The sequence below is a fragment of the Extensimonas vulgaris genome, assembly GCF_003337425.1.
Lineage (GTDB): Bacteria > Pseudomonadota > Gammaproteobacteria > Burkholderiales > Burkholderiaceae_C > Extensimonas > Extensimonas vulgaris.
Genome location: NZ_QPJU01000002.1, coordinates 1 through 54,919, shown reverse-complemented (window position 1 = coordinate 54,919; position 54,919 = coordinate 1). Strand labels below are relative to the sequence as shown.

The 54,919-nt window shown below is 65.5% G+C and carries 57 protein-coding genes and 1 rRNA gene (1 of these 58 cut by a window edge); 48 read left to right on the top strand and 10 right to left on the bottom strand.

The genetic code is table 11. The features are described from left to right. The 5 genes from DFR45_RS03210 to DFR45_RS03190 form a co-directional block, all read left to right on the top strand. Window positions 1-942, top strand: the 3' portion of a protein-coding gene (locus DFR45_RS03210) for a TonB-dependent receptor (RefSeq protein ID WP_114482261.1). The gene continues 1,347 nt to the left of window position 1, outside the view; the window shows 942 of its 2,289 coding nt (coding positions 1,348-2,289); the start codon falls outside the window, past its left edge; it ends in the stop codon at window positions 940-942. Between the two features lie 218 nt (window positions 943-1,160). Further along, entirely contained in the window at window positions 1,161-2,852 is a 1,692-nt protein-coding gene (locus tag DFR45_RS03205) for an FMN-binding glutamate synthase family protein (protein ID WP_114482260.1), read from the top strand. Between the two features lie 72 nt (window positions 2,853-2,924). Continuing rightward, complete coding sequence (locus DFR45_RS03200) at window positions 2,925-3,782, top strand: BUD32 family EKC/KEOPS complex subunit (protein WP_114482259.1); 858 nt, start codon at window positions 2,925-2,927, stop codon at window positions 3,780-3,782. A gap of 153 nt (window positions 3,783-3,935) precedes the next feature. After that, window positions 3,936-4,841, top strand: a complete 906-nt coding sequence (locus tag DFR45_RS03195; RefSeq protein ID WP_114482669.1) for an aspartyl/asparaginyl beta-hydroxylase domain-containing protein — start codon at window positions 3,936-3,938, stop codon at window positions 4,839-4,841. Between the two features lie 53 nt (window positions 4,842-4,894). Next, window positions 4,895-6,925, top strand: coding sequence for a gamma-glutamyltransferase family protein (locus DFR45_RS03190; RefSeq protein ID WP_114482258.1), 2,031 nt, complete (start codon window positions 4,895-4,897; stop codon window positions 6,923-6,925). A gap of 442 nt (window positions 6,926-7,367) precedes the next feature. Here the strand turns inward: DFR45_RS03190 and DFR45_RS03185 are convergent, their stop codons facing one another. Next, window positions 7,368-8,075 (bottom strand): GntR family transcriptional regulator, encoded by a 708-nt coding sequence (locus DFR45_RS03185; RefSeq protein ID WP_114482257.1) that lies wholly within the window; start codon window positions 8,073-8,075, stop codon window positions 7,368-7,370. 373 nt (window positions 8,076-8,448) lie between these two features. Here DFR45_RS03185 and DFR45_RS03180 point away from each other — a divergent pair, with 373 nt between their 5' ends. From DFR45_RS03180 to DFR45_RS03130, 11 genes are all read left to right on the top strand, one after another. Then, entirely contained in the window at window positions 8,449-9,291 is an 843-nt protein-coding gene (locus DFR45_RS03180) for an alpha/beta fold hydrolase (RefSeq protein ID WP_114482256.1), read from the top strand. Between the two features lie 26 nt (window positions 9,292-9,317). Beyond that, on the top strand, window positions 9,318-9,764 hold the full coding sequence (locus tag DFR45_RS03175) for a 2Fe-2S iron-sulfur cluster-binding protein (RefSeq protein WP_114482255.1): 447 nt from the start codon (window positions 9,318-9,320) through the stop codon (window positions 9,762-9,764). 1 nt (window position 9,765) lies between these two features. Beyond that, window positions 9,766-10,710, top strand: coding sequence for a catechol 2,3-dioxygenase (locus DFR45_RS03170; RefSeq protein WP_114482254.1), 945 nt, complete (start codon window positions 9,766-9,768; stop codon window positions 10,708-10,710). 14 nt (window positions 10,711-10,724) lie between these two features. Continuing rightward, window positions 10,725-11,156, top strand: a complete 432-nt coding sequence (locus DFR45_RS03165) for a GlcG/HbpS family heme-binding protein (protein ID WP_114482668.1) — start codon at window positions 10,725-10,727, stop codon at window positions 11,154-11,156. Between the two features lie 32 nt (window positions 11,157-11,188). Beyond that, window positions 11,189-12,643 (top strand): 2-hydroxymuconic semialdehyde dehydrogenase, encoded by a 1,455-nt coding sequence (locus DFR45_RS03160; protein ID WP_114482253.1) that lies wholly within the window; start codon window positions 11,189-11,191, stop codon window positions 12,641-12,643. Window positions 12,644-12,657: 14 nt separating this feature from the next. After that, window positions 12,658-13,440 (top strand): 2-oxopent-4-enoate hydratase, encoded by a 783-nt coding sequence (gene dmpE / locus DFR45_RS03155; RefSeq protein WP_114482252.1) that lies wholly within the window; start codon window positions 12,658-12,660, stop codon window positions 13,438-13,440. 32 nt (window positions 13,441-13,472) lie between these two features. Further along, window positions 13,473-14,384 (top strand): acetaldehyde dehydrogenase (acetylating), encoded by a 912-nt coding sequence (locus tag DFR45_RS03150; RefSeq protein ID WP_114482251.1) that lies wholly within the window; start codon window positions 13,473-13,475, stop codon window positions 14,382-14,384. Window positions 14,385-14,395: 11 nt separating this feature from the next. Continuing rightward, on the top strand, window positions 14,396-15,439 hold the full coding sequence (gene dmpG, locus DFR45_RS03145; protein ID WP_114482250.1) for a 4-hydroxy-2-oxovalerate aldolase: 1,044 nt from the start codon (window positions 14,396-14,398) through the stop codon (window positions 15,437-15,439). 10 nt (window positions 15,440-15,449) lie between these two features. Next, window positions 15,450-16,241: a 2-oxo-3-hexenedioate decarboxylase gene (dmpH, locus tag DFR45_RS03140; protein ID WP_114482249.1), complete on the top strand. Its 792-nt coding sequence runs from the start codon at window positions 15,450-15,452 to the stop codon at window positions 16,239-16,241. Between the two features lie 29 nt (window positions 16,242-16,270). Beyond that, on the top strand, window positions 16,271-16,462 hold the full coding sequence (locus tag DFR45_RS03135) for a 2-hydroxymuconate tautomerase (RefSeq protein ID WP_114482248.1): 192 nt from the start codon (window positions 16,271-16,273) through the stop codon (window positions 16,460-16,462). Between the two features lie 189 nt (window positions 16,463-16,651). After that, the gene (locus tag DFR45_RS03130) at window positions 16,652-17,923 is read left to right on the top strand and encodes an aromatic ring-hydroxylating oxygenase subunit alpha (protein WP_114482247.1); all 1,272 of its coding nucleotides are present in this window, start codon (window positions 16,652-16,654) and stop codon (window positions 17,921-17,923) included. Here the strand turns inward: DFR45_RS03130 and DFR45_RS14745 are convergent. Further along, complete coding sequence (locus DFR45_RS14745) at window positions 17,893-18,015, bottom strand: hypothetical protein (protein ID WP_277874938.1); 123 nt, start codon at window positions 18,013-18,015, stop codon at window positions 17,893-17,895. The genes DFR45_RS03130 and DFR45_RS14745 overlap by 31 nt on opposite strands. A gap of 169 nt (window positions 18,016-18,184) precedes the next feature. Here DFR45_RS14745 and DFR45_RS03125 point away from each other — a divergent pair, with 169 nt between their 5' ends. The 11 genes from DFR45_RS03125 (at window position 18,185) to DFR45_RS03075 (ending at window position 28,306) form a co-directional block, all read left to right on the top strand. Next, the gene (locus DFR45_RS03125) at window positions 18,185-18,718 is read left to right on the top strand and encodes an aromatic-ring-hydroxylating dioxygenase subunit beta (RefSeq protein ID WP_241659303.1); all 534 of its coding nucleotides are present in this window, start codon (window positions 18,185-18,187) and stop codon (window positions 18,716-18,718) included. An 8-nt stretch (window positions 18,719-18,726) separates the two neighbouring features. Next, a complete protein-coding gene (locus tag DFR45_RS03120) occupies window positions 18,727-19,923 on the top strand; it encodes a thiolase family protein (protein WP_114482667.1) in 1,197 nt (398 codons plus the stop codon). A 24-nt stretch (window positions 19,924-19,947) separates the two neighbouring features. Further along, window positions 19,948-20,394 carry a Zn-ribbon domain-containing OB-fold protein gene (locus DFR45_RS03115; RefSeq protein ID WP_114482245.1) on the top strand — a complete coding sequence of 149 codons (447 nt, stop codon included), beginning with the start codon at window positions 19,948-19,950 and terminating at the stop codon, window positions 20,392-20,394. A gap of 116 nt (window positions 20,395-20,510) precedes the next feature. Beyond that, window positions 20,511-22,091 carry a class I adenylate-forming enzyme family protein gene (locus tag DFR45_RS03110; protein ID WP_114482244.1) on the top strand — a complete coding sequence of 527 codons (1,581 nt, stop codon included), beginning with the start codon at window positions 20,511-20,513 and terminating at the stop codon, window positions 22,089-22,091. Window positions 22,092-22,216: 125 nt separating this feature from the next. After that, the gene (locus DFR45_RS03105; RefSeq protein WP_158636966.1) at window positions 22,217-23,377 is read left to right on the top strand and encodes an ABC transporter substrate-binding protein; all 1,161 of its coding nucleotides are present in this window, start codon (window positions 22,217-22,219) and stop codon (window positions 23,375-23,377) included. A 6-nt stretch (window positions 23,378-23,383) separates the two neighbouring features. Further along, window positions 23,384-24,256 (top strand): branched-chain amino acid ABC transporter permease, encoded by an 873-nt coding sequence (locus DFR45_RS03100; RefSeq protein WP_241659302.1) that lies wholly within the window; start codon window positions 23,384-23,386, stop codon window positions 24,254-24,256. Between the two features lie 8 nt (window positions 24,257-24,264). Then, window positions 24,265-25,296: a branched-chain amino acid ABC transporter permease gene (locus tag DFR45_RS03095; protein WP_170132838.1), complete on the top strand. Its 1,032-nt coding sequence runs from the start codon at window positions 24,265-24,267 to the stop codon at window positions 25,294-25,296. Then, window positions 25,293-26,084: an ABC transporter ATP-binding protein gene (locus DFR45_RS03090; RefSeq protein ID WP_114482240.1), complete on the top strand. Its 792-nt coding sequence runs from the start codon at window positions 25,293-25,295 to the stop codon at window positions 26,082-26,084. The genes DFR45_RS03095 and DFR45_RS03090 overlap by 4 nt, the downstream gene beginning before the upstream one ends. Before the next feature lie 84 nt (window positions 26,085-26,168). After that, on the top strand, window positions 26,169-26,921 hold the full coding sequence (locus tag DFR45_RS03085; RefSeq protein ID WP_114482239.1) for an ABC transporter ATP-binding protein: 753 nt from the start codon (window positions 26,169-26,171) through the stop codon (window positions 26,919-26,921). Between the two features lie 106 nt (window positions 26,922-27,027). Next, on the top strand, window positions 27,028-27,420 hold the full coding sequence (locus DFR45_RS03080) for a non-heme iron oxygenase ferredoxin subunit (protein ID WP_114482666.1): 393 nt from the start codon (window positions 27,028-27,030) through the stop codon (window positions 27,418-27,420). 55 nt (window positions 27,421-27,475) lie between these two features. Further along, window positions 27,476-28,306, top strand: coding sequence for an SDR family oxidoreductase (locus DFR45_RS03075; protein WP_114482238.1), 831 nt, complete (start codon window positions 27,476-27,478; stop codon window positions 28,304-28,306). A gap of 27 nt (window positions 28,307-28,333) precedes the next feature. On the opposite strand, the gene DFR45_RS03070 is transcribed toward DFR45_RS03075, so the two are convergent. Both DFR45_RS03070 and fliE read right to left on the bottom strand, forming a co-directional pair. Beyond that, on the bottom strand, window positions 28,334-29,236 hold the full coding sequence (locus tag DFR45_RS03070; protein ID WP_114482237.1) for a DMT family transporter: 903 nt from the start codon (window positions 29,234-29,236) through the stop codon (window positions 28,334-28,336). Window positions 29,237-29,279: 43 nt separating this feature from the next. Then, a complete protein-coding gene (gene fliE / locus DFR45_RS03065) occupies window positions 29,280-29,600 on the bottom strand; it encodes a flagellar hook-basal body complex protein FliE (protein WP_114482236.1) in 321 nt (106 codons plus the stop codon). 217 nt (window positions 29,601-29,817) lie between these two features. On the opposite strand from fliE, the gene fliF reads away from it, so the two are divergent. The 13 genes from fliF (at window position 29,818) to fliR (ending at window position 41,243) form a co-directional block, all read left to right on the top strand. Then, entirely contained in the window at window positions 29,818-31,497 is a 1,680-nt protein-coding gene (fliF, locus tag DFR45_RS03060; protein ID WP_114482235.1) for a flagellar basal-body MS-ring/collar protein FliF, read from the top strand. A 34-nt stretch (window positions 31,498-31,531) separates the two neighbouring features. Beyond that, entirely contained in the window at window positions 31,532-32,527 is a 996-nt protein-coding gene (gene fliG, locus DFR45_RS03055; RefSeq protein ID WP_114482234.1) for a flagellar motor switch protein FliG, read from the top strand. Beyond that, window positions 32,514-33,323 (top strand): FliH/SctL family protein, encoded by an 810-nt coding sequence (locus tag DFR45_RS03050; RefSeq protein ID WP_114482233.1) that lies wholly within the window; start codon window positions 32,514-32,516, stop codon window positions 33,321-33,323. The genes fliG and DFR45_RS03050 overlap by 14 nt, the downstream gene beginning before the upstream one ends. Further along, on the top strand, window positions 33,313-34,710 hold the full coding sequence (gene fliI / locus DFR45_RS03045; protein WP_114482232.1) for a flagellar protein export ATPase FliI: 1,398 nt from the start codon (window positions 33,313-33,315) through the stop codon (window positions 34,708-34,710). Before DFR45_RS03050 ends, fliI begins: the two co-directional genes overlap by 11 nt. After that, window positions 34,707-35,174 (top strand): flagellar export protein FliJ, encoded by a 468-nt coding sequence (gene fliJ / locus DFR45_RS03040; protein WP_114482231.1) that lies wholly within the window; start codon window positions 34,707-34,709, stop codon window positions 35,172-35,174. The genes fliI and fliJ overlap by 4 nt, the downstream gene beginning before the upstream one ends. Before the next feature lie 26 nt (window positions 35,175-35,200). Beyond that, window positions 35,201-36,628 carry a flagellar hook-length control protein FliK gene (locus tag DFR45_RS14635; RefSeq protein ID WP_241659301.1) on the top strand — a complete coding sequence of 476 codons (1,428 nt, stop codon included), beginning with the start codon at window positions 35,201-35,203 and terminating at the stop codon, window positions 36,626-36,628. A 353-nt stretch (window positions 36,629-36,981) separates the two neighbouring features. Continuing rightward, the gene (locus DFR45_RS03030) at window positions 36,982-37,539 is read left to right on the top strand and encodes a flagellar basal body-associated FliL family protein (RefSeq protein ID WP_114482230.1); all 558 of its coding nucleotides are present in this window, start codon (window positions 36,982-36,984) and stop codon (window positions 37,537-37,539) included. A 17-nt stretch (window positions 37,540-37,556) separates the two neighbouring features. Beyond that, window positions 37,557-38,561, top strand: a complete 1,005-nt coding sequence (gene fliM, locus DFR45_RS03025) for a flagellar motor switch protein FliM (RefSeq protein ID WP_114482229.1) — start codon at window positions 37,557-37,559, stop codon at window positions 38,559-38,561. Next, window positions 38,551-38,991 carry a flagellar motor switch protein FliN gene (gene fliN, locus DFR45_RS03020; protein ID WP_114482228.1) on the top strand — a complete coding sequence of 147 codons (441 nt, stop codon included), beginning with the start codon at window positions 38,551-38,553 and terminating at the stop codon, window positions 38,989-38,991. Before fliM ends, fliN begins: the two co-directional genes overlap by 11 nt. A gap of 31 nt (window positions 38,992-39,022) precedes the next feature. After that, window positions 39,023-39,421, top strand: coding sequence for a FliO/MopB family protein (locus DFR45_RS03015; protein ID WP_114482664.1), 399 nt, complete (start codon window positions 39,023-39,025; stop codon window positions 39,419-39,421). Between the two features lie 28 nt (window positions 39,422-39,449). Continuing rightward, a complete protein-coding gene (gene fliP, locus DFR45_RS03010; RefSeq protein ID WP_114482227.1) occupies window positions 39,450-40,190 on the top strand; it encodes a flagellar type III secretion system pore protein FliP in 741 nt (246 codons plus the stop codon). A gap of 2 nt (window positions 40,191-40,192) precedes the next feature. Continuing rightward, entirely contained in the window at window positions 40,193-40,462 is a 270-nt protein-coding gene (fliQ, locus tag DFR45_RS03005) for a flagellar biosynthesis protein FliQ (RefSeq protein ID WP_114482226.1), read from the top strand. A 19-nt stretch (window positions 40,463-40,481) separates the two neighbouring features. Beyond that, window positions 40,482-41,243 carry a flagellar biosynthetic protein FliR gene (gene fliR, locus DFR45_RS03000; protein ID WP_114482225.1) on the top strand — a complete coding sequence of 254 codons (762 nt, stop codon included), beginning with the start codon at window positions 40,482-40,484 and terminating at the stop codon, window positions 41,241-41,243. A gap of 27 nt (window positions 41,244-41,270) precedes the next feature. Here fliR and DFR45_RS02995 read toward each other — a convergent pair whose 3' ends face one another. The 4 genes from DFR45_RS02995 to DFR45_RS02980 all read right to left on the bottom strand — a co-directional run bounded on the left by DFR45_RS02995 (window position 41,271) and on the right by DFR45_RS02980 (window position 46,018). Beyond that, window positions 41,271-42,440, bottom strand: a complete 1,170-nt coding sequence (locus tag DFR45_RS02995) for a D-alanyl-D-alanine carboxypeptidase family protein (protein ID WP_114482224.1) — start codon at window positions 42,438-42,440, stop codon at window positions 41,271-41,273. Window positions 42,441-42,514: 74 nt separating this feature from the next. Then, window positions 42,515-43,189 carry an alpha/beta hydrolase gene (locus tag DFR45_RS02990; protein ID WP_114482223.1) on the bottom strand — a complete coding sequence of 225 codons (675 nt, stop codon included), beginning with the start codon at window positions 43,187-43,189 and terminating at the stop codon, window positions 42,515-42,517. Between the two features lie 75 nt (window positions 43,190-43,264). Further along, on the bottom strand, window positions 43,265-43,636 hold the full coding sequence (locus DFR45_RS02985; RefSeq protein ID WP_114482663.1) for a (2Fe-2S) ferredoxin domain-containing protein: 372 nt from the start codon (window positions 43,634-43,636) through the stop codon (window positions 43,265-43,267). 150 nt (window positions 43,637-43,786) lie between these two features. After that, a complete protein-coding gene (locus tag DFR45_RS02980; protein WP_114482662.1) occupies window positions 43,787-46,018 on the bottom strand; it encodes a malate synthase G in 2,232 nt (743 codons plus the stop codon). 145 nt (window positions 46,019-46,163) lie between these two features. Here DFR45_RS02980 and DFR45_RS02975 point away from each other — a divergent pair, with 145 nt between their 5' ends. Together DFR45_RS02975 and DFR45_RS02970 are read left to right on the top strand one after the other, a co-directional pair. Then, a complete protein-coding gene (locus DFR45_RS02975; protein ID WP_114482222.1) occupies window positions 46,164-47,105 on the top strand; it encodes a LysR family transcriptional regulator in 942 nt (313 codons plus the stop codon). A gap of 43 nt (window positions 47,106-47,148) precedes the next feature. Then, on the top strand, window positions 47,149-47,595 hold the full coding sequence (locus DFR45_RS02970) for a DUF2214 family protein (RefSeq protein ID WP_114482221.1): 447 nt from the start codon (window positions 47,149-47,151) through the stop codon (window positions 47,593-47,595). Window positions 47,596-47,660: 65 nt separating this feature from the next. Here the strand turns inward: DFR45_RS02970 and DFR45_RS02965 are convergent, their stop codons facing one another. Next, window positions 47,661-48,020 (bottom strand): PsiF family protein, encoded by a 360-nt coding sequence (locus DFR45_RS02965; RefSeq protein ID WP_114482220.1) that lies wholly within the window; start codon window positions 48,018-48,020, stop codon window positions 47,661-47,663. Between the two features lie 234 nt (window positions 48,021-48,254). On the opposite strand from DFR45_RS02965, the gene argS reads away from it, so the two are divergent. The 6 genes from argS to DFR45_RS02935 all read left to right on the top strand — a co-directional run bounded on the left by argS (window position 48,255) and on the right by DFR45_RS02935 (window position 54,496). After that, window positions 48,255-49,952 (top strand): arginine--tRNA ligase, encoded by a 1,698-nt coding sequence (gene argS, locus DFR45_RS02960; RefSeq protein WP_114482219.1) that lies wholly within the window; start codon window positions 48,255-48,257, stop codon window positions 49,950-49,952. Between the two features lie 11 nt (window positions 49,953-49,963). Continuing rightward, a complete protein-coding gene (locus tag DFR45_RS02955) occupies window positions 49,964-50,635 on the top strand; it encodes an SPOR domain-containing protein (RefSeq protein WP_114482218.1) in 672 nt (223 codons plus the stop codon). A 78-nt stretch (window positions 50,636-50,713) separates the two neighbouring features. Then, window positions 50,714-51,364, top strand: a complete 651-nt coding sequence (locus tag DFR45_RS02950; protein WP_114482217.1) for a thiol:disulfide interchange protein DsbA/DsbL — start codon at window positions 50,714-50,716, stop codon at window positions 51,362-51,364. A gap of 57 nt (window positions 51,365-51,421) precedes the next feature. Then, window positions 51,422-52,069, top strand: coding sequence for a lipopolysaccharide transport periplasmic protein LptA (gene lptA, locus DFR45_RS02945; protein WP_114482661.1), 648 nt, complete (start codon window positions 51,422-51,424; stop codon window positions 52,067-52,069). Window positions 52,070-52,101: 32 nt separating this feature from the next. Next, entirely contained in the window at window positions 52,102-52,869 is a 768-nt protein-coding gene (gene lptB / locus DFR45_RS02940; protein WP_241659317.1) for an LPS export ABC transporter ATP-binding protein, read from the top strand. A gap of 49 nt (window positions 52,870-52,918) precedes the next feature. Further along, window positions 52,919-54,496 carry an RNA polymerase factor sigma-54 gene (locus tag DFR45_RS02935; protein ID WP_114482215.1) on the top strand — a complete coding sequence of 526 codons (1,578 nt, stop codon included), beginning with the start codon at window positions 52,919-52,921 and terminating at the stop codon, window positions 54,494-54,496. 79 nt (window positions 54,497-54,575) lie between these two features. Here the strand turns inward: DFR45_RS02935 and rrf are convergent. Then, a 5S ribosomal RNA gene (gene rrf / locus DFR45_RS02930) occupies window positions 54,576-54,688 on the bottom strand. Window positions 54,689-54,919: the final 231 nt, after the last annotated feature.

Sequence of the window (54,919 nt, the reverse complement as noted above, 5' to 3'; positions counted from 1 at the left end):
GTGCAGGGCTACAACATGATGTACAGCACCACCGCCTTCAACACGAGCGACCGCAGCCGCAGCGACGACAACTGGAACCTCGCCGCCATCGCGCGCTACACGCCCGACACCACGCGCAGCGTGGAATTCGGCTACGCCTTCAAGACGCGCTCGCCCAACCTCTACGAACGCTATTCCTGGTCCAGCATGGGCATGGCCGCAGGGATGAATAACTTTGTGGGCGACGGCAACGGCTACTTCGGCAACCCCAACCTGCAGCACGAGATGGCGCACACCTTCTCGGCCACGTTCGACCTGCACGCCGCCGACCGCGAGTGGGAGTTCAAGGCCACGCCCTACTACTCGCGTGTGAACAACTTCATCGACGCGGTGCAGTGGAGCGCCATGGGCAACGCCCCCGCGACGATGCCCCTGCGCAACCAGTTCGTCGTCCTGCGCTACGCCAACCAGAGCGCGCGCCTGTATGGGCTGGATCTTTCGGGCAAGATGCCGCTGGCCAAGACCGACTTCGGGCGCTTCGGGCTGCTTGGCTTGCTCAACTACACCAACGGCAAGAACCGCGACACGGGCGACCACCTCTACAACATCATGCCGCTCAACGCCAAGCTGACGCTCACGCACCAGTACGACAGCTGGAGCAGTGGGCTCGAACTGCAGATGGTCAAGCGCAAGTCGCAGGTGTCTGACGTGCGCAACGAGCTGCAAACGCCCGGCTACGCGCTCTTCAATCTGCGTTCGAGCTACCGCTGGAAAAACGTGCGCGTGGACTTCGGCATCGAAAATCTGTTCGACAAGCTCTACTACCAGCCGCTCGGCGGTGCCTACCTGGGCCAGGGCACGACCATGTCGATGAACAAGGAAAAAGCCGGCACCACACTCTGGGGCACCGGCGTGCCCGGCATGGGGCGCTCGATCTACGCGGGCCTGACCGTGGACTTCTGACGCGCGGGCAGCGCCGTCACCTCGCAAGGCCGCCGCGTGCGGCCTTTTTTGATCGAATCGGGCTAAAACCCGCGGTAAAAAAGCATGAAAAGCTATCTTTATGAAAGCATCCGCGGTCTTTCACTGCACGGTATCCAAGGGCATCTACGCTGGCGGGAGCATCGGACCTCAGGGGCTTTTATGATGGCCAAGAGCCCACCACTCTTTCTGCCAGCCCCATGCAAAAACCCCTGCCCACGCTGTTCCCGATCCGCTACACCGCACTGCTGCTGTGCGCGCTCGCCCTGCTGTGGGCGGGCGTGGTGGCCGTGCAGCGCGTGCAGGGCGGGCTTGCGCTGGGCTGGCCCACGGGCGCAGCGCTCGCGCTGTGTGCGCTGCTGGTGCTGCTGGGCCTCTATGACCTGATCCAGCCGCACCACGCCATCTTGCGCAACTATCCCATCATCGGGCACCTGCGCTATCTGCTCGAAACCATCCGCCCCGAAATCCGCCAGTATTTCATCGAGGGTGACCGCGAGGCCGAGCCTTTTTCGCGCGCGCAGCGCTCGCTGGTCTATCAGCGCGCCAAGGGTGAGCCCGACAACCGCCCCTTCGGCACCCTGCTCGACGTGAGCGACAGCGGCTACGAATGGATCAACCACTCGCTCGCGCCCACGCGCATAGATTCGCACGACTTTCGCGTCTGGGTCGGCGGCACGCCGCAGCAGCCCTCGCCCTCGGTCAGCCCCTGCACGCAGCCGTACGCGATGAGCGTGTTCAACATCTCGGCGATGAGCTTTGGCGCACTCTCGGCCAACGCGATTCTTGCGCTCAACCAGGGCGCGAAGATCGGCGGCTTTGCGCACGACACGGGCGAGGGCTCGATCTCGCGCTACCACCGCGTGCACGGCGGCGACCTGGTGTGGGAGATCGCCTCGGGCTACTTCGGCTGCCGCAACGCCGACGGCAGCTTCAACCCCGATCGCTTTGCCGAGCAGGCGCGCGCGCCGCAGGTCAAGATGATCGAAATCAAGCTCAGCCAGGGCGCCAAACCCGGCCAGGGCGGCATGCTGCTGGGCCCCAAGGTCACGCCCGAGATCGCCGAGGCGCGCGGCGTGCCCGCGTGGCAAGACTGCATCTCGCCGCCCAGCCACAGCGCGTTTGCCACGCCCATCGAACTGCTGCAGTTCGTCGCGCGGCTGCGCATGCTCTCGGGCGGCAAGCCCACGGGCTTCAAACTGTGCATAGGCCACCCGTGGGAGTGGTTCGCCATCGCCAAGGCCATGCGCGAGACCGGCATCACGCCCGACTTCATCACCGTCGATGGCGCCGAGGGCGGCACGGGCGCGGCGCCGGTCGAGTTCAGCGACCACGTGGGCACGCCGCTGCAAGAGGGCCTGCAACTGGTGCACAACACGCTTGTGGGCCTGAACCTGCGCGAGCGCGTGCGCATAGGCTGCGCGGGCAAGGTGGTGTCGGCCTTCGACCTTGCGCGCATGCTGGCGCTGGGCGCGGACTGGTGCAATTCGGCGCGCGGCTTCATGATGGCGCTGGGCTGCGTGCAGGCGCAAAGCTGCCACACCGGCCGCTGCCCCACGGGCGTGGCCACGCAGGACGCGCGGCGCCAGCGCGCGCTGGTCGTGCCCGACAAGGCCCAGCGCGTGGCGCAGCTGCACCGCAGCACGTTGCACGCTCTCAAGGCGCTGCTGCAGGCCGCGGGCCTGTCGCACCCGAGCGAGATCACGGCCGAGCACATCGTGCGCCGCATCAGCGCCACCGAGGTGCGCCCGCTGGCGCGCCTGCTCACGCCGCTGCAGCCGGGCGCACTGCTCGACACCGCACCCGGTGCGCTCGACGCACTGCCCAACCTCTACCGCCGGTATTGGCCCATGGCCGACGCGCACAGCTTTGGGCCGACGCAGCAGCGGTAGCTTTTTGGCACCGCTGCAGCGCGCGGGCGAGTGCATGCGCTACGCTCGGCTCTTTTGCATGCTTTTTGCCGCATGACGCCCTTGTTTGCTACCACTGCCGCTACGGTTTTTGCTGCCCCCGCCCACCCGCCCGAGACCTACGCCGCCTTCTTGCGCACGCAGCTGCCGCGGCAGACGGGCAACGTCGTGCCGTATGAGCTCGACGGCGAGCGCGTGTGGCTGAAAAAAGCCGGCACGCCGCACAGCATATGGCGCTACCGCTTGCTCGGTCTGGCGGCGCGCACGCTGCGCCTGGCGGCGCTGCAACCCGTGCCGAATCCGGGCGGCCAGCAGGCCATCGCCACCGAAGTGCGCCGCCTGCGCACACTGCACGCGCTGGGCCTGCGCGTGCCGCAGGTGCTGGCCGCCGAGCCCGAGGGCTTTCTGATGCAAAACCTCGCCACGCGCGGCACGCTGATCGATGAGATGGACGCTGCGCGCGACCCGCAGGCCATCCTCACGATCTGGCAGCAGGGCCTGCAGGCGCTCGCCCAGGTGCACGCCGCGGGCGCCTGCCTGAGCCAGGCCTTTGCACGCAACATGGTGCGCTGCAGCGACGGCGTGGTCGGTTTCCTCGACTTCGAGGAAGACCCGGCCGCCGTGCTGCCGCTGCCGCTGTGCCAGGCGCGCGATGCGCTGCACTATGCGCACTCCTGCGCCATTTACCTGGTCGAAAGCGGTGCCCTCGGCGCCGGCCATGCGCTGTGGGCGGACTGGCTCGCGCACAGCAGCCCCGCGATGCAGGCCGCACTACAAACCGACCTGCCGCGCCTGCACTGGCTGCGCCTGCTGCCGCCAAGCCGCAGCCTGGGGCGCGACCTGCAGCGGGTGCGCGCGGCCTACGACTTGCTGACCTACGGCGCGGCAAAGAGCACGTCTGCGGGAAGCTGAGGCTTGCCCTGCGTCAAAAACCATGCCTGCGCGCATGAACAGGGCATGCGCTTGCCGGCACAATGCGCGTTTGCCGCGTGCAACCGCCACAGGGCAGGCGCGGCAGTGACGTCAATGGATGGAGAGTGGGATATGGACCTGAATGGGGCAAGCATCGTCAAATGGGCCATCGTGGGGCTTTTTCTGGCCTGCGTGCTGTACGTGCATTTTCGCGGGCGCACGCGGTTGCCGTTCATGCGCCAGCTGTTCGACCACTCCTCGTTCGTCGCGCCGATCAACGTCTTTCTCTACGCCTTTTCGGCCGTGCCCACGCGCGACGCCTACCTGCCCACCAGCTACTTTCCCGGCCTGCAGACCATCGCCGACCACTGGGAGATGATCCGCGACGAGGCGCTGGCGCTGCGCGAGCAGGGGCGCATCCGCGGCACCGACAAGAACGACGACGCGGGCTTCAACTCGTTTTTCAAAAACGGCTGGAAGCGCTTTTACCTCAGGTGGTACGAAGTCAGCCCGCCCTCGGCCGCGGCCCTGTGCCCCAAGACCGTGGCGCTGCTGCGCGACATCCCCGGCGTCAAGGCCGCGATGTTTGCCGAGCTGCCGCCGGGCGGCAAGCTCAACATTCACCGCGACCCGTTCGGCGGCTCGCTGCGCTACCACCTGGGCCTGGCCACGCCCAACGACGAGCGCTGCTTCATCGAGGTCAACGGCGAGCGCCACGCCTGGCACGACGGCGAGGGCTTCGTGTTCGACGAAACCTTTTTGCACTGGGCCATCAACGGCACCGAGCGCAACCGCCTGATCCTGTTTTGCGACCTCGAACGCCCCATGAAATACCGCTGGGCCCAGGCCGTGAACCGCTGGCTGGGCCGCACGCTGCTGAGCGCCGCGGCCTCGCCCAACGACACCGGCGACAAGACCGGCGTCATCAACAAGATCTTCCGCATCTTCTGGTACGCGGGGCAATACCGGCGCCGGCTCAAGAGCTTCAGCAAGCCGCTGTATTACGTCATCAAGTACGGCCTGATCATCGCCCTGGTGGCGTTCATCATCTACCTCTGAGCGCGCCCGCCGTACACCGCGCGCCGCACGCACCATCCACCAAGCGCCGCGCCATGTCTGTCACCACACTCGTCCTCCTGCGCAAGCCTGCCTTCTGGCTCGCCCTGGCGTGCCTTGCGACAGGTACAGCGCAGGCGCGCGACCTCACCAAACCAGGCACCCTCGCACCCTGCAGCGCGTACAGCGCTACCGATGAGGCTGCGGACACCGGCACACGCATTGACCAGCCCCGCGCCTCGCCCAACGTAGCGCCCGGCGTGCCCGAGCCCGCCTCGGGCTACCGCGCCAAGCCGCTCGTGCGCGCGCGCCGCTTCATGGTCGTGGCGGCGCATCCGATCGCGGCGCAGGCCGGCTGCGCCATCCTGCAGCGCGGCGGCTCGGCCGTCGATGCGGCCGTGGCCGCGCAAATGGTGCTGGGCCTGGTCGAGCCGCAGTCCTCGGGCCTGGGCGGCGGGGCTTTTTTGCTGCACTACGATGCGCGGCGCAAAACCGTTACCTCCTACGACGGGCGCGAAACCGCCCCAGCCGCAGCCACCGAGGACTACCTGCGCTATATAAACGAGAGCAATCAAAGCCCGCCCGCGCCCGTCAACGGCGCGCCCGAGGCGCCATCCTCATTCAACGCGCTGCGCCAGAGCGGGCGCTCGGTGGGCACGCCCGGCGTGCTGCGCATGCTCGAGCTCGCCTACCAAGACCACGGGCGCCTGCCCTGGCCGCAGCTGCTGCAGCCCGCGATCGATATCGCCGCGCATGGCTTTGCCATCGGCGGCCGTCTGGCCGACGCGATTGCCAGCGCCCAGGCGCTGCTGCACACCGACCCCGAGGCGGCCACGTATTTTCTGCAGCCCGACGGCAGCCCCAAAGCGCGCGGCAGCCTGCTGCGCAACCCGGCCTACGCGGCCACGCTGCAGACGCTCGCGCACGATGGCGTGGACGCTTTCTACAGCGGCTCCATCGCAGCGGGCATCGTGCAAAAAATCCACCTCACGCGCGGCGGCCAGCCGGCCGTGCCGATCACGCCGGGCCTGACCACTGTCGACGACCTCGCCCGCTACCGCGCGCTGCACCGCACGCCCGTCTGCACCACTTACCGCGCCTACTGGGTCTGCGGCATGGGCGCACCCTCGTCGGGCGGCATCACCGTGGCCGCGACGCTGGGCATTTTGGAAAACTTCGACCTGCCCGCCCTGCCCCCCACCGCGCTCGACGCGCTCGGCGGCCAACCGCAGGCGCAGGCCGTGCACTGGATCACCGAGGCCGAACGCCTGGCCTACGCCGACCGCAACCGCTACATCGCCGACCCCGACTTCGTGCCGCTGCCCGAAGGACTTCTGGACAAAAACTATCTGCGCGAACGCGCCGGCCTGATCGCCCCCAACCGCAGCATGGGCACGGCGCAGCCCGGCGAGTTTGCCCAGGTGCCAAAAATGGGTTCAAGCAGCGCCGAGGGCAAAGGCACGACGCAGATCACCGTGGTCGATGCGCGCGGCAACGTGGTCAGCATGACGAGCAGCATCGAAAGCAGCATGGGCTCGTTTCGCATGACGCACGGTTTTTTGCTGAACAACGAACTCACCGACTTTTCCGTGCTGCCGCGCGACGCGCACGGCCCGATCGCGAACCGCGTGCAAGGCGGCAAGCGCCCGCGCAGCTCGATGGCGCCCACGCTCGTGTTCCGCAAAAAGCCCGACGGCTCCATGGGCGACTTCATGCTCGCCACGGGCTCGCCCGGCGGCGCGGCGATCATCCAGTACGTGAGCAAAACGCTGGTGGGCGCGCTCGACTGGGGCCTTTCGGCACAGCAGGCCACGGCCATGATCGACTTCGGCGCCGCCAACAGCCCCGTGACCTATGTCGGCGGCGAGCACCCGAACGTGAGCACCTCGGCCCCGCCGGGCGGCCTGGCGGGTGACGCCGATGCGCTCGTGCGCGGCCTGCGCGCACGTGGCCACCAGGTCGACCTCAGGGCGCAAAGCAGCGGTATCGCGACCATCGTGCGCACGCGCTACCGCGGCCGCCCCGTGCTCGAAGGCAGCGCCGACCCGCGGCGCGAGGGCGTAGCACTCGGGGATGGCGCACGTTGAACCCAGATTGTCCATTAGGCGGTGCTGCGCACCTACGCGGGCGTTGGCGGACGTCTGCCGGTCATTGGGGCTGCTAGTGTAGTGTTTGATGCTTGATGCGACAAATAAAACCGATGGATTTTTGGTCTGGGCAAGGCGCAAACCGCAGCGATACCGGGTGGTATCGCGAGGATTTGCAACGCGGCCCAGGCCGAAAAGACGCGGTTTTATGTCGCAGATAGCGTCGAACACTGCACTAGCAGCCTGTCGGACTTTGGAATCGTCGGCTGCGAATGCGCCGCAGCGGCCCATTTTTTACCGTCTTCTTGCCCCATAGTCCCGCTATGGGGCTGCGAATCCGGCAAAAACTGGCCTCGCCGGGGCGCCTTCTCGCTATCGACGCCCAAAGTCCGACAGGCTGCTAGAGCCCATCCGCATGAACAATCTGGTCGCAGCCCGGCGCTTACTGCAACAGCCCGGCCTTTTTGATCACCGCATGGGCGCGGTGTGTGTGTGCCGTCAGCAAGGCCACGGCATCGTCTGCCTTGCGTGCGAGCACGGCCTCGAAAATCGCCCGGTGCTCCTCATGCACCTCGGCCGGTGGCGGGCCCTTGACCACGGACATGCGGCGGTAGCGTTCGGACTGCTGGTACAGCAAACGCCGTGTCTTGAGCAGCCGCGCTGACTTGCACGCCCCTACCAGCGCCTCGTGGAACTGCCGGTTGCAGGCTTCCCAGTCGTCAAAGGCGGCGCGCGGATCGGTGCGCAGGCGCTGCTCGGCAAGCGTCAGCTTGTGAAAGGCGCTGACGATGTCGGCCTCCCAGTCGTCCGTGCCTTGCGCCATGCTCTCGCGCAAAGCCTCGCATTCGAGCAGGATGCGCATGCGCGTCAGGTCTTCCAGGTCGGCCAGCGACATGGGCGCAACACGAAAGCCGCGCTGCCCTTGCGCCACCACCAGCGAATCGGAAATGAGCAGCGCAAGCGCCTCGCGCAAAGTGCCCGAGCTCACGTCGTAGCAGGACTTGAGGTGTTCGACACGCAGCTTCTCGCCCGCGGCAAGCCGCCCCTCGACGATGTCACGCCGCAACTGGCGGTACGTGGCTTCGATCAGCGTGCGCGGCTGGTCTTCCAGCTCCAGTTCTTCGATGGCATCGACGTCGGCAAGGTTCATGGTGGCGTGTTTGGAAAATGTGCTAGGAGGCTGCCGGACTTTGGGCGTCGAAAGCGAAAAGGTGCGCCAGCCGACGACTCCAAAGTCCGACAGGCTCCGCGGGCCGCGCGCACGTCGGGAAAACGTTGAAAAACGCGCGCTTTTGATACCCCAGGATCAGCCAGGAAGATTGTATGCAGTAAAAATCTCGAGAAAAATAAGGGTTTTCACCGGCTTTCACCTATCGTTCGATAGGTGAAAATATCGACATTGACACTGAATCTCCGGCCTCACCCTGCTGCGTGCGCGCCGTTCTGCGACGTGCCGCGCGATAGCCTCTTAATTTTCCCGCGTTGTTCGCCCCTCTGTTCACCATCTTGACGCCACACTTCTCATGACGACCACTCCTTCTTCTCCTGAAATCGGCAAGAGCATCGTCGCAGCCGGGCTGCGCACCAACTACCACGACATGGGCCAGGGCTTTCCGGTGATGCTGATCCATGGCTCCGGCCCCGGCGTCAGTGCCTGGGCCAACTGGCGCCTCGTCATGCCCGAACTCGCCAAGGAGCGGCGCGTCATCGCCCCGGACATGGCAGGTTTTGGCTTCACCGAGCGCCCTGCAGGCGCCGTGTATTCGATGGACAACTGGGTGAAGCAAGCCGTGGGGCTGATGGACGCGCTGGGTCTGCCGCAGGTGGACCTGGTGGGCAACTCCTTCGGCGGCGCCTTGTCGCTGGCTCTGGCCATACGCCATCCGCAGCGCGTGCGTCGGCTCGTGCTCATGGGCGCGGCCGGGGTGCCGTTCGAGATCACGCCCGCGCTCGATGCGATCTGGGGCTACACCCCATCGTTCGAAAACATGCGCAAGGTGATGGATTGGTTCGCCTATGACCGCAATCTGGTGAACGACGAACTTGCACGGCTGCGCTACGAGGCCAGTATCCAGCCCGGCTTTCAGGAGTCCTATGCGTCCATGTTCCCCGCGCCGCGCCAGCGCTGGGTCGAAGCCCTGGCGAGCAAGGAAGAAGACATCCGCGCGCTGCCGCACGAGGCACTGATCATTCATGGGCGCGAAGACCAGGTGATCCCCGTGAGCAACTCCATCCGGCTGTCGCAATGGATCTCACGCTCGCAACTGCACGTGTTCGGCCGCTGCGGGCACTGGACCCAAATCGAGCATGCCAAGCGTTTCATCCAGTTGGTCGGAAATTTCCTCGCTGAAGCCGACGCTGCCTGACGCTGCCGCACCCAAAGAACGCTGCCATGAGCACGAAACCCGCACCACCTCCCATCCCGCCCGCTGGCGCCGGCCGGCATTGGGTGTGCATTGCGCAAACGGCGGCGGAGTCCACGCAGGAGGCGTGGTATGCCTGCGCAGAAACCGAAACCCTGCTGCAGGGCATGGCACGCACAGGTCGCAAGGGCATCCCGGTGGGTTGCCTGGGCGGCGGCTGCGGCGTCTGCAAGGTCAAGGTGAAAGCGGGTAACGTGCACCTTGTCGGCCCCATGAGCCGGGCGCATGTCAGCGCCGCAGAGGAGCTTGAAGGGATATGTCTTGCCTGTCGCGTGGCACCGCGTGCGAACGTTGAGGTCGAAGTGCTGGGCAAGCTGAAAAAGGCCCTGGGCAAAGCCCCGGGGTTTTCGTGGAGTGCTGGCGTGGCAAAGCTCGGCGCGTCAGATTGTGCAACTGCAAATGTCAAGGAGACATGAAATGGGCATCATGCGAATCGGCCACGTCAACCTGCGGGTGATGGACATGGCCGCGGCCGTCAAGCACTATGAAAAAGTGCTGGGCCTCAAGAAAACCATGGAAGACAAGCAAGGCAATGTCTATCTCAAGTGCTGGGACGAGTGGGACAAATACTCGCTGATCCTCACGCCCTCCGACCAGGCGGGCATGGAACACATCGCGTACAAAGTCGAAAACGATGCCGACCTCGACGCCTTGCAACAGCGCATCGAGGCCTACGGCATCAAAACCCAGATGCTGCCCGAAGGCACGCTGCCTGCCACCGGGCGCATGCTGCAATTCCAGCTGCCCAGCGGACACGACATGCGCCTGTACGCCATGAAGGAATACGTGGGCACGGAGGTCGGCACGGTCAACCCCGACCCCTGGCCCGACAACATCACGGGCGCGGGCGTGCACTGGCTCGACCACGCACTGCTGATGTGCGAGCTCAACCCTGAAGCGGGTGTGAACAAGGTCGCCGAAACCACCAAGTTCGCCACCGAATGCCTGGACTTCAAGCTGGTCGAGCAGATCATGGTCGGGCCCGACAACAGCATCCAGGCCGCAACCTGGCTGTCGCGCTCGAACACGCCGCACGACATCGCCTTCGTCGGCGGCCCGCGCATGGGGCTGCACCACATCGCCTTCTACCTCGAAGACTGGGCCGACGTGCTCAAGGCCGCCGACGTGATGGCCAAGAACAAGGTCAAGGTGGACCTGCCGCCCACGCGCCATGGCGTCACGCGCGGCACCACCATCTATTTCTTCGACCCGAGCGGCAACCGCAACGAAACCTTCTCGGGCCTGGGCTACCTGTCGCAGCCCGACCGCCCCGTCACCACCTGGACGGGCGACGAGATGTGGCGCGGCATCATCTACCACACCGGCGAAGCGTATGAAGCCTTCACCGACGTCTATACCTGATGCAGCCCCGCGCCATGGCTGAATCCACCTTGAGCGTGGGCACGCGCGCCATCGCCTGCGAGGCCGCTGCCGCCGCCGTGCAGGCGGCGGTAGCGCATGCGCAGGCGCTTGGCATACGCATCAACGTCGCCGTCACCGACCCCGCAGGATTGTTGATGGCCTTTTTGCGCATGCCCGGCGCGCCGCTGCACTCGATCGACATCGCCATCGACAAGGCCTACACCGCGGCGAGCTTCGGCGTGCCCACGGCGCAGTGGTTCGAGCTGATCGGCGACGAAGAAGCCCTGCGCATCGGCCTGCCGCACCGCCCGCGCCTGGTGGTCTTTGGCGGGGGCTTGCCCATCCGCGAAGCCGGTGTGCTGATCGGCGGCATCGGCGTCTCGGGCGGCTCGGCCGCGCAGGACGAAGACTGCGCGCGCGCCGGCCTTTCTGCGATAGGGCTATAGGTCTCTTTGTTTTTTCAGCAACCCTCCTCGATATGAAGCAAATCTCGAATTTCATCGACGGTGCCTACGTCGCCACCGGCAAAACCTTCGAAAAGCGCTCGCCGCTCACGGGCCAGGTCATCGCGCAGGTCCATGAGGCCGGCAAGGCCGAGGTCGATGCCGCAGTGTCCGCAGCGCGTGCGGCCTTGCGCGGCCCCTGGGGTCGCATGAGCGTGGCCGAGCGCGTCGAACGCCTGTACGCCGTGGCCGACGGGATCAACCGCCGGTTCGAGGAGTTTCTGGCCGCCGAGTGCGAGGACACCGGCAAGCCGCGCAGCCTGGCGAGCCACATCGACATCCCGCGCGGGGCGGCCAACTTCAAGGTTTTTGCGGACGTGGTGAAAAACGTCCCCACCGAATTTTTCGAAACGGCCACGCCCGACGGGCGCGGCGCGATCAACTACGGATACCGCAGCCCCGTGGGCGTGGTCGGCGTGATCTGCCCCTGGAACCTGCCGCTGCTGCTCATGACCTGGAAGGTCGGCCCCGCGCTCGCGTGCGGTAATGCTGTGGTCGTCAAGCCCTCCGAAGAAACCCCGCAGACCGCCGCGCTGCTCGGCGAGGTCATGAACGAGGCCGGCATCCCGCCCGGCGTCTATAACGTGGTGCACGGCTTCGGCCCCGATTCGGCCGGCGAATACGTCACCAGCCATCCGCAGGTCAACGCCATCACCTTCACCGGCGAAACGCGCACCGGCGAAGTCATCATGAAGGCCGCCGCCAAGGGCGCGCGCCCCGTCAGCCTGGAGATGGGCGGCAAGAATGCCGCCATCGTGTTCGCTGACTGCGACTTCGACGCGGCCATCGAGGGCACCATGCGCTCGGTGTTTGCCAATTGCGGCCAGGTGTGCCTGGGCACCGAGCGCGTCTATGTCGAGCGGCCGCTTTTCGAGCGCTTCGTCGCCGCGCTCAAAAAAGGCGCCGAAGGCCTCAAGCTTGGGCGCCCCGAAGACGCCGCGACCAACATGGGGCCGCTGATCAGCAAAGAGCACCAGGCCAAGGTGCTGTCGTACTACCGCCTTGCGCTCGAAGAGGGCGCGACGCTGGTCACGGGCGGCGGCGTGCCCGACATGCCGGGCGAGCTCGCGGGAGGCAGCTGGGTGCAGCCGACGATCTGGACGGGCCTGCCCGAGACGGCGCGCGTGCTCAAGGAGGAAATTTTCGGCCCCTGCTGCCACATCGCGCCCTTTGACAGCGAAGAAGAGGTGCTCGCCAAGGCCAACGACAACGACTACGGCCTGGCCACGGCCATCTGGACGCGCGACCTCGCGCGCGCGCACCGCGTGGCGCAGCGCATGGAAGTGGGTCTTGCCTGGGTCAATAGCTGGTTCCTGCGCGACCTGCGCACACCCTTTGGCGGCGCCAAGCAGTCGGGCATAGGGCGCGAGGGCGGGGTGCACTCGCTCGAGTTCTATACCGAGCTGAAAAACGTCTGCATCAAACTTTGACAAAGGCCCACAGCATGGACAAGCAACGCATAGAAACCCTGGGCGACGAGCTTTATGAAGCGCTGCGCCAATGCCGCACGGTCGAGCCCCTGACCAACCGCCACCCCGACATTACGGTAGAAGACGCCTACCGCATCCAGCAGCGCATGATTGCCCGCCGCCTGGAACAGGGCGAGCGTATCGTCGGCAAAAAGATCGGCGTCACGAGCCAGGCCGTCATGAACATGCTGGGCGTGTACCAGCCGGACTTCGGCTACATGCTCGACGGCATGATCGTGAGCGACGGCGAAACCATCCCCATGTCCTCGCTGATCCAGCCCAAGGCCGAAGGCGAGATCGCCTTCGTGCTCAAGAAAGACCTCATGGGCCCGGGCGTGAGCAATGCCGACGTGCTGGCCGCGACCGACTTCGTGATGCCGTGCTTCGAGATCGTCGATTCGCGCATCCGTGACTGGAAGATCAAGATCCAGGACACCGTGGCCGACAACGCCTCGTGCGGGGTGTTCGTGCTCGGCAGCGCCGCGGTCGATCCGCGCAAGATCGACCTCATCACCTGCGGCATGGTGCTCGAGAAAAACGGCGAGGTCATCGCCACCGGCGCGGGTGCTGCGGCGCTGGGCTCGCCCGTGAACGCCGTGGCCTGGCTCGCGAACACGCTGGGGCGCCTGGGAATCGGCCTCAAGGCCGGCGAAGTCGTGCTCTCGGGCGCGCTCGCCGCCATGTGCCCCGCGCAGGCGGGCGACCATTTTGCCGTGCACATCGGCGGCCTGGGCAGCTGCTCGGTGCGTTTTGGCTGAGCGCCATCTCATTTTTCATTGACGGAGTTTTCATGCAGAAAATCAAGTGTGCCGTGATCGGCCCCGGCAACATAGGCACCGATTTGCTGGCCAAGCTCAAGCGCAGCCCAGTGCTCGAGCCCGTGTGGATGGTGGGCATAGACCCCGAATCCGACGGTCTGAAAAAAGCCCGCGAGATGGGCATCAAGACCACCGCCGAAGGCGTCGATGGCCTGGTGCCGCACATCAAGGCCGACGGCGTACAAATCGTTTTCGATGCCACCAGCGCCTACGTGCACCCCGAAAACAGCCGCAAGGTCAACGCCGAGGGCGCCCTGATGATCGACCTCACGCCCGCGGCCATCGGGCCCTTTTGCGTGCCGCCCGTGAACCTGCGCGAGCACGTGGGCCGGCGCGAGATGAACGTCAACATGGTCACCTGCGGCGGCCAGGCCACCATCCCCATGGTGGCGGCCGTGGCGCGCGTGCAGCCCGTGGCCTATGGCGAGATCGTCGCCACCGTTTCGAGCCGTTCGGCCGGGCCGGGCACGCGCAAGAACATCGACGAATTCACGCGCACCACGGCCAAGGCGATCGAGCAGGTCGGCGGCGCCAAGAAGGGCAAGGCCATCATCATCATCAACCCGGCCGAGCCGCCGCTGATCATGCGCGACACCGTGCATTGCCTGACCGAGACCGAGCCCGACCAGGCCAGGATCACCGAATCCATCCACGCCATGATCAAAGAAGTGCAGCAGTACGTGCCCGGCTACAAGCTGGTCAACGGCCCGGTGTTCGACGGCAAACGTGTCTCGATCTTCCTCGAGGTCGAGGGCCTGGGCGACTACCTGCCCAAGTATGCGGGCAACCTCGACATCATGACCGCCGCCGCCGCGCGCACCGCCGAAATGTTCGCCGAAGAAATCCTCAGCGGCGCCTTGACCCTCGAACCCGTTGCCGCCTGAAGGGACACACCATGAATCTTGCTGGAACCAAAATCACCGTCCACGACATGACCCTGCGCGACGGCATGCACCCCAAGCGCCACCAGATGACGCTCGAACAGATGAAGAGCATCGCCTGCGGTCTCGACGCAGCCGGCGTGCCGCTGATCGAAGTCACGCACGGCGACGGCCTGGGCGGCAGCTCCGTCAACTATGGCTTTCCCGCGCACACCGACGAGGAATACCTGTCCGCCGTCATTCCGCTGATGAAGCAGGCCAAGGTCTCGGCGCTGCTGCTGCCAGGCATAGGCACCGTCGATCACCTCAAGATGGCCCACGATCTGGGCGTGCACACCATCCGTGTGGCCACGCACTGCACCGAGGCCGACGTGTCCGAGCAGCACATCACGATGGCGCGCAAGATGGACATGGACACGGTGGGCTTCCTGATGATGGCCCACATGAACAGCCCCGAAGGTCTGGTCAAGCAGGCCAAGCTGATGGAGGGCTACGGCGCCAACTGCATCTACATCACCGATTCTGCCGGCCACCTGCTGCCCGACGGCGTGAAGGCACGCCTGAGCGCGGTGCGTGATGCGCTCAAGCCCGAAACCGAGCTCGGCTTTCACGGCCACCACAACCTCGCGATGGGTGTGGCCAACTCCATTGCGGCGATCGAAGTGGGTGCGCGGCGCATCGACGCCGCGGCGGCGGGCCTGGGTGCCGGCGCCGGCAACACGCCCATGGAGGTGCTGGTGGCGGTGTGCGACCTCATGGGCATCCAAACCGGCGTGGACGTGGCCAAGATCACCGACGTGGCCGAAGACCTGGTGGTGCCCATCATGGACTTCCCGATCCGCATCGACCGCGACGCGCTGACGCTTGGCTATGCTGGGGTGTACGGCTCCTTCCTGCTGTTTGCCAAGCGTGCGGCGGCCAAGTACGGCATCCCTGCGCGCGACATCCTGGTGGAGCTGGGCCGGCGCGGCATGGTCGGCGGCCAGGAAGACATGATCGAAGACACAGCCCTGACCATGGCCAAGGAACGCGGCCTGATCCCCGCCAAGGCAGCCTGAGGAGACGGCGATGAGCACATTGGACAAAGCCACCATCGCGCAGTTGGCCGAGTACCTCGAGAACTGCCAGCTCAAGGCGCAGGACACGCCCAAGATCACCGACCAGCACCCCAGCATGGACTGGGACGACGCCTACGACGTGCAGGAGGCAGTGCTCGCGCGCAAGACGGCGCGCGGCGCGCGTGTGGTCGGCTACAAGGCTGGGCTGACCTCGTTTGCCAAGATGAAGCAAATGGGCGTGAGCGAGCCGGTGTTCGGCTTTCTCGTCGATGAATTCGCCGTACCCGAAGGCGCGGCCATCAAGGTCAGCGAGCTCATCCACCCCAAGGTCGAGCCCGAGATCTGCTTCGTCACCAAGACCGCGCTCAAAGGGCCGGGCTGCCACGTGGGCGCCGTGCTCGCGGCGTGTGACTTCGTGCTCGCAGGCATCGAAGTCATCGACAGCCGCTACCGCGACTTCAAATTCGACGCCAAGAGCGTGATCGCCGACAACACCTCGGCCGCGCGCTTCGTCGTCGGCAGCCGCATCGCAAATGCGCAAGACCTCGACCTGCGCACGCTTGGCGTGGTGCTCGAGAAAAACGGCGTACCCGTGGCGTTTGGTGCCGGCGCCGCCGTGGTCGGCAACCCCGCCGCTGCGGTGGCCATGCTCGTCAACCACCTGGCCGCACGCGGTCAGGAGCTGCCAGCGGGCAGCCTGGTGCTCTCTGGCGGCATCACCGAAGCCGTGGCCGTGCAGGCCGGCGACGCCGTCACGCTCAAGGTGCAGAACCTGGGCAGCGTGGGGCTGCGCTTCGTCTGATTCGCGCGGTTTTTACCAAGGAGCTTTTTATGCCATTTGCACAGATTTACCTGCTCGAAGGCCGCACCGAAGAGCAAAAGCGCGCCGTGATCCAAAAAGTGACCCAGGCGCTGCAAGAAGCGTTGGGTGCCCCCAAGGAAAACGTGCGCGTCTGGATCCACGACATGCCCAAGGAAAACTGGGGTATCGCGGGTGTCAGCGCCAAGGACCTGGGGCGCTAAAAACAGGTTCTAAAGGGAAGCGGGTGCGCCTGGGTGGTGCACCCGCCGTCAGAAGTTTCCACGACTTACGCAAATCGGGCACCGGCAAGGCGTTTGCCCCATGGCAAAACACTCTGCAGCATCCTTGTTTGCGTAAGTCCAGGTTTCATGTGTCTGTGGGCCAATGTCGGCCGTTGAAAGGAGTGTGTCATGACCACCCAAACTACTGTTAGTCTGAATTCTGCCCCGGATGTGGCAGCCCTGATTGAAAAAGACCGCATCCGCGGCAGCGTCTATACCAACGAGGCGCTGTTCGAACAGGAGATGAAAAAAATCTTCCACGGCGGCTGGGTGTTCGTGGGCCACGACTCCGAAATCCCGAGCGCCGGCGAATACGTGCGCCGCACGCTGGGCCTCGAAGAAGTGCTGATGGTGCGCCAGCGTGACAACTCGATCGCCGTGCTGGTCAACCGCTGCACGCACCGCGGCAACATGCTGCGCGTCGAAAAGCACGGCAAAGACAAATACTTCACCTGCGCCTACCACGGCTGGGTGTTCGACCTCGGGGGCAATCTGAAAGACGTGCCCTACCCGGGTGGTTTCACGAAAGACAAATCCACGCTGGGCATGCGCAAGCTGCGCACCGAGAGCTACCGCGGCTTCGTGTTCGCGAGCTTCAAGGACGACGTGCCGCCGCTGTCCGAACACCTGGGGCGCGCAAAGATTCTGCTCGACCGCTCCTGCGACATGTCGCCCACGGGCCGCATCAAGCTCACGGCCGGCTGGGCCAAGCAGCGCTTTGCCTCGAACTGGAAGATGCTGCCCGAAAACGACACCGACGGCTACCACGTCAACGACGTGCACGCCTCGTTCGCGCAGGTCATCCGCTCGCAGTATGACTCTGCCGTGATCGCCACCGAAGAAAGCCTGAAGTCGGAAACCAAGGACTGGGGCAACGGCCATACCGAGTTGTATTTCTCGCCCACCTACAAACGGTATCTGGAGTGGCTCAATACCAGCGCCGACCGCTATCCCGACTATGTGGCGCAGATGAAAGCCTTCCACGGCGAGGCCAAGGCCGACCAGATTCTGCGCGACGGCCCGCCGCACGCGGCCATCTTCCCGAACCTGTTCCTCGGCGAGATGAACATCGTCATCTTCCAGCCCGTGAGCGCGCACGAATGCATCCAGTGGCACACGCCCATGCTGCTCGAAGGTGCCTCCGACGAGCTCAATGCACGCATCATCCGCAACTCCGAGGGCGCGATGGGGCCGGCCGCCTTCCTGCTGGCCGACGACAGCGTGATCTCCGAGCGCCAGCAGATCGCCCTGCGCGGCGAAGACGCCTGGCTCGACCTCTCGCGCGGCCTGAACCGCGAGCATGTCGATGACATGGGCGTGGTCGTAGGCCACATCAGCGACGAGACGACCAACCGGGGCTTCTGGAACCACTACAAGAAGGTCATGACGGAGACGGCCTGAAACCCCAGGTGCTCTAGGAGCCTGTCGGACTTTGGAATCGTCGGCTGCGAATGCGCCGCAGCGGCCCATTTTTTACCGTCTTCTTGCCCCATAGTCCCGCTATGGGGCGGCGAATCCGGCAAAACTGGCCTCGCTGGGGCCCATTCTCGCTATCGACGCCCAAAGTCCGACAGGCTCCTAGCAGAAAGACCATCCCCTTCCCTATTTCTTCCTTCATCCATCACCGCGCGCCGCGCTGCTGCGCGCACCAGGAGCGTTGACATGACAACGATGACAGCCACGAAAGAACCAACCGCGACCAGCCCGGTCAGCGAGCGCGAGTACCGCATGGTGTGCGACTTCCTCTATATGGAGGCGCGCCTTGCGGACGAGTCGCGTTACCTCGAATGGGAGGCGCTGGTCGAGGACGACATGGTCTATTGGGTACCGCTGGGCGAGGGCGACTTCGACATGAACAAGCACGTGTCCATCATTGCCGACAACCGCTCGCGCCTGCGCACGCGCATCGCGCAGCTGGCCACCGGCAAGCGCCACGCCCAGGTGCCGGTGTCGCCCATGCGCCGCCTGCTCAGCAACATCGAGGTGCAGCGTCTCTCGGATGACAGCTGGAAGGCGCAGTGCAACTTCGTGCTCTACGAGTTGCGCAAGTCTTCCACGGGCAAGCTGGAGGTCTGGCCCGGCCGCGTCGAATACCACCTGCGCCGCCGCCCCGACGGCAGCCTGGGCATGTTCCTCAAGAAGGTCATGCTCGTGAACGGCGAGGAAGACGTGCCCAGCCTGGCGTTCATCATCTGATGCCCGCCATGGCGAAATCTTCGACGAAAAAACCCCAGGCGAAAGCAGCCATCACGGGCTTGGGTTTCAGCGCCATGTCGCGCCAGCCCATAGGCAGCGTGCGCGAGCTGGCCGCATCGGCCATCCTCGCGGCGATTGCCGATGCTGGCCTGCGGGTCAAGGACATCGACGGCCTGCTGCTGAACAAAAGCCCCACCGCGCACACGGAAGAACTGCCGCTGCGCATGCAAAACGACATCGGCTTGCGCGACCTGTCCTTGCTCGCCGCCATGGATTCGGAAGGCTCCACCGCGGTGCAGATGGTGCAGTACGCTGCGCTGGCCGTCGCAGCAGGGCTTGCCAAGGCGGTCGTCTGCGTGTTCTCTGACACGCCGATCAAGGAAAAGGGCAAGGGCGGTGGCGACACCTTCGCCTTGGCCATGCCCTTGTCCGGCATCGAGAGCTGGGAGGCGCGGCAGGGCTTTCTGGGGGCGACGGCGGGCTATGCCCTTGCGGCGCGCCGGCACATGGCGCTGTACGGCACCACGCCGGAGCAGCTTGGCGCCTACGCCATCGCCTGCCGCCAATGGGCAGCGCTGAACCCGCAGGCTTTTTTGCGCAAGCCGATCACGTTGCAGGACTATTTGGCATCGCCGTACGTGGTCGAGCCGTTTCGCGTGCTCGACTGCTGCTTTCCGGTCAACGGGGCGATCGCGCTCGTGGTCACTTCGGCGGATCGCGCTGCCGATGCGCCCAGGCCGGCCACCTATATCCATGGCATGGGGCAAGGACACCGTGGCCGCTCGGGCCTGCGCGGTGACGATCCGGAAGTGCTCACGGGCGCGGTGCAAGCAGGCAAGGCCGCGTACCGCAGCGCGGGCGTCACGGCGCGCGACGTGACGCAATGCCAGTTCTACGACGCCTTTTCTTACGCGGGCGTGCTGAGCCTCGAAGGTTATGGGCTTGCCAAACGCGGCGCCGGCGGCGCTTTCGTCGAACGCGGGCACACCGCGCCGGGCGGCAAGCTGCCGGTCAATACGGGCGGCGGCCATCTGTCGGGCTTTTACCTGCAGGGCATGACGCCACTGTCCGAGGCCGTGATTCAGGCGCGTGGCGCCGGGGGCGAACGCCAGGTCAAAAACGACCTGATCCTGGTCAGCGGCAACGGCGGTTGCCTCGACTACCACACCTGTGTGCTGGTGAGCCCGCACCCAAAGCTGCACTGAGCGTGCCTGGCAGGAGAAAACCCTATGGAAGCCATCGAATTGCACCGCTACGACGAGGAGTTCCTCGCCGGCATCGCCAAAAAGCAGCTGCTGATCGCCGTGAACCAGAAAACCGGCGCCGCGCTGGGCTACCACGAGCGCGGCTGGTGCGCGCAGCAAGACCCGAACGTGCGCTGGCAGCGCGCGAGTGGCAAGGCCGAGCTCTTGTCCTACACGGTGACGCGCCGCGCCTACTCGCCCGACTTTCCCGTGCCGCTGGTGCATGGCCTGGTCGAGCTCGAAGAAGGCCCGCGCCTGATTTGCCGCATCGACACCGATGCGCCAGAGAACGTGCAAGTGGGCATGGCCCTCAAAGCCGCTTTCGACGACAAGGGCTTGATTTTCCGCATCGTGCGTGGTCGTGCCGCACACACCGCCAGACGCAAAACGGCACGCGATACCGCAAAACAAAGCCGGCCCATGGCGGCTTGAGCTGAACTGGACTTACGCAAACAAGGATGCAGCAAAGTGCATTGCCCTTGGGGCGTGCGCCTTGCCTGGCCCCGATTTGCGTAAGTCGTGCTGAAGAAACCAAGGAGACTTTTCCCATGCTTCCCCGTGACATGGTTCGGCGCTGTGCGCAGAACTATCCGAACAAGACCGCCTACCTGTGCGGCGACCGCAGCGCCACGTGGCGCCAGATGCACGAGCGTTCCGACCGCTTTGCCGTGGCGCTGCAAAAGCTCGGCCACCGCAAGGACGATACCGTCGCCATCCTCACGCAGGAGACCATCGAAGTCTATGAACACTTCTTCGCCTGCATGAAGATCGGTGCGCCGCGCGTCGGGCTGAACACCCAGTACGCCTGGCCCGAAATGCTGCACGTGCTCAAGGACAGCGACACCAGGTTCCTGCTTGTGCAGGCGCCCTGCAAGCCCCTGATCGAACAGCACCTGGGCGAGATCGCCGCTTTGGGCATCACGCTGATCGGCTACGGCGAAGGCCACGGCCTGCCGCTGGACTACGAGCAATTGCTCGCGCAGGCGCAGGGCGAGCCCGTGTGGCCGGCGCTTGCGGGCGACGACGTGCTGTTCATCAGCTACACCTCGGGTACCACCGGCGTGCCCAAGGGCGTGCTGCTCACGCACGAGGGCGGCGCCAACTGCATCCTGCACTCGCTGATCCAGTTCGGCTTCAGCACGGACGATGTGTGGTACATGCCCGCGGCTTCGGCCTGGGTCGTGGTCATGATGACCTCGCTCGGTCTGGGCAATGGCATGACCATGGTGCTGCCCGACGGCGCATTCCAGCTGCAGAACTATCTGCGCGACGTGGAGCGTTTCAAGGTCACCGTGGGCCTGCTCGTGCCGACCATGCTGCAGCGCGCCATCGCCGAAGTGCGCGCCAATCCGGTTTATGACCTGTCGTCGCTGCGCATGATGATCTATGGCTCGTCCCCGGCCACGCCCAAGCTCATCCGTGATGCCAAGGACACCTTCAAGGTGGCCTTGATGCAGACCTACGCGATGACCGAGGCCACGGGCGGCTGGATCAGCTACCTCACCGACAAAGACCACGAGCTCGCGCTGCGCGAAGAGCCTGGGCTGTTGAAATCGGTCGGGCGCATAGGCATCCACTACGACTGCACCATCCGCGACCCCGAAGGCGCCATCTTGCCCCCGGGTGAGGTGGGCGAGGTCTGGCTGCGCGGCAACACGCTGATGAAAGGCTACCGCAACCTGCCCGAAGCCACGGCCGAGGCCCTGCCCGACGGCTGGCTGCGCACCAACGACATCGGCCGTCTCGATGAACGAGGTTATCTGTATCTGATGGATCGCCAGAAGTTCCTCATCATCACGGGTGCCGTGAACGTGTTCCCGACCACGGTCGAAGCTGTGCTGGTCGAGCACCCTGCCGTCGAAGAGGTGGCCGTGGTCGGCGTGCCGCACCCCGAATGGGGCGAGGCCGTGGTCGCAGCGGTCGTCAAGCGTGCAGGACACGAGCAAACCACGGTGGCAGACCTCATCGATTTCTGCCTCGGCAAGCTCAGCCGCCCCGAGACACCCAAGCACGTGGTGTTCGTGGACACGCTGCCCAAGACCTCGAACGCCAAGCTCAAGAAAAACGAGATCAAGGCCTGGTTGAGTTCTGAACCTGGGCTCGTCCCTTGGAGCACGCAGGTCGAATAAAAAGGAAAAGAAGTTTCCGGGAGCAGGTGCGCGCCACTTGCGCCCGGCAAGAAGAGCCCCTCAACGCGACTCTCTCCTCGAAGGTCAGAGAGAACGCTTCACATCCAAAGTTCAAGGAGAACATGATGAAAAACCGTTTCACGAAACGCCTGGCGGCCACGCTGGCATTGGCCGCTTCGGCGCTGCTCGGCGCCACAGCCTGGGCGCAAGCCAAGCCGCCCCTGAAAATCGGGGCCTATCTTTCCGTGACTGGCCCAGCGTCCTACCTGGGCGCGGGCGCCATGAAGACGGTGGAAATGTATGTGGACATGATCAATGCCGGTGGTGGCATCGATGGCCGCAAGATCGAGCTGTACCGCTACGACGATGAATCCAGCCCGCCGCGTGCGAACACGCTCGTCAAGCGCATGCTCGACAACGACGGCGTGCACGTGATCATCGGTGGCTCGACTACCGGAACGACGATGTCGGCCGTACCGCTGGTTGAGCGCGCCGGTGTGCCCATGTTGTCGCTCGCTGGTGGCACGGTGATCATCGACCCTGTGAAGAAGTTCGTCTTCAAGATGAACCAGACGGACGCCATGGCCATTACGCGCCTCTACGACCACATGCGCAAACGTGGCCTGGCCAACGTGGGTGTGATCGCAGGCACGGACGCCTTCGGCCGGGCCTGCCTGGCCGCGGCGCAAGAGGTTGCTCCCAAAAGAGGGATGAAGATCGTGCGCGAGGAGTCTTTCAACGCCAAAGACACCGACATGACCGCGCAGCTGACCAACCTGCGCCAGGCGCCGGGCATTCAGGCAATCCTGAACTGCGGCTTTGGCGAACCCGCCGTCATCGTCACCAAGAACTACAAGCAACTGGGCATTCCCCTGCCGCACTACGGCACGCACGCGCTGGCGTCCGATGCTTTCGTGAAGCTCGCCGGCGCTGCCGCAGAGGACATGGTGATGGCCAACGGCGCCATCCTGGTGTGGGACCAACTACCCGCCAACAACCCGCAGCAGGGCGTGGTGCAAGCCTACGTCAAGGCCTATCAGGCCAAGTATGGCGAGGTACCCTCGTTCTTTGCCGGCAACGCGCACGATGCCATGCTGCTGATCCGCGAGGCTGTGCAGCGCACCGGCAGCGTCGATCCGGCCAAACTGCGCGACGCGATCGAAGCCAGCTCCGTGCTCGGCGTGACCGGGCCCTTCAAGATGAGCCCGACGGATCACGTGGGTTTGACGGCCACATCGCTGCGCATCGTGCAGGTCAAGGACGGGCGTTGGAAGCTGCTGGAGTAAGTGCGCGTGGACGCTTTCATTCAGTTTCTGTCCTCGGGCCTCACGGAAGGGGCACGCTACGCCTTGGTGGCGCTGGGCTTCACGCTGATCTACAACGCCAGCGGAGCGCTCAATTTTGCCCAGGGTGAGTCGGTCATGATCGGTGGCATGGTCACGGCCGTGCTGCTGCAGACGCAGATGCCCTTCTGGCTGGCCGTGCTGCTCGCGGTGCTCGCGGGCCTGGTGGTGTCTTTGCTGCTGAAGCGGGTGTTCACCTACACCCTGCAGCGTTCGGGGGTGCTGCAGGTGATCATCCTCACGGTGGCCTTCGGCATCATGTTGCGCGGTCTGGCCCATGCGTTGTGGGGCACGCAGACGCGCTCGATCCCGGCGTTCAGCGGCAGCGAGCCTTTGCGCATTGGCGGTGCCACGATACTGCCGCAGGCCTTGTGGGTGATGGGCATCACGGCCGTGGTGCTGGCCGGGCTGGCCTGGTTTTTTCGCCACAGCCGCACCGGGCGCGGCTTTGTTGCCGCCTCGCTGGACCCGACCACTGCGCAGCTCATGGGCATAGACGTCAAGCGTGTGCTGCTGCTGGCCTTTGGCCTGTCGGGCGTGCTGGGCGCGATCGGTGGCATCGTCACCGCGCCCATCACCTACACCTATGCCGACGTGGGCGTGATGGTGGGCCTCAAAGGCATCATCGCCGCGATCATCGGCGGCATGGGCAGCCCTTGGGGAGCGGTGTTCGGCGGTTTTGCGATCGGCCTGGCCGAAGCCATGACGGCGGGCTATGTGTCGTCCGCCTACAAGGATGCCGTGCCTTTCGTGATGATCGTGCTGCTGTTCATGGTCAAGCCCACGGGCTTGTTTGGCCGCCGGCGTGTGGAGCGTGTGTGATGGGAGTGATGGAATCTATGGCCCTTGCGGGTAAACCTTCGAAGGGGCGCGCGGGCGAAAGTGTGACCCGTGGCGCAAGACATGGTGCGGCGCGCACGGCGTGGTTCGCGGCCCTTGCGTTGCTTGCTGCGGTGGCGTTTCCGTTGCTGGTGCCCAATCCGTTCTATCTGGCGGTGGCCAACCTGGTGTTCATCAACGCCGCCGTGGCCGTGTCGCTGACCTTGATGATAGGCACCACGGGGCAGCTGAGCCTGGGCCATGCGGCATTTTTTGCCAGCGGCGCGTATCTGTCGGCGTATCTCTCGACCATGCAGAACTGGCCGGTGCTGCTGGCCATCGTCTGTGCCGTTGGCGGCACGGTGCTGCTGGCCTGGCTCGTGGGACGGCTGTTTCTCAAGCTGTCGGGCTATTACCTCGCGGTGGCCACGCTGGGTGTGGGCTTTTTGCTTGGCATCGTGTTGCGCAACGAGCCGCAGTGGAGCGGCGGGCCGGATGGCATGTCCGTCAACCCGCTCACGCTCGCAGGCCACACCCTGCAAGGCGACGCCGCTTGGTACGGCGTGCTGCTGCTGGTGCTGGTGCTGACGGTGCTCGCCTCGGTCAATCTGCTGCGCTCTCCGGCGGGGCGCGCGCTGCGCGCGCTGCACGACGCCGAGATTGCTGCCACCACCATGGGCGTCGATGTGCAGAGCTACAAGGTGCGCATCTTCGTGTTTTCTGCGGCGATTGCCGGATTCATGGGTGCCCTGTATGCGCATTACTCGGGTTTTGTCACGCCGGATGCGGCTTCGTTTCTGCATTCCGTGCAATTCCTGATGATGGCCGTGGTGGGCGGCATAGGCTCCATCGCCGGGGCCGTGCTGGGCGCCGGCATCGTGACGCTGCTGCCGCATCTGCTGGCCAAGGCGGCCGAGTACGAGACCCTGGTGGTGGGCGGCATTCTGTTTGCGGTGGTGCTGCTCATGCCGCGCGGCATCGTGCCGACGCTGCGCGAACGCTGGCTCGCGCGCCGCACTGCGCACCCGGGGGTAGGCACATGAGCGCCGTCCTGCAAAGCCTTGCGGCAGAAAACGACATCGTGCGCCTCGAAGGCGTGCACAAGGACTTTGGCGGCCCCAAGGTGCTCGAGGACGTCACGTTCTCCTTGAGTCAGGGGCATGTGCACTCGCTCATCGGCCCCAATGGCGCGGGCAAGACGACGCTGCTCAACATCGTGAGCTGTCTTTACCGCCCGAGCGCCGGGCGGGTGCTGATCGACGGCCACGACACCGCCACGCTGGCGCCCCATGCGCTCGCCACGCTGGGCGTCTGCCGCACTTTCCAGAACCTCAAGATATGCCGCAACATGACGGTGCGCGAAAACATCCTGCTGGGCGCGCACGTCGGTCTGCAGGGCGGGCTCTGGGCCGGAATTTTGCGTCTGCCTGCGCTCGTACGGCGCGACCGCGAACTGAGCGACAAGGTGCAGGATCTGCTTGCCCTGGTGGGACTCGACGTTTCGCCCGACAGCCTGCCCGACGCCATGTCCTACGGTGCGCTCAAGCGGCTGGAACTCGCGCGGGCGCTGATCCGCACGCCGCGCCTGCTGCTGCTCGACGAACCCGCCGCGGGGCTCAATCCGAGCGAAAAAGTCGAGATGGGGCGCATCATCGAACGCCTGGCCGCGCAGCACATCACGGTGGTGTTGATCGAGCATGACATGAAACTCGTGATGGGCGTGTCCGACCACGTGGTGGTGCTCAACTATGGCCGCTGCATCGCGCAGGGCACACCGACCGAGGTGGCGCGCGATCCAGACGTGATTGCCGCTTACCTGGGCACCAAATGAATCCCCCTACCGCTTTGCGGCGCAAAGGAGTTATCCATGACGCAGCCTATCCCAAATGTCTCTCGCCCCACGGACGTACAGCCGTTGTTGCGCCTGCGCGGCGTCGACAGCTGGTATGGTCATATCCAATGCCTGCACGGCGTGAGCATGGAGGTCATGCCCGGGCAGCTGGTGGCGCTGGTGGGCAGCAACGGTGCGGGCAAAACCACCCTGCTCAAAACCATCTCGGGCCTGCAGCCCCTGCGCGGCGGCAGCATCGAGCTGGACGGCCAGACCCTGGGCAAGTTGCCGGCGCATCGACGCGTTGGGCGCGGCATTGCGCACTGCCCGGAGGGCCGTTGCGTTTTCGGAGACCTGTCCGTCGATGAGAACCTGCGCCTGGGCGGGCAAACCCGCCCCAAGGCAGAAGTCGAGCGCGAGCTCGAACGCATGTACCAACTGTTTCCTGCGCTCGCGAACCGGCGCAAGGAGCATGCGGGGCTGCTCTCGGGCGGCCAGCAGCAGATGCTCGCGATCGGGCGGGCATTGATGAGTCAGCCGCGTCTGCTGCTGCTCGACGAGCCTTCGATGGGATTGGCGCCGCTGATCGTAGAGGAAGTGTTTTCCATCATCGCGAACCTGCGGCGCGACGGCATGACCATCCTGCTCGTGGAGCAAAACGCGCACGAGGCGCTGCCGCTGGCCGATTGGGCCTATGTGCTCGAAAGCGGGCGCATCGTCCATGAGGGACGCGGCGCGGCGCTCATGGACGACCCGATGGTGCGTGCCGCCTATCTGGGGCTGGGCGCGGACGAGGACGCTCTGTGCGCGGATGAGCAGCTGTTGGAGGAAGCCTGATGCACCGTGATTCACCTGTTGCAGCGAAGCGACTGGGTATGATGCTTGCCCTTTGCGGGCAGCGTTGATGGACGACGGCCCATTTCCTTCCTTGATTTTTGGTTTTATGAGCACTTCTGTTTCTTCTTCTACACCCCAAGCGCAAGGCGAAGGCGCCGCGCCTGCGTACACATTCATTGCCCGCACCAGCGAGGTCGAGCCAGACTACCCGCTGCAGGTGCAGGTCGAAGGGCGGCCGCCGCTGGCCGTGGTGTGCCTCGAGGGCGAATACTTCGTCATGGACGACACCTGCACGCATGGCGACGCCTCCATGTCCGAGGGCGAGATCGTCGGTTGCGAGATCGAATGCCCGTTTCACGCCGGGCGCTTCGACATCCGCACTGGCGCCGCAACCGCCTACCCCTGTACCAAGGCTTTGATGGTGTATCCGGTCAAGGTCGAGGGCGATCAGATATTCGCTGCGCTCGACGCCGGGCACTGCGCGGACGACGCGGCCTGAAATCCTGGCGCGCAAGTCCTATATTCGTGGTCTTGATTCTTTGAGGAGACGCGTCATGGATTTAGGAATCGCAGGCAAGTGGGCGCTGGTGTGCGGCGCGAGCAAGGGGCTGGGCTTTGGTTGCGCGCAGGCGCTGGTGCGCGAGGGCGTGAACGTCGTCATCAACGCGCGCCAGCCCGACACCCTGCAGCAGGCAGCATCTAAATTGATAGCTTCCAGCGCAGATGTATCAAGGGCTAGCGGCCAAAATGGCTTAAAACCCATGGTGCTCGCGGTGGCTGCCGACATCACCACGCCCGAGGGCCGCGCGGCGGTGTTCGGCGCCCCCGGCGGGCCGGGGCGCGACTTCGACATCGTGGTCACGAACGCGGGCGGGCCGCCGCCAGGCGACTTCCGCGACTGGGAGCGCGCCGACTGGCTGCGCGCCATAGACGCCAACATGCTCACGCCGATCGAGCTCATCAAGGCCACCGTCGATGGCATGGCGGCGCGCGGGTTTGGCCGCATCGTCAACATCACCTCGGGCGCGGTCAAGGCGCCCATCAACGTGCTCGGCCTGTCCAACGGCGCGCGCAGCGGGCTCACGGGTTTCATCGCTGGTCTCGCGCGCAGCAAGGTTGCGGCGCAGGGGGTGACCATCAACAACCTGCTGCCGGGCAAGTTCGCGACCGAGCGGCTTGAAGCCACCCTCGTCGCCATGGCCCAGGCCGCAGGTGTCAACGCGCAGGAAATGCGCCGCCAGCAGCAGGCGCAGGTTCCCGCCGGGCGTTTCGGCACACCCGAGGAGTTCGGCGCCATTTGCGCCTTTTTGTGCAGCGTGCAGGCCGGCTACCTCACGGGGCAGAACATTCTGCCCGACGGCGGCGCCTATCCGGGCACGTTCTGATCGGTCGCGCGCGATCGTCCAAGGGCTTCAGGCCCGTTGCGACGACACCCAGATACCCCCCACGATCAGCGCAAAGGCCGCAGCATGGAACAGCTGCGGCGCCTCGCCCAGCAGTGCCGCCGAAAGCAGCGCCGCGAACAGCGGCGTGAGGTTGGAGAAAAAGCTCGCGATGGCCGGCCCCACGCGCTGCACGCCTATGCCCCAGCAGCGGTAGGCCACGACGGCCGGGCCGATGGCGATGAACGCGAGCGCCGCGACGAAGAGCGCATTCCAGGTGACATGCCCACGCCCCGTGGCCCACTCGAAGGCCGAGAGCGCGCCCGACCAGCCCAGGCCGAAGACCACCTGCGCCATCAGCAGCCCAGCCCAGTCGCCGCGCATGCCCGCCGGAGCGCTGGTACGCACCAGCAGCCAGCTGTAAAAAGCCCAGGAAATCGCCGCGAGCAGCATGAACAGGTCGCCCGGCACCAGGCGCAGCGCGAGCAGCTGCGCCCACTCGCCGCGGCTGAGCACCAGCAGCACACCGCCGATCGACAGCAGCGCCCCCAGCACTTGCCGGGCCGCGACCCTGGCGCCGAAAAACAGCGCGCCCACGAGCAGCATCCACACCGGCATGCTCGCGCCCACGAGCGTGACGTTGATCGGCGTGGAGGTCTGCAGCGCCATGTATTGCAGCGCGTTATACAGGCCAATGCCCAGCAGCCCGAGCAGCGCAAAACGCCGCCACTGACCCCACAGCGCACTGCCGGGGCGCAGCACGCCATGGGCCAGCGGCAGCAGCAGCGCGAAGGCCAGCAGCCAGCGCAAAAAATTGAGCGTGAACGGCGAGACCAGCGTGTGCACCATGCGGCCGGCCACGGCATTGCCCGCCCACATCAGCGGCGCGATGACGAGCAGGGCGGTGGTTGCAGGGGTGAGCTTTTGCGTCATGCCGCAACTGTAGCGGGCATGGCGCGCTTGCGGGCGCGGGGCATCACACCTGCATGTTCATGATGTCGGTGTAGGCCTGCACCATGCGGTTGCGCACGTTGAGCGTGGCCTGAAAGCCGATCTGCGCCTTCTGGATCGCGAGCATGGTTTCTTCGAGGCTCACAGCGGGGTTTTCGAGCTGCACCTCGCGCTGCAGCTGCGTGGCCTGGTTCTGGGCCGCGCTCACCGATTGCAAGGCGCCCTTGAGTTCGCTGGCAAAGCCCGCACCGCCGACGCCGCCCGCGTCTGCCTGCGGGGCTGCGCCACGGCGCGCCAGACCGGCGCCCGCAAGGGGGACGGTGGTGCTTGAAATGCGCAGGTCCATGGCAATATCCTTGGAAAGTCGAACGAAGCGATGGGGCAATGCTATTGCGGCGCCGACCTTGCAGCGCGCCGAAATGATGGTCAAATGAACGCCTTATCGGACGAACAGACCCGGGGAGCGCGCGAATAATGACACTGCCCTACCAGCCTGTCGGCGCAGCAGACTTTTTGGTCTGCGCCAAGGCAAATCCCCACAGTTTTTTACGCACCTACGCACCATGCCCGAACTTGCAGAAATACCCACCGCCGCGCCGGCGCGTGCGCCCTGGCTGCAGCGGCTGTCGACGTTGGACAACTCCCAGCGCCTGCGCCTGGGACTGGGCGTGGCCCTGCTCGTCGCGCTGCTCGTGGCTGCCGTGGTGTTCGGCCGGCAGGCCGACTACCGCGTGCTGTTCACCAATTTGAGCGACAAGGACGGCGGCGCCATCGTCGCGCAGCTCGCGCAAATGAACGTGCCCTACAAGTATTCCGAAGGCGGCGGAGCAATTCTGGTGCCTGCCGATCGTGTGCATGACGTGCGCCTGCGCCTGGCGACACTGGGCTTGCCCAAAGGCTCGGTGGTGGGTTTCGAGATCATGGAGGGCGGCAACCGCTTCGGCATGACGCAGTTCCAGGAGCGGGTCAACTTCCAGCGCGGGCTCGAAGGCGAACTCACACGCTCGATACAAGCTTTGTCCTCGGTGCAAAGCGCGCGCGTGCACCTGGCGCTGCCGAATCAAAATGGTTTTTTCCGCGAACAGCAAAAGCCCTCGGCCTCGGTGCTGCTGAGCCTGTACCCCGGGCGCACGCTCGACCGCGCGCAGATCGCCGGTATCGTGCATCTCGTCGCTTCGAGCGTGCCCGAGATGTCGCCCGCAGACGTGAGCGTGCTCGACGACAGCGGCAAGCTGCTGTCGCAAGCGCCCGATGCGGCAGGCAGCGGCGCCGATGCGCAGCAATTGGCGTATCTGCAGCAGCTCGAGCAGCAGTACGCACGCCGCATCATGGAAATCCTCGAGCCCGTCGTCGGGCCGGGCAACGTAAAGGCCCAGGTCACCGCCGAGGTCGATTTCAGCCAGAGCGAGTCCACCTCCGAGCAGCACCGCCCCAACCTCGCACCCGAGGCCAGTGCCGTGCGCAGCCAGCAGGTGGTCGAAAGCACCGGGCCGCAACCGCCCGGGCCGCCTGCGGGCGTTCCTGGCGCAACGAGCAACCAACCGCCAGGGCCGTCAAACGCCCCCATCAATGGCGCCTCGGCGCCGCTGGCGGCGGCCAACGGCCAGCAGCAGGGTGCTGCTGGCGCCGCGAGCAAGCGCGAATCGATCACCAACTACGAAGTGGACAAAACCGTGCGTGTGACGCGCGAAAACCCCGGCGCCGTCAAGCGCCTGTCCGCGGCCGTGGTCGTGAACTACCAGACGCTCGAAGAAAAGGGCAAGACCGTGACCAAGGCGCTCACGCCCGAGCAGGTCGAGCAGATGACTGCCCTGGTGCGTGACGCCATCGGCTTCAACAAGGATCGCGGCGATTCGGTCAACCTCATGAATGCGCCGTTCCAGTCGCTCGCCGCGCCGCCCTCCGAGCTGCCACTTTGGAAGCGCCCTGAATTTCTCGACCTGTTGCGCGGCTATGCATGGCCGATCGGCATGGTGTTGCTCGCCGCGCTGGTGCTGTGGGGCCTGGTGCGCCCCGTGTTGCAAGGCAGCAAATCCGCTGCGGCCGGGCGCAAACTCGATGCGCTCGAAGCCGAGCAACCCGAGCGCCCGCCCCTGCCGGCGCCTGCGGCCCGCGCCGAGGCCCTGCCCCCGCCACCCGAACAAGTGCGCCTCGAAGAGGCGCGTACCCTGGCCAAACAGAACCCCGTGGCCGTTGCCAATATCCTCAAAAGCTGGGTGAATGGCGACGCCCTGCCAGGGTGAGATCGTTGGCCCTTTTTCATTGAGTGACGCCGCCATGGATGAGCAAGGTCTGAACGACGCCGCCATTTTGCTGATGTCCCTGGGCGAGGAGGAGGCCGCCGAGGTCTTCAAGCACCTCTCGCCCAAAGAGGTGCAAAAGCTCGGCGAGACCATCGCGCGTATGCGCACCGTCTCGCGCGACAAGGTCGACGAAGTCATCAACCGCTTCACCCAAGAGGCGGCGGCGCAAAGCCTGCTCGTGTCCGACACCGGCAACTACGTGCGCGCGGTGCTCAAGCGCGCGCTCGGCGACGACAAAGCCGCGCTGCTGATCGACCGCATCCTGCAAGGCGGTGACGTCTCGGGCATCGAGAGCCTGAAGTGGATGGACCCATTGTCCGTGGCCGAGCTGCTGCGCAACGAACACCCGCAGATCATCGCCGCGATCCTCGTGCACCTGGACCCCGACCACGCGGCCGACATCCTCAAGCAGTTCAACGAACGCCAGCGTGCCGAGGTGATGCTGCGCGTGGCCACGCTCGAGGGCATTCAGCCCACGGCACTCAAGGATCTCAACGAGGTGCTGTTCCAGGTGCTCGCGGGCGGCGACAAGGTGCGCAAGAGCTCGCTCGGCGGGGTCAAGGCGGCCGCGGAAATCATCAACCTGCTCGGCGGCGCCATGGAGAGCGCCGTCATCGAGGCGATCCGCGGCTACGACCCCGACCTGGCGCAAAAAATCATGGACAAGATGTTCGTCTTCGACGACGTGCTCAAACTTGACGACCGCGCGATCCAGACCGTATTGCGCGAGGTGGCCTCGGAAACGCTGGTCGTAGCCCTCAAGGGCGCCGGGCCGGAGGTGCGCGAAAAATTTTTCCGCAACATGTCCACGCGTGCGGCCGAAGCGCTACGCGAAGACCTCGAATCGCGCGGCCCCATGCGCCTGTCCGAAGTCGAGGCGCAGCAAAAAGAAATTCTCAAGACGATAAGGCGCCTGGCCGACGAGGGCCAGATCACCATCAGCGGAGGCGGCGAAGATGCCCTCGTCTGACACGCGCCATTACGCACGCTTCATCCCGAGCGAAGAGGTGGGCGACGTCACGCAGTGGAAATTCGGCACCGTGACGGCCGAAGGCGTACACACCCCGCCTGCAGAGGCCGAGCTGCCGGCGGCGGCCACCACGCCGTCGGCGCAGGAGCTGGCGGCGCAATTGCAGCAAGCGCACGACCAAGCCTACGCCCAGGGCCTCGCCGCGGGCATGGAGCAGGGCCACCAGCAAGCCAGCCTCGAATGGCAGCAGCGCCTCGACGACTACATTGCGCACCAAGGCCAGCAGGCCGCCGAGCGGCTGCAGGGCGTGTACCAGTCTTTCGCGCAATCACTCGACACGCTGCAGCAGCAGCTCGCGCAGCAGGTGCTGCAGCTGGCGTGCGAGCTCGCCCGCCAGGTGGTGCGGCGCGAACTCGCCACCGACACGCAGGCACTGCTGCCCGTGGTGCGCGAAGCCGTCGAACAATTGCTCGCCGAAGGCCGCCCCGCACTGGTGCGCCTGAACCCCTCCGACATGGAGGCGCTCGGCGCCGCGCTGCAGGCGGCCTTTGCACAGGCAAATGGCGTGCAATGGGTCACCGACGCCAGCGTGCCGGCCGGCGGCTGCCTGGTCGAGTCGGGCGGCACGGTGATCGACGGGCGGCTCGCAACACGCTGGCAACGCGCCATCGCCGCGCTGGGGCTCGAATCGGCGTGGCAGACCTCGCCCCCGGCAGAGTCGCCCTCGGCACTGCCGTCCGAACCCCAGGCCGCTGGCCGCAGCACGCCCGCGCAGGAGGCCACGCATGGCGATTGAACCCGGCGCCTGGGAGCGCTTTTTGCAAGAGGCGCGCGCGCGTGCCCGGGCAGAGTTGCCTTTGCAAAGCAGCGGCACGCTCACGCGCTTGACCGGCCTGGTGCTCGAAGCCAGCGGCCTGCGCGCCCCCGTGGGGTCACAGTGCACGGTGCAAATGCCGGGCCAAGAGCCCGTGCTCGCCGAAGTCGTGGGCTTTGCGGGCGACCATGCCCTGCTCATGCCCGCAGGCGACACCCAAGGCCTCTCGAGTGGTGCCAGCGTGGTGCCGGCCGCGCCCTACGTGCCCGTGCCGCGCCTGGGCGAGCCGCCACGCGCGCTGCTGCGCGGCAGCGTGCTGCGCCTGCCCATGGGCGCGGGCCTGCTCGGGCGCGTGGTCGACGCGCAAGGCCAGCCGCTGGACCACGGCGGGCCGCTCGCCGAGGTGGCAGCCGTGCCGCTGGGCCGCGGCCAGATCAACGCCATGGAGCGCGATCCCGTGCGCACGCCGCTCGACACCGGCGTGCGCGCGATCAACGCCTTGCTCACCGTGGGGCGCGGCCAGCGCCTGGGGCTTTTCGCGGGCTCGGGTGTGGGCAAGAGCGTGCTGCTGGGCATGATGGCGCGCTACACGCAGGCCGACGTGATCGTGGTCGGGCTCATCGGCGAGCGCGGGCGCGAGGTCAAGGAATTCATCGAAGACATCCTCGGGGCCGAAGGCCGTGCACGCTCGGTCGTGGTCGCGGCGCCGGCCGACGCGCCGCCGCTCTTGCGCATGCAGGGCGCGGCGTATGCCACGGCCGTGGCCGAACATTTCCGCGACCAGGGCCAGCATGTGCTGCTGCTCATGGATTCGCTGACGCGCTACGCCATGGCGCAACGCGAGATCGCGCTGGCCATCGGCGAGCCGCCGGCCACCAAGGGCTATCCGCCCTCGTGCTTTGCCAGGCTGCCGCAGCTCGTCGAGCGCAGCGGCAACGGCCTGCACGGCGTGGGCTCGATCACGGCGTTCTACACCGTGCTGTCCGAGGGCGACGATCAGCAGGACCCGATCGCCGACGCCGCGCGCGCCATCCTCGACGGGCATATCGTGCTCTCGCGCGCGCTCGCCGAAGCCGGGCATTACCCGGCCATAGACATCGAACAATCGGCCTCGCGCGTAATGCACAGCGTGGTGTCGCGGGGGCACCTCGAGCTAGCGCGGCGCTTTCGCGCGCTCTACTCGCGCTACCAGAAAAGCCGCGACCTGATCCAGGTCGGCGCCTACGTGCCCGGCACCGACCCGCAGCTCGACGAAGCGATCCGCCTGCAGCCGCAGATGGCGGCCTTTTTGCAGCAGGACATGTACGAAGCCGCGACGCTCGAGCACAGCGTGCAGGCCATGGCGCAACTGCTGGATGCCTCACCATGAACCAAACCTTGAATGCCTTGCGCCTTGCCATCGAAATGGCCGAACGCGAACGTGACGCCGCACGCCAGAGCCTGCGCGGCGCACAGACCGCGCAACAGGCGGCGCAGGCGCAGCTCGACCAACTGCAGTCCTACGCGCAGGAGACCGAAACGCGCTGGGGCCCGCGCGCCGATGCGCGCCTGCAGCCGCAGGTGCTGCAGCACCACTACCAGTTCATGGGACGCCTGCAGCACGCCGCCGAGTTGCAAATCCAGGTGGTGCAGGGCCACGCCGCGCGCCTGCAGCAGGCGCAGGATAAGCTTCTAAAAGCCGAGCAGCGCTTGCTGAGCCTGCGCAAGCTGCTATCACACAAAGAGCATGAGCAGATGCAATCGCAAGCGCGCCGCGAGCAAAAACTGACCGACGAGCGCGCCATGCTGCAGCACCGCCTGCGCACGCAGGCCGCCCGCACCCCATCAACCTGAACCGCCGACGCCCCGGAGCAATGACCATGGAACCTGCACGCATCGCCCCCTCTGCGCCTGCGCCCAGCGCGCCGCAGCCTGCGCAGACCTCATCCGACAAGGCCGCCGCTGACCCCAAGACGCAGGCGGGATCGCAAGGCCGTGGCGGCTTTGCGGCCTTGCTGCTCGCGCTCGATGGCGCCACAGCGCAGCAAGCCATTGCCGTGCCCGCCGGCCAGGAGGTTGCAAGTGGCCCTTCGAATAGCGGTGCTGCGGCTGGCGATGAGGCGACGGACGCTGCCACCACCCTGGCCGACCCTTCTGCACTGGTGGCCTGGCAAGGCATTTTCGGTCCTGGCCCGCAATTGCATGGCACTGCCCAGGGCGCGGCGCGCGCTGCGGTGGGTGATGGTGCGGATGAAGCAGCGCAACACGGGCTTCTGGCCGGTCTAGGCTACAGCATGGCGTTCGACGCGCCGGCCACCATTGCACAACCCCATGGCCTGGTTGCGCAGACGGCGCGGCTCGATCAGGCGGCCGACACCGCCGGCCCCCAAACCCTGCCGGGTCCACAAGGGCCGCAGGCCTTGCGCCGCACCCTGGCGCGCAGCGCAGCGCAGGCGGGCCTTGTGGACGGCGCGGCAGCGCAAGCCGCGACGACGCCCGGCATACCCGGCATACCCGGCACGCCTGGGGCGCACGCCGGCCACGCCGCCGCCGGTGCGCTGGCGGGCGCCGGCCTGCCAGCCACACCCACCGATGCCGCCAGCGCCGGGGCGCGCGGGGCCGACGCCGCGCCACGCAGCGACCCGTCATTCAGCGCCTTGCAGACCACGCCAGCGACGGCCCAAGCCGCAGCGCGCGATGCGCTCATCACCGCGGCCAGCGCAGCCACTGCGGGCATGGCAGGCGATGGGTTGCGCGCCAAAGGCCGCGCGGGAGACGGCGGTGCCGCGCCGCAGGCTGTGGCCGTTGTGGGCGGCAGCACCTTCGGTTCGACGCTGCAGCAGGCCGCGGGCGCTGCCGATGCCGGCGCCGTGCTCGCCGACCCGACGCAGGTCGGGGCCGATGACCGGCTTGCGCAGCAGATCAGCTACTGGGTGCACCAGACGACGCAGAACGCCGAAATGACCGTAGATCAGGGCGGCGCCGCGGTGCAGGTCAGCGTGTCGCTCACGGGCAACGAAGCGCGCGTGCACTTCATGACCGACCAGGCGCAGACGCGCGCACTGCTCGACGCGAACATGGCGCAGCTGCGCGAGTTGCTGCAGGGCCAGGGACTGGTGCTCACGGGCACGAGCGTAGGCACCCCGGCGCAAGGCCAGGGACAGGCTGCCGGCGGGCAAGCGCAGGAGCAGACAGCGCCAGGGCGGCCAGGCCGCGCGCAGGGGCTGGTCGTGGCTGCACCTGCAAGCTCGGGCGCCGGTCTGCGCACGCGCGTGGACGTGCGGCGCGCGCTCGACGTTTTTGCCTGATGCCGGAACTTTTGTGCCGTTGACGCAGATACATCAAGCGTGAACAGCTATGTTTTTGATAATGCCAGCGGGGCATTTGCAAGAGCAGCCAAAGTGGCCTTGGGCGCATCCCCTGCGCCCGTGGCAGCCGTGCGGATGCACCGTTTTCCACCGTTTTCCCGGCGCTATTCTGGCTATGATCCATGGCCGCGCTGCCCATAATGGCACGACTGACCCGAATCGAGGTGTGGCAAGGCGTTCTCCTCGTGGCAAAACACCACGCTGCCTCCTGGTTTGCGTCCATCCAGAATGGTTGACCCATTGCTTCGATTTGGGCATTGCCTGCCGACCGCCATCCACCGAGGAATCCGAACGTGCCCCCTCCATCTTCCCCAGCGGCACCTGAGACCGCCGCGGCTCCAGCCAAGAGCAAGAAACGGCTGCTCATCGTGCTCGCCGTGGTGCTCGTGCTGCTCGCAGCCTCAGGAGGTGGCGCGGCCTGGATCATGTACCAGCGCTCACACGCGCCCCTGGACGACGAGGCAGGGACTGCGCAGTCACACAAAGCGGAGCCCCCCGCACCGCCCACTTATTTGCCCCTCGAGAACATGGTGGTGAACCTGGCCGACCCGGGGGGCGACCGCTTTGCACAGATCGGCATCACGCTGGAGCTCTCCGACCCCAAGACGGCCGAGCAAGTCAAGCAATACCTGCCCACCATCCGCAACGCCATCTTGCTGCTGATTTCGCAACGCACCTCCGACGAGTTGCTGCAGCGCGAGGGCAAGGAGGCATTGGCAGAGGACATCCGCCGCGAGGTCTCGCGCCCGCTCGGCTATGCCCTGCCCGCCAAAAAAGGGGCCAGCGCAGCGCGCTCCGACGCCGACAACCCCGTGCGGCGCGTGCTGTTCTCGAGCTTCATCATCCAATAGCCGGGCAAGGAGCGCGCATGAGCGAAGCATTTCTGTCCCAGGAAGAAGTCGACGCCCTGCTCGAAGGCGTCACGGGCGAGAGCCAAAAGGCCGCGAAGGAAACCATCGAAAGCGGCGGCATACGCAAGTACGACCTCGCGAGCCAGGAGCGCATCGTGCGCGGGCGCATGCCCACGATGGAGATCGTCAACGAGCGCTTTGCCCGCAATTTCCGCATCGGCCTGTTCAACCTCATCCGCCGCAGCCCCGAGATTTCCGTGGGCACGGTGCAGGTTCAGCGCTACAGCGCTTTCTTGCGCGAGCTCGTGGTGCCCACCAATTTCAACATCATGGCCGTGCGCCCCTTGCGTGGCAGCGGCCTGATCGTGTGCGAGCCGTCCATCGTCTTCGGCGTCATCGACAGTCTGTATGGCGGCGTCGGACGTTTCCAAACGCGCATCGAAGGGCGCGACTTCTCGCCCACCGAACAGCGCGTGATCCAGCGCCTCGTCGACGTGATTTGCGCCGAATACAAAAAAGCCTGGCAAGGCATTTACCCGCTCGAACTCAGCTACCAGCGCTCGGAGATGCAGCCGCAGTTTGCCAACATCGCCACGCCCAGCGAGATCGTCGTCTCCACGGCCTTTCAGCTTGAAATCGGGGAGATTGCGGGCGCCATCCACATCTGCATGCCCTACGCCACGCTCGAACCCATACGCGACATCCTTTATTCGGCGACGCAGGGCGATTCGATCGAGGTCGACAGGCGCTGGGTCAAGGTGCTCTCGCGCGAGATCCAGGCAGCGGAAGTGACGCTCGTCGCCGAACTTGCGCAAACCGAGCTGACCGTGGAACAACTGCTCGCGATGAAACCCGGCGACTTCATCGAACTCGACCGCCAGCCCCGCATCCAGGCTTCGGTCGATGGCGTGCCGCTGTTCGAATGCCAATACGGCACGCACAACACGAAATACGCGATCCGCATCGAAGAGTGCCTGCGCGCCGCTGATGCGGACTGGATGGGAGAAAGAAATGGCCACTGACAACACCCCCGATAACAACGCCGCGAGTGGTGACGACTTTGCCGACTGGGCGCAGGCGCTCGAGGAACAAAAAGCCGCCGACCAACAGGCGCACGATGCCGAGCAGGGCGGCCCGCTCTCGGGCGAGCCCGTGCACCCCGCGAGCGTCGCCGGCGAGCCGCCCGTGGGCGACATCAGCCGCGTGCTCGACATCCCCGTGCAGCTGTCGGTCGAACTGGGGCGCACCAAGGTGCCGATCAAATACATCCTGCAGCTCGCGCAGGGCTCGGTGGTCGAGCTCGACGCGCTCGCGGGCGAGCCCATGGACGTGCTGGTCAACGGCTACCTGATCGCCCAGGGGGAGGTCGTGGTGGTGAACGACAAGTTCGGCATCCGCCTGACCGACGTGGTCACACCGTCCGAGCGCCTGCGCCGGCTCAGCCGCGGTTGAGCCCGAGCAGGATGGTGCAAACATGGCCAACATGAGCCAGCCGCTCGCATTGCTGCTGCTGTTCGTGGGCGCGCTCGCACTGCTGCCCTGGCTGGTGCGGCGCCTGCAGCAGCGCCGGCTCGCGCACGTGGGTGCGGCTGGCGCGGGCGTGCGCGTGCTCTCGGCCGTGGCCGTGGGGCCGCAGCAGCGCGTGCTCACCGTCGAAGTCGGCCCCGAGGGCGCGCGCAGCTGGCTCGTGCTCGGCGTCACGGCGCAGCACATCAACTGCCTGCATGTGCTGCAGCCCGGCGCCGAAACGCAGGCCAAGTCGGGCACTACGCCGCTGGCCTGCGCATTGGACACCCCGGCATCAGCCCCCGCCGCAGCGGCCTCGTTCGCGCAGACGCTGGCGCAGACGCAGCCCGCGCCGGGCAAGGGCGGTCATGGCTGAGCGCGCAAGTCCCAAGTGGCCGGGGGCAATGCGCCGGACACTGCTCGCGCTCTCGGGCGTGCTGCTCGTGCAGCTCCCCGTTGCCGCGCAGACGCCTGGCACGCTGCCCCTGCTCGTGGGCAGCGGCAGCGCGGGCACGAGCTACTCCGTGCCTATCCAGACGCTGCTGTTTTTCACCGCGCTGTCTTTTTTGCCCGCGGTGCTGCTCATGATGACGGCGTTCACGCGCATCGTGATCGTGCTGTCGCTGCTGCGCCAGGCGCTGGGCACGCAGGCGGCGCCGCCCAACCAGGTCATCATCGGGCTGTCGCTGTTCCTCACCTTTTTCGTCATGGGGCCGACGCTGGAGCGCGTCTACCAGGACGCCTATTTACCCTACACCAAGAGCACGCTGAGCTTCGAGCAGGCGCTCGATAAGGCCGAGGCGCCGCTGCGCGGCTTCATGCTCAAGCAGACGCGCCAGTCCGACTTTGCGCTGTTCGCGCGCCTGGCCAAGCTCGACGCCAAAACCACCGCCGAGACCGCGCCGCTGCGCGTGCTGGTGCCGGCTTTTGTGACCAGCGAGCTCAAGACGGCGTTCCAGATCGGCTTCATGGTGTTCATCCCCTTCCTCGTGATCGACATGGTGGTCTCGAGCATCCTCATGTCGCTGGGCATGATGATGCTCTCGCCCGTGCTCGTGGCGCTGCCGTTCAAGCTCATGCTGTTCGTGCTCGCCGACGGCTGGAACCTGCTCATTGGCTCGCTCGCCGCAAGTTTCGTGACCTGACCATGAACGCCCAAACCGTCCTCACCATGGGCCAGGAAGCCCTGATGCAGCTGCTCATGATCTCCATGCCCGTGCTGGGCGCAGTGCTGCTCGTGGGCTTGCTCGTGAGCATCTTCCAGGCCGTCACGCAGATCAACGAGGCCACGCTGGCTTTCGTGCCCAAGCTCATCGCCGCCGTGCTCGTGTTCGCGCTCGCGGGCCCGTGGATGCTCAGCGCGCTGGTGGACTACATCCGCCGCACGCTGGAGGCCATCCCCGGCGCGGTGGGTTGACCAGACTGCCCGGCACGCAATGATCTCCCTCTCCGAAGCCCAGCTCGTGGCCTGGATCGCGCCGCTGCTGTGGCCGTTTCTGCGCGTGCTCGCGCTGTTTTCGGTGGCGCCGGTGTTTTCCATGCGCGCCATTCCCATGCGCGTGAAGATCGGCCTGGCCTTTTTCGTGGCGCTGTGCGCACAGGCCGTGCTCGCCGATCAACCGCGTATTGACTTCACGGGGCCCGCCGCGCTGGGCGCCGTCGCGCAGCAGCTCACCGTGGGCCTGGCCGTGGGCTTTGCCGCGCGCCTGGTGTTTGCCGCGGTGGAGCTCGCGGGCGAGGTCGTGGGCCTGCAAATGGGCCTGAATTTCGCTTCTTTTTTCGACCCCACGAGCAATGCCCAGACCAGCGCCGTGGGGCAGTTCTTTGGCCACATTGCGACGCTGCTCTTCATCGTGGTCAATGGGCATTTGCTCGTGCTCATGGCCGTGGTCAAAAGCTTCGAGCGCTTTCCCGCCGACGGCAGCTTTTTGCAGGCGCTCGCCACCATGCAGATCGTTCAGCTCGGCGCGGCGGTGTTTTCGAGCGCGCTGTGGATCGCGCTGCCCATGATCGCGCTGCTGCTGTTCGTGAACCTCGCGATGGGCATCATCTCGCGCGTGGCGCCGCAGATGAACATCTTCGCCGTGGGCTTCCCGGTCACGCTCAGCGTGGGGCTGCTGGGCATCGCCGCCACGCTGCCCATGCTGGAGCAGCCTTTGCTGTCTTTGCTGCAGCGCACGATCGACTTGTTTGGCTGACGGCGCGCGGCATGCAGCGCCGCAGCACTATTTGATCCACAAGCGCAGCGCATCCCAGGCGCGGCCCAGGAAACCCGCCTGCTCCACGCCCTCGAGCGCCACGAGCGGCACTTCGTTCAGCGGCTGCGCATCGAGCGCAATCTTCAGTGTGCCCACCTGCTGGCCCTTGGCGATGGGCGCCACAAGCGGGTCAGGACGCACGACTTGCGTGCTGAGTTTGCCGGCGCTGCCCGCGGGCACGGCGACGATGATGGGCTCCGCGCGGCCTAATTTGATGGTGTTCTGCTGACCCTTCCAGATGGCCGGCGTGGCCACGGGCTGGCCGGCGTCGAACAGCTTGACGGCGTCGAACGCCGTATAGCCCCAGTTGAGCAGCTTCTGGCTCTCGGTGGCGCGCGCGTTTTCGCTCGCGGCACCGAGCATCACCGACAGCAGGCGGCGCTGGCCGACCTTGGGCACCTCGCGGTGCGCCGTGGCGACGAGGCAATAGCCCGCGGCCTCGGTGTGGCCGGTCTTCAGGCCATCGACCGTGGGATCGCGAAACAGCAGCAGGTTGCGGTTGTTGCCGTTCGAGGCGGGCGTGCCGGGGTAGGTGTAGTGCTTGGTCGCGTAGTAGTGCATGTACTGCGGAAAGTCGTGCATCAGCCGCGTTGCGAGGATGCCGAGGTCGCGCGCCGTGGTGGTGTGGCCGGGCTCGGTCAGGCCCTCGGGGTTTTTGTAGCTGGTGTTCTTCATGCCCAGCGCCTTGGCCTGCTCGTTCATGAGGCGCACGAAGTTTTCCACCGTGCCGCCCACGCCTTCGGCCAGCGCCATGGTGGCGTCGTTGCCCGACTGGATGATCATGCCGCGCAGCAGGTCATCGACGGGCACTTGCATCTTCGGGTCGATGAACATGCGCGAGCCGGGCATCTTCCAGGCGCGCTCGCTCACGGGCAGCTTTTGCTGCAGGTCGATCTTTTTGGAGCGCAGCGCGTCGAAGACGAGGTAGGCCGTCATGAGCTTGGTCAGCGAGGCGGGCTCCACCGGCATGTCGATGTTCTTGCCCGCGAGCGTCTGCTGCGCCGTCACGTCGAGCAGCAGATAGGCGCGCGCGGCGATTTCGGGCGGCTGTGGGGTCTGCGCCTGCGCGAGCAGCGTCGCGCCGGCCAAACCCAGGGCGAGGGCGAAAGAGCGGAAAGTGGCAAAAAGGCGTTGCATGGAAGAAATTCGGTAAAAAACAAAAAAGGAAGCGCTTGCTGCTCTGCCCTGGCACGCCGGGACAAAACGCGCGATCAGGCGTCGTCCGCCGTCGCGCGCAGGTGGCGCAGCACCAGGCTTTTGAGCAGCGGCAGCTGGCCGTGGAAGAAATGCCCGACGCCCGGGATCACCATCACGGGCAGCGCCTGCGGGCGCGCCCAGTCGAACACGCTGGCCAGCGGCACGACGTCGTCTTGCTCGCCGTGCAGCACCAGCGTGCGCAGCTGCGCCTCGGGCGGCACGGGCGCGACGGCAAAGCGCGTGGTCGCCGTGCCCACGAGCACCACATGCGCGATGCGCCGCTCGGGCCACAGCGCGGCCAGTGCGTGGCTCGTGACGAAGGCGCCGAACGAGAACCCGGCCAGCGCGAGCGGCTGCGCCGGCAGGCCATCTTGCGCGGGCGGCGCGAGCTGCTGCACCACAGCCAGCAGGTCCTGCAGCTCGCCGCGCCCCTCGTCGTGCGTGCCGCTGCTCGCGCCCACGCCGCGGAAGTTGAAGCGCAGCGCCGTCCAGCCCGCCTGCACGAAGGCACGCGCGAGCGTCTGCACCACCTTGTTGTCCATGGTGCCGCCGAACAGCGGGTGCGGATGCGCGATCACGGCCACGCCGCGCGGCGGCGCACCGGCGGGCACGCTGTTTGGCACATCGCGCGCCACTTCGATCGTGCCCGCAGGGCCGGGCAGCAGCAGGCGTTCGGTGTGGGTTTTCATCTTCGGAACTTACTTTTTGATAGCTACTAGCGCTTGATACGCCAGCGCTAGAGGCCAAAAAGGCTAGAAAGTTCCTCAATGGCCCACATCGGGCGGCAGCAGCAGGCGCTCGACCACCTGGCCGTTTTGCAGGTGCGAGTGGAAAATTTCCTCGATGTCGCTCGCATCCACGTAGGTGTACCAAACGGCCTCGGGATACACCACGGCCACGGGGGCGCCGGCGCAACGATCCAGACAGCCGGCCTTGTTCACGCGCACCTTGCCGGGGCCCGATAGACCGGCTTCCTTGACCAGCACCTTGCAGCGCTCGAAAGCCGCCTGCGCGCCATGCTGGCCGCAGCAAGCCTCGCCGTTCGGGCGCTCGTTGAGGCAAAAGAAGATGTGGCGCTGGTAGTACGAAGAGGCGGGCGCAGCGCCGGACGTTCCGGTGGTGGTGGTGTCATTCATGGCCGGCAATCGTACTGCGATTGCCGGCGCGTCGATGTAAAAACCTGTGGCGCTGGCATGGCCGCACATTTTCAGGCAAAAACAGCCTCTGGCGCTCGTCCATCAAGCGCCAGCAGCTATCAATACAAAAGCATCTGCAGGCTATGCGCCTCAGCGCGCAGCCTTCACCTTGAGGCGCCAGGCATGCAGCAGCGGTTCGGTGTAGCCGCTGGGCTGCGTGAGGCCCTTGAAGACCAGATCGCACGCCGCCTGGTACGCCATGCTGGTGTCGAAGTGGCCTGCCATGGGGCGGTACAGCGGATCGCCGGCGTTTTGCCCATCGACCACGGCGGCCATGCGCTCGAAGGTGGCGCGCACCTGCTCGCTGCCCACCACACCATGCAGCAGCCAGTTGGCCACGTGTTGGCTGCTGATGCGCAGCGTGGCGCGGTCTTCCATGAGGCCGATGTTGTGGATGTCGGGCACCTTGGAGCAGCCCACGCCCTGATCGACCCAGCGCACCACGTAGCCCAGAATGCCCTGGAGGTTGTTGTCGAGCTCTTCCTGGCGCTCCTGCGCGCTCCAGTTCGGCTGGCTCGCGACGGGCACCGTGAGCAGGCCCTGCAGCAGGCTTTCGCGCTGTGCATCGGCGTCGATTTTTTCGAGCTCTTGCTGCACCTGCGCGACGTTGACCTGGTGGTAGTGCAGCGCGTGCAGCGTGGCCGCGGTGGGGTTGGGCACCCAGGCAGTGTTGGCGCCGGCCTTGGGGTGGGCGATTTTTTGCTCGAGCATCGCGGCCATGAGGTCGGGCGCGGCCCACATGCCCTTGCCGATCTGCGCCTTGCCGCGCAGCCCGCAGCCCAGGCCCACGAGCACGTTGTTCTTCTCATACGCCTGAATCCAGGCGCTGCTCTTCATGTCGCCCTTGCGGATCATCGGGCCGGCGTGCATCGCGGTGTGGATTTCGTCGCCTGTGCGGTCAAGGAAGCCCGTGTTGATGAAGGCCACGCGGCTCGCGGCGGCGGCAATGCAGGCCTTGAGGTTCACGCTGGTGCGGCGTTCTTCGTCCATGATGCCGAGCTTCACGGTGCTGTCCGGCAGGCCCAGCATCTGCTCGACGCGGCCGAACAATTCCGCAGCAAAGGCCACTTCGGCCGGGCCGTGCATCTTGGGCTTAACGATATACACCGAGCCCGCGCGCGAGTTGCGCAGCGCCTCGCCCGAGGACAGCTTGCCGTGGCCTTGCAGGTCGTGCAACGCGATCGTGGTGGTGACGACGGCGTCCATGATGCCTTCGGGGATCTCCTTGACCGTGCCGTCGGCGGCGGTGTAGAGGATGGCCGGGTTGGTCATCAAATGACCCACGTTGCGCACGAACAGCAGCGAGCGCCCGTGCAGGCGCACCGTGCCCTGGCCATCGGGTGCGGTGTAGCTGCGGTCGGGGTTGAGGCCGCGCGTGAGGGTCTGGCCGTTTTTCTCGAACGATTCGGTGAGCGTGCCGCGCAGGATGCCCAGCCAGTTGCTGTAGCCCAGCAGCTTGTCTTCGGCGTCGACCGCGGCCACCGAGTCTTCGAGGTCGAGAATGGTGGAGAGCGCGGCTTCGAGCACCACGTCGCTCACGCCTGCGGCGTCGCTCTGGCCTATGGGCGTGTTGCGGTTGATCTGGATCTCGATGTGCAGGCCGTGGTGACGCAGCAGCACGGCGCTGGGCTGGGCCGCGTCACCGCGGTAGCCGACGAACTGTGCGGCGTCTTGGAGCCCCGTGCTGGCGCCACCTTGCAGCGCCACGGCCAGGCGCGCGCCTTCCACGCGGTAGGCCGTGGCCTCGCTGTGCGAGCCCTGCGCCAGCGGCGCAAATTCGTCGAGCAGGCGGCGCACGTAGGCGATCACCTTGGCGCCGCGCACCGGGTTGTAGGCCTTGCCGTCGGGCGTGCGCTTGGTCGCGCCGTCGGTTTCGGGCAGCACGTCGGTGCCGTAGAGCGCGTCGTACAGGCTCCCCCAGCGTGCATTGGCGGCGTTGAGCGCGTAGCGTGCGTTCAAAATCGGCACGACGAGCTGCGGGCCAGCCTGCGTGGCGAGCTCGGCATCGACGTTTGCTGTGGTCGCCTGCACCTTTGTGGGCTGCGGTACGAGGTAGCCGATTTTTTCGAGGAAGGCGCGGTACGCGGCCATGTCCTGGATGGGGCCGGGGTGGGCCTTGTGCCAGGCGTCGAGCTCGGCTTGCAGGCGGTCGCGCTCGGCCAGCAAAGCGATGTTCTTGGGCGCGAGGTCGGCCACGATGGCATCGAAGCCGCGCCAGAACGCGGCACTCTCCACGCCGGTGCCGGGCAGCACCTGCTGCTCGATGAAGTCGTACAAGATGGTGGCCACCTGCAGGCGGTGGACGGTGGTGCGTGCGGTCATCGGGGTTTCCTTGCGCAAAAGGGAGCAAAAAGCGGGCGCACGCTGCGCGTGCGAGAAAGAGTCGGCCACTGTATTCGATTTGTCCGCACACATAAATCCCTTGAAAATATCGAAACCTGCAACTTTTTTGCAAAAGTGAAAACGGATGGACAAGTTCAAGGCGTTTGCCTCCTTCGTCGCCGTGGCCACGCGCGGCAGCCTGAGCGCCGCAGCGCGCGCTGAAGGCGTGGCGCCCGCGCTGATCGGGCGGCGCATCGACGCGCTCGAGGCGCACCTGGGCGTCAAACTGCTCGTGCGCACCACGCGGCGCATCAGCCTCACGCACGAGGGCAGCGCCTTTCTCGAAGACTGCCAGCGCCTGCTCGCCGACGTGGCCCATGCCGAGGCCAGCGTGTCGGCGGGCGGCGTGCGCGCGGCCGGGCATTTGCGCATCACGGCGCCCGCGGGCTTCGGGCGCCGCCACGTCGCACCGCTGCTGCCGCAGTTTCGCGCGGCGCACCCCGAGGTGACGCTATCGCTGTCACTCAGCGACCGCGTGCTCGATCTGGCCGCCGAGGGCTTCGACTGCGCGGTGCGCGTGGGTGACTTGCCCGACTCGTCGCTCGTGAGCATCCGCCTCGCAGACAACCGGCGCCTGTGCGTGGCCACGCCCGAGTACCTGCAGCGCCGCGGCACGCCGCAGCACCCGAGCGATCTGGCGGCGCACGATTGCCTCGCGCTCTCGAGCGCGGCAGCGCAGACGCGCGGCTGGGCGTTTCGCGTGCCGGCGTCCAGTGGTGGTGGCAGTGGTGGCAGCAGCGAAATCATGCATTTCAAACCCGCCGGGCCGCTCGACTGCTCGGATGGCCAGGTGCTGCACGACTGGTGCCTCGCGGGCCACGGCATCGCCTGGCGCAGCACCTGGGAAGTGGCCGCCGACATCGCCGCGGGCCGCCTCGTCGAAGTGCTGGCGGCCTACGCTGCGCCGCCCAGCGGCATTTACGCGGTGTTTTTGCAACGCAAACACCTGCCGCTGCGCCTGCGCCTGTGGATAGACTTCCTCAAGCACAATTACGCCCAGCCGGGGTTTTTTGGGCAGGCTGCCTGAAGACTCCATCTCCTGGGCTTTCCTCTCTGAAGGAGCATCCGCCATGACCCTCGAAGCTCTGCTGGCCGCGCTGCACCTGCTGGCCGTATTGACCTTGACGGTGTTCCTCTCGAGCCAGGCGGCGCTGTGTCGCATCGAATGGCTCAACGCCGCCGTGGTGCAGCGCCTGAACCGGCTGAACCTGATCTACATCGTCTGCCTGCTCGCGGTGCTGGCCACAGGGCTTGCGCGCGTGTTCTGGGGCATCAAGGGCGCCGCCTGGTATGCACCGCAGCCGCTCTTGCACCTCAAGGTGACGCTGTTCGTGCTCATGGCGGCCTTGCATGTGGCGCCCACGCTGGCTTTGCGCCGCTGGCAGCGCACCCTTCACTCCACAGGAGCGCTGCCCAATGCCGACGCGGTGCGCACGGTGCGCCGGCTCATCATGTTCGAGTCGCACCTGCTGCCCGTGATCGCGGTGCTCGCCGTGTTCTGGGCGCGCGGTTGGTAAGGCAAGCCGCTCCTGCAAAATCAAAGGCCGGCACGCGGCCGGCCTTTTCGTTCAGCGGCGCAGGCTCATTTCTTGAGGCATTCGGCCATGAAAGCCTTGCGCTCGTCGCCTTTCTTGCCTTTGGCCTCGGCGCTGCAGGCCTTCATCTTTTCCTGCTGCGTTTGGGGTGCGGCAGCTTGACTGGCTGCAGCCGCAGGCGCGCCAGCGGGTTTGTTGCTCAGACATTCTTTCATGAAGGCCTTGCGCTCATCGCCCTTCTTGCCTTTGGCCTGGGCGTTGCAGGCCTTCATTTTTTCCTGCTGGGTCGTGGGCGCTGCGGCGGGCTTGCTCGCTGCAGCGGTCGCGGCGCTGGCGCTGTCGGCGGCGTGGGCAGCGCCCATCGCGAGCGCCAGACCCAAAGCGGTCATGGAAAGAAATTGCTTCATGCGGTTCTCCTGAAAGGGTAGATAAAGGAGTCAACAGGGCAAGGCGCCCCGCTCGCATTGCAGCATACCCCCCAAGCGCCCACAACGGCCCACAGCAGACCACCAAGCCCGCGCGTGCCGCAAACGCCACAGCTTCGCCCTGACCAAGATTGGCGGCGGCACGGACAGCCCCGCCTGCCGTCGCGCCAGAGCGCCAGAGCGCCAGAGCGCCAGAGCGCCCCGTAGAATCGCGCGATGCTTTGCGTCAAACAAGAATTGCTCGCCGACCTGGCGGCTGCACTCGAACAACTCTCCCCCGGGGCCGGCGCCAAGGCGGCGTTCGAATCGCCCAAGGTGGCTGCGCACGGCGACCTCGCCTGCACCGCCGCGCTGCAGCTGGCCAAGCCGCTGCAGCTCAATCCGCGCCAGGTCGCGGAACGACTGCGCACTGCGCTGCTCGCGGCGCCCGCCTTCCAGCGCTGGGTACAGAGCATTGAGATTGCCGGGCCCGGCTTCATCAACCTGCGCCTGTTGCCCGCCGCACACCAGCAGGTGGTGCGCGAGGTGCTGACAGACGGCGCGCGCTACGGTTTTCGGCCCGCGCACGGCGGCCGCGTGATCGTCGAATTCGTCTCGGCCAACCCCACCGGGCCGCTGCACGTGGGCCATGGGCGCCAGGCAGCCATAGGCGATGCGCTGTGCCACCTGTTTGCCTCGCAGGGCTGGAGCGTGCACCGCGAGTTTTATTACAACGACGCGGGCGTGCAAATCCAAACGCTCGCGCGCAGCGTGCAGTTGCGCGCCAAAGGCTTCAAGCCCGGCGACCCTTGCTGGCCCACCGACCCCGACAACCCCGAGAGCAAAAATTTTTACAACGGCGACTACATCCAGGACATCGCCGACGCCTTTCTCGCTCGGCAAACCGTGCAGGCCGACGATTGCGCCTTCACCGCGAGCGGCGACGTCGAGGACATCGAGTCCATCCGCCATTTTGCCGTGGCCTACCTGCGCCACGAGCAAGACAAAGACCTGCGCGCTTTCGACCTGAAATTCGACCAGTATTACTTGGAATCCAGCCTCTACACCAGCGGCCGCGTCGAGCAAGTCGTGCAGCGTCTGATCGCCAAAGGCAAAACCTATGAAAAAGACGGCGCGCTGTGGCTCAAGACCACCGAGTACGGCGACGACAAAGACCGCGTCATGCGCAAGCAAGACGGCAGTTACACCTATTTCGTGCCCGACGTGGCCTACCACGTCACCAAATGGGAGCGCGGCTTCACCAAGGCCGTGAACGTGCAAGGCACGGACCACCATGGCACCATCGCGCGCGTGCGCGCCGGGCTGCAGGCGCTCGAGATCGGCATCCCGCCCGGCTACCCCGACTATGTGCTGCACACCATGGTGCGCGTGATCAAGGGCGGACAAGAGGTCAAGATCAGCAAGCGCGCGGGCAGCTACGTCACTTTGCGCGACCTGATCGAGTGGACGAGCAAGGACGCGGTGCGCTTTTTCCTGCTCAGCCGCAAACCCGACACCGAATACACCTTCGACGTCGATCTGGCCGTGGCGCAGAACAACGACAACCCCGTGTATTACGTGCAGTACGCCCATGCGCGTATCTGCTCGGTGCTTGCCGCCTGGGGCGGTGACGTGGCCACCCTCGCGCAGGCCGACCTTTCGCCCCTGCAAGGGCGCGAGGCGCAGGCGCTGATGCTGCAACTGGCCAAATACCCCGACATGCTCAGCGCCGCCACGCACAGCGAGGCACCGCACGACGTGACCTTCTACCTGCGCGACCTGGCAGCGAGCTACCACAGCTATTACGACGCCGAGCGCATCCTCGTCGATGACGATACCGTCAAACGCGCGCGCCTCGCGCTCGTCGCGGCCACGGCGCAGGTATTGCGCAATGGTCTGGCAATGCTCGGCGTCTCGGCGCCGCAAAAAATGTAGGTGGGCAGAACATGCACAAACAACAACACGGCGGCACCATCGTCGGCTTCATCATCGGCTTGGTCGTAGGCCTGGGCATCGCCCTGGCCGTGGCCGTCTACGTCACCAAAGTGCCCGTGCCCTTCATGAACAAGGGTGTCATCCGCTCGCCCGGGCAAGATGCACAGGAAGACCAGAAAAACAAAAACTGGGATCCGAACGCACCGCTCTACGGCAAGAACCCAGCGCCGGTCGCACGGCCGGCCTCCGCTCCCGCTGCAACCAGCGATACGGCAGATGCTTCGGCCGCCATAGAAACCAAGCCCGCCGGCCCCAAGACCGGCACCGCAACCAGCAACCCCAGCACGGCCAAGACGGAAGTCGGCAAAACGGCGACCAGGTCTGGCACGTCCGACCCTTTGGGCGACCTCGCCGCCGCACGCTCGGCTGCAACTTCCGATGGTGGAGCTTTCGACTACTTCGTGCAGGCCGGTGCGTTTCACAGCCAAGCCGAAGCCGATGCCCAGCGCGCCAAGCTCGCCATGTTGGGCTGGGAAGCGCGCGTGAGCGAGCGCGAACAAAACGGGCGCCCCGTGTTTCGCGTGCGTGTGGGGCCGTTTGCCAAACGCGACGACGCCGAGGACCTCAAAAGCAAGCTCGCAGCCGCAGGGGTCGATTCTGCGCTGGTGCGCGTGCAGCACTGAGTGAGCGTGCGGGCGCGAGAACCTTCTGCAGATTCCGCGCTCATAGCCTTTTCCCTCGTCTAGACCGGAGATTCCACCATGCAACGCCGCGCGTTTTCGCTGTCCACAGCATCCACCCTGGTATTGGCCACCATGGGGCCGTTCACCGCTTCGGCCCAAGCGCAAACGGCCTTCAAAGAGGGCAAGGATTACCTCAAGCTCGCCAAACCTGTGCCCACCGATGCCCCCGCAGGCAAGGTGGAGGTGATCGAATTCTTCTGGTACAGCTGCCCGCACTGCAACGCCTTCGAGCCGAGCTTCGAAGCCTGGCTCAAAAGCGCGCCCAAATTTCTCAGCGTACGGCGCGTGCCCGTAGCCTTCAACGCCAGCTTCATCCCACAGCAAAAGCTTTACTACGCGCTTGAAGGCATGGGCAAACTCGACGCTCTGCACGCCAAAGTCTTCCACGCCATCCATGTGGAGCGCCAGGCGCTCAACAAAGACGAGGCCATCTTCGCCTGGATCGCCCAGCAAGGCGTAGACGCAAGCAAGTTCAAAGAGATGTACCAATCTTTCGGCGTGGCCAACCAAGTGCGCCGCGCAACGCAATTGCAAGAGGCTTATGGTGTAGAAGGCGTGCCCTCCATGGGCATCGCCGGGCGCTATTACACCGATGGAACCATGGCCGGCAGCATGCAGACGGTGCTCAAAATCGTCGAATACCTCGCCGCGCAGGCACGCCAGGGCTGAAATCCCGAGCAGCGGGAAGACCGGGCTACAATGCAAAAAAGCAAGATCCATGCCTTTATGAAATACCGGCTCTCCTCCCTTCTTTTGCTGAGTGCCGCGACAGCTTTTTCGGGCGTGGCCCTGGCCGAAAAAGCCGACCGCGGCAAGCCCATGAACATTGAAGCCGACGCGCTGCGCCACGACGAGCTCAAGCAAACCAGCGTGTTCACCGGGCATGTGGTGGTGACCAAAGGAACCATGGTGCTGCGCGGCGCTCAGGTCGAGGTGCACCAAGACCCCGACGGCTACCAATCCGGCGTTGCCACGGCCGAACCGGGCAAGCGTGCTTTTTTCCGGCAAAAACGCGACACACCACCTGGCGCCCCAGAGGAATTCATCGAGGGAGAGGGCGAAGTCATCGAGTACGACGGTCGCACCGACACCGTGCGCTTCATCCGCCGCGCCGAATTGCGCCGCTACCGTGGCGGCACGCTGAGCGACGAAGTAACGGGTGCCGTCATCGTCTATAACAACCTCACAGACATGTTCACCGTCGATGGCCAGCCCAAAAAAACAGCCACAAGCGACTCCGCTGCAGGTTCGGGTAAGCGCGTGCGCGCCATGCTCTCGCCCAAGGAGCCCGCTTCCGTGCCGGCCGCACCATCTCCTGCCGCCTCCGCAAGTGCGCCCGCACTGCGCCCTAGCCGCACTCTGGAAAACCCATGAGCAGCGCCCTCACGCCTGCCTCGGACGCGGTAATGACACCTCCCAAGCCCTCCGAGCTGCGCAGCCATTTGGAGGTGCTGCACATCGAAAAAACCTACGGCAGCCGTAAGGTCGTGAGGGACGTATCCCTGCGCGTGGACAACGGCGAGGTCGTTGGTTTGCTCGGCCCCAATGGCGCGGGCAAAACGACATCGTTTTACATGATCGTGGGCTTGGTGCGTTGCGACGGCGGAGACATCCGCATCGACGACCACTCCATCGCGCACATGCCCATCCATAAACGCTCGCGCCTGGGCCTGTCGTACCTGCCGCAGGAAGCGTCGATCTTTCGCAAACTCACCGTGGAAGAAAACGTGCGCGCCGTGCTCGAACTGCAGCGTGGCCCTGACGGCCGCCCGCTCTCGGAAGCCACCATCCAGGAGCGGCTCGACCGCTTACTGGAGGAGTTGCGTGTCGAGCATTTGCGCGACGCTCCGGCCCCTTCGCTCTCGGGTGGAGAGCGCCGCCGCGTCGAAATCGCCCGTGCGCTTGCGACGCAACCGCGTTTCATCCTGCTCGACGAGCCTTTTGCCGGCATAGACCCGATCGCAGTCATCGAAATCCAGCGCATCATCGGCTTTCTCAAAGGACGCGGCATCGGCGTGCTCATCACGGACCACAACGTGCGCGAGACGCTGGGCATCTGCGACCACGCCTTCATCATCAGCGATGGCAGTGTGCTCGCCCAGGGTACGCCATCGGAAATCATCGAAAACGCCGAAGTGCGCCGGGTCTATCTGGGCGAGCACTTCCGCATGTGAGCGCGCCGGTTCAGCAGCAGCGACAGTCTTCGCCACCAGACAACGCGCCATGAAACCCGGCCTTTCGCTGCGCCTTTCGCAACACCTTGCACTGACCCCCCAGTTGCAGCAATCGATACGCTTGCTGCAACTCTCCACCTTGGAGCTTGCGCAGGAAGTCGAGCAAATGCTCGACGAAAACCCTTTCCTAGAGCGCAGCCTGGATGAGGAAGCACACGAAGACTTCGGCCTGGAGCACGCCGACGCATCTCCAGTAAATGATGCGTATGCTGCGCACGACGCTGCAACTTCAGAAGCTATTAACGCTGACGACACGCGGGCGGAGGAGCAAAATGACGCAGAAAATCCACGCGACGCCGAAGCCCTCGACTGGAGCGGCGACGGTAGCATCGAGATTTCCCCTGACGACCCGCAATGGGGAGGCGATGCGTCGGGGCACGAAGGTCGCCATGGCGGCGATGAAGAAATCGACGCCATCGGCCTTGCAAGTAGCCACGAATCGCTGGCAGAATTTTTGCATCGCCAAGCACTCTCCTTGCGCCTTGGCGAGTCCGATCGTGCCGCCCTGTACTTTCTCATCGAATCCCTCAATGAGGACGGCTATCTCGAAGACTCTCTTCAAGAGCTGGCAACCACGCTGGCGGGCGACGATGGCCCAGAAGCAGTTGAGGAGCTGCAGCAGCACTTCAGCGTAGCTTTGCGCCTGCTGCAAAACCTAGAACCCACCGGAGTGGGCGCGCGCAGCCTCGCTGAAGCGCTTACGTTACAAATCAAGGCACTGCAGCGTGAAGGTGGCGCCGACGCCGAGATTTTGCAAACAGCCTTGTGCATTTGCCAGCAGCCGCTGGAAATGCTGGCCAAACGCGATGTACGCCGCCTCAGCCAGGCATGCGGTAGCAGCGAGGAGTCGACACGCGCCGCCATGGCCTTGATTTCCCGCCTCGAACCGCGCCCCGGAAGGCGCTTCGCAAACGTCGAGCGCAACCTCATCGTGCCGGACGTCATTGTGCGCAAAACGCTTGGCCGAACTCGCGGCGATGCAATCCAATTCAGCGTGCAGCTCAACCCCGACGTGGTGCCGCGCCTGCGCGTGCATGAGCTCTATGCAGGAGCCCTGCGCGAGCACAAGGGCGGCGAAAGTCACCAAGCCCTACAGCAACGCCTGCAAGAGGCGCGCTGGTTCATCAAGAATATCCAACAGCGCTTCGACACGATTTTGCGCGTCTCGCGCGCCATCGTAGAACGGCAAAAAGCGTTTTTCATTCATGGCGAAATAGCCATGCGTCCGCTCGTGCTGCGCGATATCGGGGACGAACTGGGTTTGCACGAATCCACCATCAGCCGCGTGACCACGGCAAAATACATGGCCACGCCACAAGGTACTTTCGAGCTCAAATACTTTTTCGGCTCAGGCTTGGGCACGGAAACGGGCGGCAATGCTTCGAGCACGGCCGTGCGGGCCCTCATCAAGCAGTTCGTCGCAGCAGAAGACCCTGCCAAGCCATTCTCAGACAGCCAACTCGCTGAAATGCTCAAAGAGCAAGGCATTGAGTGCGCACGTCGAACCGTAGCGAAATACCGTGAATCGCTCAAAATAGCGCCAGCCAATCTTCGCCGGGCGCTATGATTTTGAATTCGCTCGGCTGAGTGCTCCCCCCCAAAAAAACACCCCCCAAGCCGAAGGCGAGGGGGGAGTTGCAGGAGGAGCCTGACGATGACCTACTTTCGCACGGGGAACCGCACTATCATCGGCGCGAAGCTGTTTCACGGTCCTGTTCGGGATGGGAAGGGGTGGTACCAGCTTGCTATGGTCATCAGGCGAAACTTAAGCCGTGCTGTTGGTTGTTGTTATGTTGGGGGAGACAGCGCGGCGAAGATCATAGAAGTCGAATCGAGGAGAATTGGTGATTGCGTTTTTTGGTGTGCCTACAAGCGACGCTGCGACAAGTATGAGCAGTGGGTACTTACATACGAGTGCATGCATTGGAACTTTGCTTTGGTCAGTCAAAGTTATAGGGTCAAGCCGCACGAGCAATTAGTACTGGTTAGC

What these genes read in the sequence shown, in the direction of transcription:
- DFR45_RS03205 (WP_114482260.1), top strand. Translation starts at nt 1,161, where the DNA reads ATGCAAAAACCCCTGCCCACGCTGTTCCCGATCCGCTACACCGCACTG.
- DFR45_RS03200 (WP_114482259.1), top strand. Translation starts at nt 2,925, where the DNA reads ATGACGCCCTTGTTTGCTACCACTGCCGCTACGGTTTTTGCTGCCCCC.
- DFR45_RS03190 (WP_114482258.1), top strand. Translation starts at nt 4,895, where the DNA reads ATGTCTGTCACCACACTCGTCCTCCTGCGCAAGCCTGCCTTCTGGCTC.
- DFR45_RS03185 (WP_114482257.1), bottom strand. Translation starts at nt 8,075, where the DNA reads ATGAACCTTGCCGACGTCGATGCCATCGAAGAACTGGAGCTGGAAGAC.
- DFR45_RS03180 (WP_114482256.1), top strand. Translation starts at nt 8,449, where the DNA reads ATGACGACCACTCCTTCTTCTCCTGAAATCGGCAAGAGCATCGTCGCA.
- DFR45_RS03175 (WP_114482255.1), top strand. Translation starts at nt 9,318, where the DNA reads ATGAGCACGAAACCCGCACCACCTCCCATCCCGCCCGCTGGCGCCGGC.
- DFR45_RS03170 (WP_114482254.1), top strand. Translation starts at nt 9,766, where the DNA reads ATGGGCATCATGCGAATCGGCCACGTCAACCTGCGGGTGATGGACATG.
- DFR45_RS03165 (WP_114482668.1), top strand. Translation starts at nt 10,725, where the DNA reads ATGGCTGAATCCACCTTGAGCGTGGGCACGCGCGCCATCGCCTGCGAG.
- DFR45_RS03160 (WP_114482253.1), top strand. Translation starts at nt 11,189, where the DNA reads ATGAAGCAAATCTCGAATTTCATCGACGGTGCCTACGTCGCCACCGGC.
- dmpE (WP_114482252.1), top strand. Translation starts at nt 12,658, where the DNA reads ATGGACAAGCAACGCATAGAAACCCTGGGCGACGAGCTTTATGAAGCG.
- DFR45_RS03150 (WP_114482251.1), top strand. Translation starts at nt 13,473, where the DNA reads ATGCAGAAAATCAAGTGTGCCGTGATCGGCCCCGGCAACATAGGCACC.
- dmpG (WP_114482250.1), top strand. Translation starts at nt 14,396, where the DNA reads ATGAATCTTGCTGGAACCAAAATCACCGTCCACGACATGACCCTGCGC.
- dmpH (WP_114482249.1), top strand. Translation starts at nt 15,450, where the DNA reads ATGAGCACATTGGACAAAGCCACCATCGCGCAGTTGGCCGAGTACCTC.
- DFR45_RS03135 (WP_114482248.1), top strand. Translation starts at nt 16,271, where the DNA reads ATGCCATTTGCACAGATTTACCTGCTCGAAGGCCGCACCGAAGAGCAA.
- DFR45_RS03130 (WP_114482247.1), top strand. Translation starts at nt 16,652, where the DNA reads ATGACCACCCAAACTACTGTTAGTCTGAATTCTGCCCCGGATGTGGCA.
- DFR45_RS14745 (WP_277874938.1), bottom strand. Translation starts at nt 18,015, where the DNA reads ATGGGGCAAGAAGACGGTAAAAAATGGGCCGCTGCGGCGCATTCGCAG.
- DFR45_RS03125 (WP_241659303.1), top strand. Translation starts at nt 18,185, where the DNA reads ATGACAACGATGACAGCCACGAAAGAACCAACCGCGACCAGCCCGGTC.
- DFR45_RS03120 (WP_114482667.1), top strand. Translation starts at nt 18,727, where the DNA reads ATGGCGAAATCTTCGACGAAAAAACCCCAGGCGAAAGCAGCCATCACG.
- DFR45_RS03115 (WP_114482245.1), top strand. Translation starts at nt 19,948, where the DNA reads ATGGAAGCCATCGAATTGCACCGCTACGACGAGGAGTTCCTCGCCGGC.
- DFR45_RS03110 (WP_114482244.1), top strand. Translation starts at nt 20,511, where the DNA reads ATGCTTCCCCGTGACATGGTTCGGCGCTGTGCGCAGAACTATCCGAAC.
- DFR45_RS03105 (WP_158636966.1), top strand. Translation starts at nt 22,217, where the DNA reads ATGAAAAACCGTTTCACGAAACGCCTGGCGGCCACGCTGGCATTGGCC.
- DFR45_RS03095 (WP_170132838.1), top strand. Translation starts at nt 24,265, where the DNA reads ATGGAATCTATGGCCCTTGCGGGTAAACCTTCGAAGGGGCGCGCGGGC.
- DFR45_RS03090 (WP_114482240.1), top strand. Translation starts at nt 25,293, where the DNA reads ATGAGCGCCGTCCTGCAAAGCCTTGCGGCAGAAAACGACATCGTGCGC.
- DFR45_RS03080 (WP_114482666.1), top strand. Translation starts at nt 27,028, where the DNA reads ATGAGCACTTCTGTTTCTTCTTCTACACCCCAAGCGCAAGGCGAAGGC.
- DFR45_RS03075 (WP_114482238.1), top strand. Translation starts at nt 27,476, where the DNA reads ATGGATTTAGGAATCGCAGGCAAGTGGGCGCTGGTGTGCGGCGCGAGC.
- DFR45_RS03070 (WP_114482237.1), bottom strand. Translation starts at nt 29,236, where the DNA reads ATGACGCAAAAGCTCACCCCTGCAACCACCGCCCTGCTCGTCATCGCG.
- fliE (WP_114482236.1), bottom strand. Translation starts at nt 29,600, where the DNA reads ATGGACCTGCGCATTTCAAGCACCACCGTCCCCCTTGCGGGCGCCGGT.
- fliF (WP_114482235.1), top strand. Translation starts at nt 29,818, where the DNA reads ATGCCCGAACTTGCAGAAATACCCACCGCCGCGCCGGCGCGTGCGCCC.
- fliG (WP_114482234.1), top strand. Translation starts at nt 31,532, where the DNA reads ATGGATGAGCAAGGTCTGAACGACGCCGCCATTTTGCTGATGTCCCTG.
- DFR45_RS03050 (WP_114482233.1), top strand. Translation starts at nt 32,514, where the DNA reads ATGCCCTCGTCTGACACGCGCCATTACGCACGCTTCATCCCGAGCGAA.
- fliI (WP_114482232.1), top strand. Translation starts at nt 33,313, where the DNA reads ATGGCGATTGAACCCGGCGCCTGGGAGCGCTTTTTGCAAGAGGCGCGC.
- fliJ (WP_114482231.1), top strand. Translation starts at nt 34,707, where the DNA reads ATGAACCAAACCTTGAATGCCTTGCGCCTTGCCATCGAAATGGCCGAA.
- DFR45_RS14635 (WP_241659301.1), top strand. Translation starts at nt 35,201, where the DNA reads ATGGAACCTGCACGCATCGCCCCCTCTGCGCCTGCGCCCAGCGCGCCG.
- fliM (WP_114482229.1), top strand. Translation starts at nt 37,557, where the DNA reads ATGAGCGAAGCATTTCTGTCCCAGGAAGAAGTCGACGCCCTGCTCGAA.
- fliN (WP_114482228.1), top strand. Translation starts at nt 38,551, where the DNA reads ATGGCCACTGACAACACCCCCGATAACAACGCCGCGAGTGGTGACGAC.
- DFR45_RS03015 (WP_114482664.1), top strand. Translation starts at nt 39,023, where the DNA reads ATGAGCCAGCCGCTCGCATTGCTGCTGCTGTTCGTGGGCGCGCTCGCA.
- fliP (WP_114482227.1), top strand. Translation starts at nt 39,450, where the DNA reads ATGCGCCGGACACTGCTCGCGCTCTCGGGCGTGCTGCTCGTGCAGCTC.
- fliQ (WP_114482226.1), top strand. Translation starts at nt 40,193, where the DNA reads ATGAACGCCCAAACCGTCCTCACCATGGGCCAGGAAGCCCTGATGCAG.
- fliR (WP_114482225.1), top strand. Translation starts at nt 40,482, where the DNA reads ATGATCTCCCTCTCCGAAGCCCAGCTCGTGGCCTGGATCGCGCCGCTG.
- DFR45_RS02995 (WP_114482224.1), bottom strand. Translation starts at nt 42,440, where the DNA reads ATGCAACGCCTTTTTGCCACTTTCCGCTCTTTCGCCCTCGCCCTGGGT.
- DFR45_RS02990 (WP_114482223.1), bottom strand. Translation starts at nt 43,189, where the DNA reads ATGAAAACCCACACCGAACGCCTGCTGCTGCCCGGCCCTGCGGGCACG.
- DFR45_RS02985 (WP_114482663.1), bottom strand. Translation starts at nt 43,636, where the DNA reads ATGAATGACACCACCACCACCGGAACGTCCGGCGCTGCGCCCGCCTCT.
- DFR45_RS02980 (WP_114482662.1), bottom strand. Translation starts at nt 46,018, where the DNA reads ATGACCGCACGCACCACCGTCCACCGCCTGCAGGTGGCCACCATCTTG.
- DFR45_RS02975 (WP_114482222.1), top strand. Translation starts at nt 46,164, where the DNA reads ATGGACAAGTTCAAGGCGTTTGCCTCCTTCGTCGCCGTGGCCACGCGC.
- DFR45_RS02970 (WP_114482221.1), top strand. Translation starts at nt 47,149, where the DNA reads ATGACCCTCGAAGCTCTGCTGGCCGCGCTGCACCTGCTGGCCGTATTG.
- DFR45_RS02965 (WP_114482220.1), bottom strand. Translation starts at nt 48,020, where the DNA reads ATGAAGCAATTTCTTTCCATGACCGCTTTGGGTCTGGCGCTCGCGATG.
- argS (WP_114482219.1), top strand. Translation starts at nt 48,255, where the DNA reads ATGCTTTGCGTCAAACAAGAATTGCTCGCCGACCTGGCGGCTGCACTC.
- DFR45_RS02955 (WP_114482218.1), top strand. Translation starts at nt 49,964, where the DNA reads ATGCACAAACAACAACACGGCGGCACCATCGTCGGCTTCATCATCGGC.
- DFR45_RS02950 (WP_114482217.1), top strand. Translation starts at nt 50,714, where the DNA reads ATGCAACGCCGCGCGTTTTCGCTGTCCACAGCATCCACCCTGGTATTG.
- lptA (WP_114482661.1), top strand. Translation starts at nt 51,422, where the DNA reads ATGAAATACCGGCTCTCCTCCCTTCTTTTGCTGAGTGCCGCGACAGCT.
- lptB (WP_241659317.1), top strand. Translation starts at nt 52,102, where the DNA reads ATGACACCTCCCAAGCCCTCCGAGCTGCGCAGCCATTTGGAGGTGCTG.
- DFR45_RS02935 (WP_114482215.1), top strand. Translation starts at nt 52,919, where the DNA reads ATGAAACCCGGCCTTTCGCTGCGCCTTTCGCAACACCTTGCACTGACC.